Source organism: Nonomuraea sp. NPDC049607 (genome assembly GCF_040675375.1).
Lineage (GTDB): Bacteria > Actinomycetota > Actinomycetes > Streptosporangiales > Streptosporangiaceae > Nonomuraea.
The window spans coordinates 224,173-269,830 of the sequence record NZ_JBFAOV010000012.1 but is presented as its reverse complement, the minus strand read 5'-3'; the positions used below and the strand labels follow the sequence as shown (position 1 = coordinate 269,830).

The window sequence follows — 45,658 nt, the reverse complement described above, 5'->3', positions numbered from 1 at the left end:
GTGCGGTTGCGAGGGTGTCCAGTTCGGTCGTCACAACCCGAGAATGGACATCCTCGCCCTATCTCCGCAGCTACGCCTTGGACTCATTCATCTAGTCGAACTCATCACATCCCTCGGGCTTGTCCGCACTTTGGCGAATCCACGAGCCACATTGACAGTAAGCGATCAGCCGATCACCCTGGGAGACGATGGAGGGGGACGCCTTGATCCGCATACTCATCGCCGAACACCTGCCCTTGGTGCGACGCGGTCTGCAGGCCACGCTCGAAGCCGAGCCCGACCTGCGGGTGGTCGCCGAGACAGGCTGCCCCGACGGCGTGCTGCCCGCGGCGCGGTCCAGCGCGCCCGACGTCGCGATCGTCGACCTCGACCTGCCGGGCCTGCCGGTCGCCACCCATCTGACCCAGCAGATCCCCCACTGCTCGGTGCTGATCCTTTCCGCGCGGCCGAGCCCCGGCGAGGTGCGCAGGGCGTTCAACGGCAGCGTGCTGGGGTTCATGAGCCTGCGGGTGGCGCCCGAGCGGCTGGCCGAGGGGGTGCGCCAGGTCGCGGCGGGCGGCCGGGCGGTGGAGTCGGAGCTGGCGGTGGCCGCCCTGCAGTCGGCCGCCAACCCGCTCACCCGGCGGGAGCTCGACGTGCTGCGCATCGCGGCCGGCGGGGCGAGATCGACGGAGATCGCCGACCAGTTGTTCCTGTCGGTCGGCACCGTACGCAATCATCTGTCGCGGATCATGTGCAAGACGGGCGCCCGCAACCGGCTCGATGCCGTACGCATCGCCAGCGACAGCGGCTGGCTGTGAGAGCGGCCCACGGGAGCCGGACGAGGAGACGGGCCCGGTGGAGCCGCGCCGCTCCGCCGGGACCCGAACAGTCGAATGATCTCAGCCTGCCGAACCCGCTGCCAGTGACCGCCATCACGACCTGACCCGTGTGAAACGTCACTACGGACGCCAGATCAACACCAGCGCGCAGTCGTCGTTGTGGCCCGAGGACATCGCGTTGACCAGCGCCCTCGCGCCGTCGCGGAAGCCGGAGGGCAGCAGCCGTTCGGCCTCGCCGAGCAGCCGGTCGAGCCCCGCGTCGATGTCGCGCCCCGGCTGCTCGATCAGCCCGTCGGTGTAGAGCAGCAGCGCGTCGCCCTTGCGCAGGGTGCCGCTGTCGGGCTCGCAGTGGAGGTCGGGCACCACGCCGAGCACCACGCCCTTGGCCGAGGCGACCTGCCAGTTGCCGGTGCCCGAGTCGAGCTTGACGACCGGCGGGTGGCCGGCCGAGGTGATCGTGTAGTCGCCGGTGGCCAGGTCGAGGCGTACGTGCACGGCCGTCACGAAGCCCTCGTCGCCGCGCTGCCGGTGGAGGTAGGCGTTGCACGCGGGCAGGAAGTCGTCGACCGAGCCCAGCAGCCCGCCGAACGTGCCCGACAGCAGCAGCGCGCGGGTGCCGGCGTCGACGCCCTTGCCCGAGACGTCGACGAGGGCGATCTCCACGGAGTCGCCGTCGCGCATGGAGACCAGGAAGTCGCCGCCGAACGACGAGCCGCCGGCCTGCTTGAGCACCACCTTGGCGCCCCAGTCCTTGGGCAGCGGGGGCAGCTCGCCCTGGCTCTTGAGCCGGTCGCGCAGCTCCAGCAGCATCGCGTCGCCGCGCAGCCCCTGCACGCCGAGCTTGCCCCTGGTACGGGCCATCAGCACGGCCAGCACGGTGGTGAACACGATCGTCACCGTGAGCCCCAGCCCCACCCGCGCCACCCCGAGCGTGGCCGCGATGTAGGCCAGCGCGACGCCCACCGCCACCAGCAGCTTGACCAGGCTGCGCAGCCGCAGCTGCAACCCGCCGATCAAGGTGACCAGGATGAGCAGCGACGGCGAGAACCACTCGGTGGACACCTTCGCCGCCAGCAGCCCGATGACGAGCGAGAGCACGGTCAGGGTGATGAGCAGGTTGCGGTCGCGGGCCAGCGGCCCTCTCCGGAGGAACCGGACGGCAGACACCAGGAACGGCACCCGCACCAGGACCGCGCGGACCCGTGGCGGAATCAGCGGCGCCGGACGGGAACTCATGATGCGTGTGACTGTATCGGTCTGACCCCTGTTTGGGCAGCCCACTTGACCAAGGCCTTGATCATTAAGCACGGATATTGGGTGGCCGTCCCCCTTTGCCCGCTCCTACCGTGGACGGATGACCTATCCGATCCGTCCCATTGACGAATCCGAGTGGCCGGGCTTCGCCGGCGTGCTCGCAGAGGGGTTCGGCTGGACGCCGCATCCCACCCAGGACGAGCGGTTCAAGGCGGCCACGGAGTTCGACCGCACGCTGGTCGCCTTCGACGGCACCACCATGGCGGGCGTCACGTCCGTCTTCAGCCTCACGATGACGGTCCCCGGCGGACGCCAGATCCCCGTGGGCGGCGTGACCGCGGTCGGTGTGCTTCCCTCGCACCGCCGCCGCGGCGTGCTGTCCGCGCTCATGCGCCGGCAGCTGTCCGACATCCGCGACCGGGGCGAGTCGGTGGCCGCCCTCTACGCCTCCGAGTCGCTGATCTACGGCAGGTTCGGCTACGGCAGGGCGGCCAGCGAGCTGTCGTACCGCATCGACAAGCACCGCTCGGCCTTCGTGCGGGACGCCCCCACGGACCCCGCGCTCAGGATCAGGGTGGTCTCCCCCGCCGAGGCCAGGAGCGACTTCGAGAAGCTGTTCTCCGAGGTCGTGACCCGGCGTCCGGGACGATACGCGCGCAACCGGCACATCTGGGACGGGATGCTCGCCGACGAGGAGCACGACAGGGACGGCTGGGGCTCGCTGCGCGCGGTGCTCGCCGAGGACGACGGCAACGTGCGCGGCTACGCGCTGTTCCGCACGAAGTCCGCCTGGGACCCCAACGGCGTGGCCAACGGCGAGCTGCGGCTCATCGAACTGGAGGCGGCCGACCCGGCGGCCTACGCCCTGCTGTGGCGCAACGTGCTGGACCGGGACCTGATCACCAGGCTGGAGGCGTACGCCCGGCCGGTGGACGACGCCCTGACCGCGCTGCTCGCCGACTCCCGGCAACTGCGCGCGACCTGGTCCGACGAGCTGTGGGTACGCCTGGTCGACGTCGACGAGGCCCTGACCGCCCGCGCCTACGCGGCCCCCGTGGACCTGGTGATCGAGATCGAGGACGACGTGTGCCCGTGGAACGCCGGCCGCCGCCGGCTCACCGCGGGCACCGACGGCGCGCAGTGCAAGCAGGTGGACGACGAGCCGGACCTGACGGTGCCGGTGTCCGCGCTCGGCTCGGCGTACATGGGGGATGGCCTGCTCGGCGCCCAGCTCGACGCGGGCCTGCTGCGCGAGCGCACGCCGGGCGCGGTGCGGGCGCTGGCCGCGGCCATGGCCTGGACCCCCAAGCCACTGGCCGGGCTGGTGTTCTGATCCCCGGAACAAGACCGGAGACAAGACCGGAGACAGGGCACAGGACAAGGCACAGAACGAGACCCGGAGCGTAGGCTCGGAGCATGGCCCTGCAAAGTCTGCAGATCACCGCGACCATCGCCATGCGGGCCCGCGACGTGTCCAGGCCGTCGAAGGAGCAGCAGGAGGCCGCCGACCGGCGGCCCCTGCGCGACGAGACGCCACGGCGCGAGGCCAGGCGCAAGAGCGAGCCCGCCTAGGGCAGCGAGGGCAGCTGGCCGATCGTCTCGTAGGTGGTCAGCTGCGCGATGCGCCTGCTGTGGCGCTCGCTGCCGGAGAAGGAGGTGGTCAGGAAGACCTCCACGAACCTGGTCGCCTCCTCGGTCGTGTGCATGCGGGCGCCGATGCTGACGACGTTGGCGTTGTTGTGCTCGCGGGCCAGGGAGGCGGTCTCCTCGCTCCAGGCCAGGGCCGCGCGGATGCCGCGCACCTTGTTGGCCGCGATCTGCTCGCCGTTGCCCGAGCCGCCGATCACCACCCCGAGGCTGCCGGGGTCGCCGGCGACGCCCTCGGCGGCGCGCAGGACGAACGCGGGATAGTCGTCCTCGGCGTCGTAGACGAAGGGACCGCAGTCGGTCACCTCGTGGCCGTGGTCCTTGAGCCAGGACACGAGGTGGTTCTTGAGCTCATAGCCGGCATGGTCGGCACCGATGTAGACACGCACCCGTCCAGTCTTCCACAGCCCCGCCGATCCCACTCGCTGGCTAGAGTAAGGACCCCAACCGTTCCCCAGTCCTTACGAAAGTGGAGACGCATGCGTGAGATCCGCGTCATCGGCGATCCGGTGCTGCGCACGCCCGCCGAGCCCGTCACCGACTTCGACCGCGAGCTGCGCCGCCTGATCGAGGAGATGTTCCAGGCGATGTACGCGGTCAACGGCGTCGGCCTGGCCGGCCCGCAGATCGGCGTGTCGCGGCGGCTGTTCGTCTACGACATCGCCGGCCGCAAGGGCCACGTCGTCAACCCCGTGCTCACCGTCGACGACGCCGAGGAGGTCTCCGACGAGGAGGGCTGCCTGTCGGTGCCCGACCGCCGCACCGGCACGCCGATCTACGCCGCCGTCGCGCGGGCGGCGGGCGTCACCGTCGAGGGGCTCGACCGGTTGCAGCGGCCGGTGCGCCTGAAGGCCCGCGGCTCGCTGGCGCGCTGCTTCCAGCACGAGACCCAGCACCTCGACGGCAAGCTGTACGTGGACCGCCTGCCGAAGGACGAGGCCCGCAAGATCATGCTCCGCGCGTAGGCCGGGGCCTACAGCTGCAGCGACTTGATCTCCAGGTACTCCTCCAGGCCGAACTCGCCCAGCTCGCGGCCCACTCCCGACTGCTTGTAGCCGCCGAAGGGGGCCAGCGGGTTGAACTGGCCGCCGTTGACGACGACCTGACCGGTGCGCAGCCTGCGCGCGACGGCGACCGCGCGCTCCTGGCTGCCCGACCAGACCGCCCCGGCCAGGCCGTACCTGGTGTCGTTGGCGATCTCCACGGCCTGGCCCTCGCTCGTGTACGGGATCAGCGCCAGCACGGGCCCGAAGATCTCCTCCTGCTCGATCGTCATGCCCGGCTCGACCGCGGCGAAGACCGTGGGCTCGACGTAGAAGCCGCGTTCGCGGGGGCGCTCGGTGCCGCCTGCGACGAGCCTGGCGCCCTCCTCCTGACCCCGGTTGATGTAGCGGACCACCCGCTCGCGCTGGGCCGCCGACACCAGGGGCCCGACCCTGGTGGCCTCGTCGAAGGGGTCGCCGACGGTGTACTTGCGGGTCGCCTCGACGGCCAGGCGGACGGCGTCGTCGTACTGGTCGCGGTGGACGATCATCCGGCTCCAGGCCGAGCAGGTCTGGCCCGCGTTGATGAAGCAGTTGGCCACCCCGACCTTGACGGCCGTGGCGAGATCGGCGTCGGGCAGGACGATGTTGGCCGACTTGCCGCCGAGCTCCAGCGCCACCCGCTTGACGGTCTCGGCGGCGAGCGCGGCGACCCGGCGGCCGGCCGCGGTGGAGCCGGTGAAGGAGACCATGTCCACGTCGGGATGGGCGGCCATGGCCTCGCCGACGACCGGGCCGCGTCCGCTGACCAGGTTGAACACCCCGGGCGGCAGGCCGACCTCGTCGAAGATCTCCGCCAGCGCGTACGCCGCGAGCGGCGCCACCTCGCTCGGCTTGAGCACGACCGTGCATCCGGCGGCCAGCGCGGGGCCGACCTTGCAGATGATCTGGTGGAGCGGGTAGTTCCAGGGCGTGATCGCCGCGACGACCCCGATCGGCTCCTTGACCAGCAGCGAGTTGCCGATGCGGGACTCGCGCGGGTAGCTCTCGGCCATCTGCGCGTAGGAGGACAGCACGGCCGCGGGCATCAGCGTCTGCACCTTGAGCGCGAAGCCGAGCGGCGCGCCCATGTCGGTCGCGATCGTCCGCGCGACGCTCTCGGCGCGCTGCTTGAGCAGCTCGGCCGCGGCGCCGAGCAGCTTCCCGCGCTGCGTCGCCGACGTGTCGGACCAGACGGGGAACGCCTCGCGCGCCGCCGACACCGCCGCCTCGACGTCGTCGGGGGTGCCCGCGGGCACCCGATCGATGATCTCCTCCGTGGCCGGGTTGGCGACCTCGATGGACTCGTCTGACGTAGAGGCGTTCCAGGAACCGCCGATGTACAGCTGGCGCATGGGGCCATCCTCGCGTGCACGTCGTGGACTGGCGACAGCATGGACCGGGCAGAGGGGGATTCCTTATCCTCGGCGCGCCCGAGACCTACCGCCAGGGTAGGAGTCTTACCCCGGCGGCGGAAGACATATCTAGTCGAAGGTGGGCTGTCTGGTACGAGTCCGCTTCAGCTCGAAGAAGTCATCGAACTCGGTGACGAGAAGAACGCCGTCCCACAGCCTGCCCGCGTCCTCGCCCTTCGGGATGGACGTGATCACGGGACCGAAGAAGGCGTTGGCGCCGACGCGGATGACCGGGGTGCCGACGTCCTGGCCGACCAGGGTGATGCCCTCCTGGTGGGAGGCGCGTACGTCGTCGTCCCACTCGGTGGAGTGGGCGGCGGCGGCAAGGTCGCGGCTGAGGCCGATCGCCTCCAGGGAGTCCTCGATGAGCTCGCCGAGGCGGCTGAGGTCCTTGCTCCCGCCCTGGTTGTGCAGGCGGGTGCCGAGCTCGGTGTAGAGCGGGCCGACGACCTTGTCGCCGTGCGCGGCCCGTGCCGCGGCCACGACGCGGACGGGTTCGATGGCCCTGGCGATGGCCTCACGGTAGGAGTCGGGCACGTCATTGCCCTCGTTGAGGACGTTGAGGCTCATCACGTGCCAGCGCGGCTCGATGGCGCGAACCTTCTCCACTTCGAGAAGCCATCGTGACGTCGCCCAGGCAAATGGGCAGAAAGGATCGAACCACAGGTCCACGGGAATCTTCTCAGTCACGTGGGGCCATAACCTGAGGGTGTCGAGGTCCTATTCCCGGCGTGGCAGGATACCGACAAACTACAACGAAGTGGTGAAAAGGAGCGCAACTTGGCAGGGAACCTGACCCGGGACGAGGCTCGCGAGCGCGCCCGGCTGTTGACGGTCGAGTCGTACGACGTCGCACTCGACCTGACGGAGGGGGACGAGCGCTTCGAGAGCGTCACGACGGTGCGCTTCACCAGCACCAGCCCGGGCGCCTCCACCTTCATCGACCTCCACGGCGCCAACGTGCGCAAGGTCACCCTCAACGGCGTCGACCTCGACGTCTCCGCCTACGACGCCGAGAAGGGCCGCTTCCCCCTCCCCTCGCTGGCCGAGTCCAACGAGCTGCTGGTCGACGCCGACTGCAGCTACATGCGCACGGGCGAGGGCCTCCACCGCTTCGTGGACCCGGTCGACCAGAAGGTCTACCTGCACAGCCAGTTCGAGACGGCCGACGCCCACCGCATGTACGCCTGCTTCGACCAGCCCGACCTCAAGGCGGTCTTCCAGCTCACCGTGCTGGCCCCGGCCGACTGGGAGGTCGTCTCCAACGGCGCCGCGGCCAAGGTGGAGGACCTCGACGGGCACTCCGGCCGCCACGGCGGCGTCGAGGCGGCCAGGCGGTGGGAGTTCGAGGCCACGCCGGTGATCTCCACGTACATCACCGCGCTGGTGGCCGGGCCGTACTACAAGGTCACCTCGGAGCACGACGGCATCCCGCTCGGCCTCTACTGCCGCGCCTCGCTCGGCGAGCACCTCGACGCCGACAACCTCTTCGAGGTCACCCGGCAGGGCTTCGACTTCTTCCACCGGGTGTTCGGCGTCCGCTACCCGTTCACCAAGTACGACCAGCTCTTCGTGCCCGAGTTCAACGCCGGCGCGATGGAGAACGCGGGTTGCGTGACGTTCCTGGAGGACTACGTCTTCCGGTCCCGCGTCACCGACGCGGTCGTCGAGCGGCGCGCCGAGACGATCCTGCACGAGATGGCCCACATGTGGTTCGGCGACCTGGTCACCATGCGCTGGTGGGACGACCTGTGGCTGAACGAGTCCTTCGCCACGTACGTGTCCGTGCTGGCCCAGGCCGAGGCCACCCGGTGGGGCAACGGCGCGTGGACCACGTTCGCGAACGTGGAGAAGTCCTGGGCCTACCGCCAGGACCAGCTTCCCTCCACCCACCCGATCGCCGCCGACATCCCCGACATGCAGGCGGTCGAGGTCAACTTCGACGGCATCACGTACGCCAAGGGCGCCTCGGTGCTCAAGCAGCTCGTCGCCTACGTCGGCCTGGACAACTTCCTGGCCGGGGTGCGCGACTACTTCGCCGAGCACGCCTGGGGCAACACCGAGCTGAAGGACCTGCTCGCCGCCCTGGAGCGCACCTCGGGCCGCGACCTGTCGTCGTGGTCGAAGGAGTGGCTGGAGACCGCGTGGGTCAACACGCTGCGTCCCTCCTTCGAGGTGTCCGACGGCCGCTTCACCTCCTTCGAGGTGCTGCAGGAGGCCCCGGCCGACTACCCGACGCTGCGCTCGCACCGCATCGCGATCGGCCTGTACTCGCTGGTCGACGGCGTGCTCACCCGGACCAAGCGGGTCGAGCTCGACGTGGTGGGGGCCCGTACGAGCGTGGCCGAGCTGGTCGGCGCCGAGCAGCCCGACCTGGTGCTGCTCAACGACGACGACCTCACCTACGCCAAGATCAGGCTCGACGAGCGTTCCCTGCGCACGCTCGTCGAGGGCGGCATCGCGGCCTTCACCGACTCGCTTCCGCGCGCTCTGTGCTGGTCGGCGGCCTGGGACATGACCCGCGACGGCGAGATGTCCACGCGCGACTACGTCAGGCTGGTCATCTCCGGCGCCGGCACGGTCTCCGACATCACGGTCCTGCAGGCGGTGCTGCGCCAGGCGCGGCAGTCCGTCCAGCAGTACGCCGACCCGGCCTGGCAGGCCGAGGGCCAGGCGCTGCTGGCCGCCGAGCTGCGCTCGCTGCTCGGCTCCGCGGCGCCCGGCTCCGACCACCAGCTCGCCTTCCTCCAGGCGTTCGCCCCGGTGGCGGTCTCCGCCGCCGACCTCGACCTGGTGCAGGCCATCCTCGACGGCACCGGCGTGCCCGAGGGGCTGACCGTCGACGCCGACCTGCGCTGGACGCTGGTGGCCGCGCTGGTCTCCGGCGGCCGGCTGGACGAGGCCGACATCGAGGCCGAGCTGCGGCGCGACCCTACGGCGACGGGTGAGCGGTCGGCGGCGCTGTGCCGGGCCGCGATCCCGACGGCCGAGGCCAAGGCGGCGGCCTGGGCCCGGATCGTGGGCGGCGAGCTGGCCAACCACATCGCCCGCAGCACCATCGCCGGCTTCCAGGACCCGCATCACACCGGGCTGCTGGAGCCGTACCGGGAGAAGTACTTCGCCGAGGTCGGGCGCGTCTACCAGGAGTGGACGTTCGAGAAGGCCTCGACGTTCGCCGTGGGCTGCTTCCCCACGCTGCTCATCGAGCCCGCCACGGTCCAGGCCGCCCAGGACTTCCTGGCCGCCGAGCAGCCGCCGCAGGCCCTGCGCAGGCTGATCCTGGAGGGCGCCGACGGCGTCAGCCGCGCCCTGCGCAACCGCGAGACCGACGCCGCGTCGGCCTGATCCACCCGGGTCCCCGCCACGCCCGGCGGGGACCCGGCTTCGCGCTGCGCCGAATACGGCCTGAGCACGGAGAGTGGGTGTTAGCCTCAAGTACGTGCTAGGCGCCGGTACCACGCTCAACGACCGCTACGTGCTGGCCGACCGCCTCGGCGGCGGCGGCATGGGCGAGGTCTGGCGTGCCGACGACCTGGTCCTGGGCCGGGCCGTCGCGGTCAAGGTGATGATGCCCGCCCTGTCGGAGAACCCCACCTTCACCCAGCGCTTCCAGAACGAGGCCAGGGCCATGGCCACGCTCAGGCACCGCGGCGTGGTCGGGGTCTACGACTACGGCGTCCACGAGGCCGACGGGCGCCGGGTCAGCTACCTGGTCATGGAGTACGTGCGGGGCGAGTCGCTCGACCGCGTCCTGCGCCGGGGCCCGCTCGGCCCCCAGGAGGCCATGCGCCTGATCGCCGAGGTGGCCGACGCGCTGGCCGCGGCCCACGCGCAGGGCATCGTCCACCGCGACGTCAAGCCGGCCAACCTCATGGTCAGGCCCGACGGGCAGGTCGCGCTGACCGACTTCGGGGTCGCCCACTCCGCCTCGGCCGGTCACCTCACGGCCACCGGCACCATGCTCGGCTCGGCCGCCTACTGCGCGCCGGAGATGGCCGCCGGCAACGAGGTCACGCCCGCGGTCGACGTCTACGCGCTGGGCGTGGTGGCCTACGAGTGCCTGACCGGGCGGCTGCCGTACCAGGGGGAGACCCCTGTCCAGATCATCTTCAAGCACCTCAACGCGCCCGTGCCCGAGCTGCCCGCCGAGCTGCCCGCGGCGGTGCGCCAGGTGGTGTCGCGGGCGCTGCAGAAGGACCCGGCGCAGCGCTGGCCGTCGGCCTCCGACATGGCGCGGGCGGCCCGCGCCTCGGTGAGCGGCGCGGCCCTGCCGGTCGACCTGCCGGTCGACCTGCCGGTCAACACGTCTCCCGTCACCACGTCCTCGGTGTCCGCGTCCACGACGAGCGGTCCCCACCCGGGCCTCCAGCCGACGGGCGTCATGCCCGCGGCCGACGCCGGATCGCCGTTCACCATGCCGTCGGCCCCGGCCGGCCGCACGTCCCGCCGGCGGCGCACGCTGACGGCCCTGGTCACCATGGCCGCCGCCGTCATGGTCTCGGCCGCGGTGGCGGGGTCGGTGTGGCTGCGTCCGGCCGAGCCGGCGAGCACGGGCGAGGTGCTGCCGCCCGCCGAGGAGACCACGCAGGCCCACACCCCGAGCAGCCCGGAGCACACCACCAGGCAGCCCGTGCCGCCGACCAAGGCCGCGCCGAGCGCCAAGCCGAGCGGCACCACCAGCGCGACGCCCGGCCCGACCGTGGCCCCCACCACCCCGAGCGCCACGCCCTCCATCTCGCCGAAGCCCACGCCCACCGCGACCACCGCCGAGCCCGAGCCGTCGCAGGAGCCGAGCCAGCCCGGCCCGGAGGAGCCCACGGACGAGCCCACGGTCACCAGCCCGCCGGAAGACGTCCAGTGCGTGCGCGCCCCGTGTCCGTGACCGTTCCAAGATCGTGAGAAAGTCATCGCGTGGATTCGACTCGTGAGCTGCTGATCGCCCTCGCCCGCCGGTACGCCTTCGCCGACCTGGGCGCGCTCGCCCCCACGGCCGAGATCTCCGACGTGTGCGAGTTCGGGCAGCGGCTGCTCTCGCTCGACGCCGAGGACTTCGCTGCCGAGGCCAGGTCCGTGCCGGCCGACCTGCGCCGGCTCGCCCGCGCCTGTCACATGCCGCAGACGCCGCGGGAGCAGCCGCGCGGGGCCCTGGAGTCGCTCAAGCCCGCCTATGGCCTGCTCCTTGAGGTGATCGCCGTCCGCTGGCACCGGCGCGAGCTGAGCCCCATGATCGCGGCCGTGCACATCGCCAGCGAGTACCTGCCGCTGCTGGCCTTCGAGCCGCAGCTCGGCCACGCCGGCGACCCGGCCCGCTGGCCCGCGGGGCTGAGCGCGCCCGGGAGCAGGTTCGGCGTGATCGGCGACCGGGAGTGCGACCACACCAAGTCCGAGCAGTCGGCCACCAACCGCACGCTGCGGGTGTCGGTCGAGCCCGGCGAGGGCTGGCGGGCCTACTTCGACCGGCAGCACAGCCAGCTCGCGGGCGCGCTGGCGGTGTGCGTCGCGACCTGCCGCAACCCGTGCACGGCCATGGACTGGATCGAGCCCGAACCGCGCGCCGACCTCCAGGTGCGCGCCCGTACGGCGCTGACCTTCGCCGAGACGCCGCTCGTCCGGCTGCGGCATGCCGCGCCCGTCGGGCACGGGTTCGGGGTGCCGTCCCCGGAGGAGGTGCTCGACGCCTGGGAGCGCAGCCGGGCGGCGCTGGACAAGAACGCCGTGGGCGCGGCGGCCACCGAGGACGACGACTTCCCGCTGCCCGGGCTGCCCGCGCTGTTCTCGGCCGTGGCGGGGGCGCCGATCGAGCCGTCCGGGCTGCTCGCCGGCGTCAGCGACCACGTCGTCACCCTGCTGCAACGCGCCTGACGACCGCTGCGGCGCAGGTCAGTGGCGGGTCGTGGCCTGTTCGCCGAGGGCGGCGATGCCGTACAGGAGGCCGCCGACCAGGTCACCGGCGCTGAAGGCGGTGGCCATCGACAGGGCGGTGAGCCGGCAGGCGCCGTCGCTCAGCCGCCGCCTGGCGTTCGGGCCCGTCACGATCTCCACGGCGCGTCCGGCCGGATCGACGAACACCAGCACGGCGTCGGCGGCCTCGGCGCCCAGCGCGGCGTGCAGGCGCTCGGCGAAGTGCCGCCGGGCGCCGACCGGCTCGCCCAGGAACACGCCGAAACGCAGCCCGCTGCGCCGCTCAGCGCCCTGGACGGCCTTCCGGAGGTCGTCGGCCTGGGCCGTCGTCAGCGTGCGCATCGCCGGGTCACCATCCCGCCGAAGCGCCGCCGAGGTGCCCGTCAGGCTCTGCGGTCGCCGCCGAGGCCACCCAGTCGTGCTCGGACGTCCGCGCCCAGGGCGCGACGCCGTCGGCCAGCACCAGCCCCGACGTGCTCACGCCGTGCTCGCTCCCGGACGGCCCGCCCACCCACACCGGCCCCGCCTCCGCCACCCGGGACGAACCACGCCCCGGCACCATGACCAGCAGGCTGATCAGGACGAACAGCCCTGAGGACACCCCGAGGAGAAAGAGCAGACTTTCCGCTGCGCTGTTCACACGACGAACGTAATCCTCAGCCGGGGGCCCGGCCAGACCCAGGCCGCGACCGCCTACCAGACGACCGGCCGCCGCTCCCCCCAGAATCCGCCCCTGGCGGCCTCGACCTGGGCCGACAGCGAGATCAGAGTGCCCTCGCCACCGATCCGCCCGGCCAGCATGACGCCGATCGGCAGGCCGTCGCCGCTCCAGTGCAGCGGCAGGTTCACCGCGGGCTGGCCGCTGACGTTGTAGATCGCGGGGAAGGCGGCGAAGCGCTTCATGCGCTCGAACGTCTCCTCGACGTCGTCCACGTCCTCGAACCAGCCGATCGGCCTGGGCGGCTGGGTGAGGGTCGGGGTGAGCACCGCGTCGTAGGCGTTCGTGATCGCGAGCGCGCCCCGGGTGGCGAGCTGGAGGGCCGCCTGGGCCTGGAGGAACGCGGGTGCGGGGGTGGCCAGGCCGCGCTCGCGCAGCCATCGGGTGAGCGGCCGGAGCAGGTGCCGCTGGTCGTCGGCGACCGGGTGCATGCAGGCGAAGGTGTACCAGAGGGTGACGAACTGCGGCACGAGGTCCACGCCGAACGGCCTGGGGATCTCGACGACCTCGTGCCCGAGGCCGGCCAGGGTCTCGGCGGCGTCCTCGTACGCGGCCAGCACCTCGGGGTCGATCTCGGTCCCCGGCACGACGGGGTCGGCGTAGCGGGCGATGCGCAGCCGTCCGGGGTCGCGGCCGGCGCAGTCGAGGAACGTGCCCTCGTGGCGGGGCGCGAGGTAGAGGTCGCCGGGCTCGTTGTGCGCCATCACGTCGAGCAGGGCCGCCGCGTCGGCCACGGTACGGGCGATCGGGCCGTTCGTGGACATGCCCGCCAGGTCGGGGATGATCGGGGCGAAGCTGATCCGGCCACGGGTGGGCTTGATGCCGTACAGGCCGCACGCCGAGGCCGGGATGCGGATCGAGCCCGCGCCGTCGCTGCCCTGGGCGGCCGGGGCCAGCCCGGCGGCCACGGCGGCGGCCGCTCCCCCGCTGGACCCGCCGGCCGAGGTGCCGAGGTCCCAGGCCGAGCGGGCGGGCGGCGAGACGTCGGTCTCGGTGTAGCAGGGCAGGCCGAACTCGGGGGTGGCGGTCTTGCCCAGGATGACCGTGCCGGCCTCGCGCAGCCGCGTCACGACGGTGTCGTCCACCGGCGCGACGAACCCCCGGTACACCGCCGACCCGAACGTGATCGGCACGTCCTTGACCAGATTGAGGTCCTTGACCGGGATCGGCACCCCGGCCAGCGGCCCGTCCGGCAGGTCCTTCTCCAGGCGTCGGGCCTGGTCGAGGGCCTGTTCGCCGGTCACGGTGACATACGCGCCGACCTGCGGATCGATCCGTTCGATCCGGTCGAGATAGTGCCGGGTCAGCTCGACCGGTGAGACGTCACGGTCGCGGACGGCCCGGGCCTGCTCAAGCGCGGAAAGCTCATGAAGTTCTCGCACGATCGGCACACTAGGCATCTCTAGAGAAGAACGTAAGACATACCCCGAAAACATGAGTGGAACACGATGAGCTGGGCCATAAAACTATGGACAGGTCAACACTAGGAATCGTTCCGATCTCCGGGCTACGGTGAGTTACGTGGACTCCGACAACCAGCGAGAAGACGGTCACAATGCGTCACCCATCTGGGTGAGCGACCGGCCAGAGGGCGAGCAGACCGCCGCCGCGACGCCATCGGCGCCCACGACCACCTACGCGCCCGTGGAACGCGCGTCCATGCGTGACCTGCTCCAGCAGCCACGGTTCCGCCGCCTGCGCAATCGCGCGCTCGTGGCGGTCGGCGTGGCGGTCGTGGTGGGCTTCCTGTTGCGCGACTGGCGCATGGGAGTGACCGCGGGGGTGGTCGCGGCCATCCTCGAAACGGTCTACCGCGCGCGTTCCCATTCCACGGTGCCGGCGTGGCGGCGCGCGTCCGTGGCCGAACGGCGTACCGAGGGGCAGCTCCGCAGGCTGGAGCGCAGCGGTTACCGCACCCTGCACGCCAGGGCGATCCCAGGCAGCGAGGCGCAGATCGACCACCTCGTGGTGGGGCCGACCGGCGTCTACGCGGTCGACTCCGAGAAGTGGGACAAACGGCTTCCCGTCCGCGTCCAGTCGGGCAAGAAGCTGTTCCACGGTCCCTTCGACATGAAGCCGAGGCTGACCGAGGCCAAGTGGGAGGCGTCCCAGGCGAGCGAGCTGATCAGCAAGGCGTTCGGCCGCGAGGTCGTCGTCGTGCCCTCGCTGGCCATCTACGGGCCGCCCGTGCCGTGGAAGATCATGACCATCCGCGGCGTGGACGTCTACCAGGGCGACCGGGCCCGCAAGTGGATCACCAAGCGGGAACGGGCGCTGACCCCGGCCGAGATCGACCGGCTCTACGACATCGCCGCCCAGGTCCTGCCCGCCAGGTACGGCGAAGGCTAGGACGGCCTAGGACGGCCGACGGACCTCGCGGAGTTCCGCTCCGCGGGGTTCTTTCACGTCCGCCGACAGCCGGGCGCCGAAGTCGTCCAGTTCGGCGGCCAGCACGTCGCTGGGCGGCAGCGCGCCGGGCAGGCGGGACGCCAGCGCCGTGCCCATCCCGGCGATGCGCACGATGTGGTCGATCAGCGCCTCCCGGTCTTCGGGCCACGGGAACGACGGCTGGGCGATGAGCAGCGAGACGCAGCCGTGCATGGACGACCACAGGCCGAGCGCCAGCTTCTCGGGGTCGCCTTCGAGCACGCGGACGGCCACGCAGGCGGCGACGGCCGCCACCATGTGGCGGAAGCACTCGGCGGCGGCCGGCGGCACGCCCTGCGCGGTCGAGGGCCGCATCATCAGCACCCGGTACTGCACGGGATGGTCCAGGGCGAAGCGGGCGTAGGCCCGTCCGCAGCGGCCCAGCGCGAGGAACGGGTCGCCCGTCAGGTTCTCGCGGAACAGGCGGCCGAGCTCGTCCCACACGCGCAGGCAGACCGCTTCCAGCAGCGCTTCCCGGTCGGCGAAGTGCAGGTAGACCGAGGGGGTGGACACCCCGGCGCGCTGGGCGACGGCGCGCAGGGTGAGGGCGTCCTCGGTGCCGGACTCGGTCAGCAGGTCCTCGGCCGCGCGCAGGATCTCCTCCCGCAGCAGGCCGCCTTCTCCGCGCCGGGCGCGCACACGTTTCGCAGCGGTCATGGAACTCACATTGACGCCGTCAGGTTGACGGTGTCAAGCTGACCTTCTGCGGAAGGGATATCGCGAAAAATGGGGACTTTCGGGGAGGCGACCGCGCTGGTCGCCCGCGGCGCGGACGCGTTCGGCGCCACGCTGGACGCCCAGTGGAGCGTGGGCACCAAGCTGCACGGCGGCTACCTGCTGGCCGTGCTGGCCCGCGCCGCCTGCCAGAGCACCGCCGGCGAACGGCACCCGCACGTGACCGCCGTGAGCGGCGCCTTCCTCGAGCCGCCCGTGCCGGGCCCGGCGGACGTGCGCGTGGAGCCGCTGCGGATCGGCCGCAGCGTGGCCCAGGTCCGGGTCTCGCTGGCCCAGGAGGGCAGGGTGCGCGTCGAGTCGCACGTCACGCTGGGCGTGCTGGACGACGGCGACCCCTGGTGGTCCGCGCTCCCGCCGGTCGAGCTGCCGCCCGAGGAGGACTGCTTCCTCGTGCCCACCGAGGCGCCCGGCGCGGGCTTCGCCGTGCCGCTGATGGCCGTGGTGGAGGAGCGCGTCGATCCGGCCCATCTGGCGTTCGTGTTCGGCACACCGGCCAGGAAGGGCGTGATCGCGACCTGGCAGCGCCTGGCCGACGGCACCGACTGGGACCCGCTGAGCCTGCTCGTGGCGCTGGACCCGGTGCCGCCGGTCTCGTTCGAGCTGGGGCTGTCCGGCTGGGTGCCGACGATCCAGCTCTCGGCCTACGTCCGCCGGCTGCCCGCGCCCGGCCCGATCAGGGTCCGCCTGTCGGCCACGGACGTCGGGGGCGACCGCATGGACGAGGTGGCCCACGTGTGGGACTCCAAGGGGCGGCTGGTGGCCCAGGCGACGCAGCTGGCGGCCGTACGGTTGCCGGACTGAGGTGTCCGGTTGATGGACACGTGTCTCAGCCGCCGGGCGGGTGGCCGTAACATGTGAAGACTCGCCTCATGATGGGAGAAGCACAATGCCGGCCCTCAGGTCACGTACGGTCACCCACGGCAGGAACATGGTCGGCGCCCGGGCCCTCCTCCGGGCGACCGGCGTAGCCGGGAGCGACTTCGGCAAACCCATCATCGCGGTGGCCAACAGCTTCACCCAGTTCGTCCCGGGCCACGTGCACCTGCGCGAGGTCGGCGACGTGGTGTCGGCCTCGATCCGCGAGGCCGGGGCGATCCCGCGCGAGTTCAACACGATCGCCGTCGACGACGGCATCGCGATGGGCCACGGCGGCATGCTCTACTCGCTGCCGTCCCGCGAGCTGATCGCCGACGCCGTCGAGTACATGGTCAACGCCCACTGCGCCGACGCGCTGATCTGCGTCTCCAACTGCGACAAGATCACCCCGGGCATGCTGCTGGCCGCCCTCCGGCTGAACATCCCCACGATCTTCGTCTCCGGCGGGCCCATGGAGGCCGGCAAGACGCCCGGCCGCAAGCTCGACCTCGTCGACCCGATGATCGCCGCGGCCGACGACTCGGTGTCCGACGCCGAGCTGCTGGAGATGGAGGAGAACGCCTGCCCGACCTGCGGCTCCTGCTCGGGCATGTTCACCGCCAACTCCATGAACTGCCTGACCGAGGCCATGGGCCTGGCCCTGCCCGGCAACGGCACGATCCTGGCCACCCACAAGAAGCGCAAGCAGCTCTTCGAGGACGCCGGCCGCCAGCTCGTCGAGATCACCCGCCGCTACTACGAGGACGGCGACGAGTCGGTGCTGCCGCGCTCGATCGCCACCCGCGAGGCGTTCGAGAACGCCATGGCGCTCGACGTGGCGATGGGCGGCTCGACCAACACGATCCTGCACATCCTGGCCGCGGCCCGCGAGGCCGAGGTCGACTTCGGCCTCAAGGAGATCAACGAGATCTCGCTGCGGGTGCCGTGCCTGTGCAAGGTCGCCCCGGCCACGAGCAAGTACCACGTCGAGGACGTCCACCGCGCCGGCGGCATCCCGGCCATCCTGGGCGAGCTCGACCGGGCCGGGCTGCTGCACCGCGACGTGCCCACCGTCAACGGGGGCACGCTGGCCGACACGCTGGCCGCCTGGGACGTCAAGTCGCCCTCCGCGCTGCCGGAGGCCACCGACCTGTGGCACGCGGCGCCGGGCAACGTGCGCACGGTGAAGGCGTACTCGCAGGACAACCGCTGGGACTCCCTCGACCTCGACCGGGCCGAGGGCTGCATCCGCGACCGCGCACACGCCTACAGCGCCGACGGCGGCCTGGCCGTGCTCTACGGCAACATCTCGCGCGACGGCGCGGTGGTGAAGACGGCCGGGGTCGACGAGTCGATCTGGAAGTTCAGCGGGCCCGCGGTGGTGTTCGAGTCGCAGGAGCAGGCCGTGGAGGGCATCCTCGGCGGGCAGGTCAAGGAGGGCGACGTGGTGGTCATCCGCTACGAGGGCCCCAAGGGCGGCCCCGGCATGCAGGAGATGCTCTACCCGACCTCGTTCCTCAAGGGCAAGGGCCTGGGCAAGGCGTGCGCGCTGGTCACCGACGGCCGCTTCTCCGGCGGCACGTCCGGGCTGTCGATCGGGCACGCCTCGCCCGAGGCGGCCGAGGGCGGCACGATCGCGCTGGTCGAGGACGGCGACATCATCGACATCGACATCCCCGGCCGGTCGATGGAGCTGCGGGTGCCCGAGGCCGAGCTGGCCGCCCGGCGCGAGCGGCTGCTGGCCGACCTGGGCGGCTACCGGCCGCGCGACCGCAACCGGCCGGTGAGCGTGGCGTTGCAGGCGTACGCGGCGATGACCACGTCCGCCTCGACCGGCGCCTCGCGTGATCTGTCGCAGCTGTCCCGATAGTTAGTGTGCGGTGGGCCCCCGGTCCACCGCACAGATTTTCGAAAATTGTCGGTGGTCGTCCCTATTCTTGGGGTATGACGACAGTCGTGAAGGACGAGACTCGCCCGCTGACGACCGCCGAGATCGCCGCCATCGCCCTCTCCCTCGCTCACCTCGGAGCGGGCCCGCAGGCCGTCGCCGCACGGCGCGGCCTGCAGCACGCGCTCGAACACCTGGAGCTCGACGACGACGTCATCGCGACCACGCTCGCGACCCTGACCGAGCCGCTGCCCGTGGAGGTCGCCTCCCGGGCCAGGCTCGTCGCCGACGCCATCACCAGCCGTCTCATGATCCGTCTCCACTACCGCGACGCCTCGGGGGCCGTCACCTCCCGCGACGTCGAGCCGGTGACCTGCCTGGTCCACCGCGAGTACTGGTACCTGGTCGGCGTGTGCAGGATGCGCCAGGCCATCAGGGCGTTCAGGTTCGACCGGATCATCGCGGTCGAACCCACGCTGACCCCGTCGCGGCCGCACCTGGCCGACCGGTTCCTCCCGTTCCAGCGCCGCCGCCGGCGGACCAAGGCGGCGTGAGCCGCGAGCGGACCACGCCGCGTGAGCCGCAAGCGGACCACGCGGCGTAACCTGCCGCAAGCTTGACCCTCGGACCCCCGGGCGTTGGTGCGGGGCGTGACAGGCTCGCGCACATGCGCGTCCGGGGGATCTCGCTCATCGCCGCCCTGCTGCCCGCCCTGCTGCCCGTCGTCGTGTCCGCCTGCTCGGCGGGCCGGCCGCCGGACCCGCTCCCGATCGTGGCGCACCGCAAGGCGGTGTCCATGGGGCGCCTGCTGCCGCCCTCCACGCGGCGGGCGATCGACCGGGCGCTGGACCGTCAGCTACGGGGCCGTCCGGGGCGGGCGGCGCTGTCGGTGTACGACCGCGCGACGGGCGTGCGGTACTCCTACGCCGAGGGCAGGCCGTTCGTGCTGGCCAGCGTGGCCAAGGTGGACATCCTGCTCGCCCTGCTGCTGCTCAGGCAGAGCGAGCACCGGCGGCTCAGCGCGTACGAACGCGGGCTGGCCTCCCGGATGATCCGCGAGAGCGACGACGAGAGCGCCCACGAGCTGTACATGACCGTCGGCGGCCAGGTCGGGCTCACCCGCATCCTGCGGGCGCTGGAGGTGCACGACACCGTGCCGGGCGCCGGTCTGTCGTGGGGAATGACTCTCAGCGGCCCGTCGGACCAGGTGAGGGTGCTGGAGAAGCTCACCGACCCCGCCGGGCCGGTGTCGGCCGCGAGCCGCCGCTGGGCGCTCGGGCTCATGTCGTCGGTGGACAGGACGCAGGCGTGGGGCGTCAGCGCCGCCGGCGGCGAGGTCGCGCTCAAGAACGGCTGGCTGCCCGTCGGCGCGCACGGCGGCCGGTGGACGGTCAACAGCGCGGGCCGGATCGTGCTGAACGGCCACGAACTGCTTGTCGCCGTGCTGTCGGAACGCAGCCCCGACCTGGAGACGGGCGTGGAGACGGTGGAACGGGCGGCCCGGGTCGTGGTGGAGGTGCTCAGCCGGGCCCGCCGGTCACGAGCAGCAGCCACCGCCGCAGCAGCCACCGCCGCCGCCGCCGGCCGGACGGGGAGCGGCCGCCCCGCCGGTCATGGAGACCGTGGACAGCAGCTTGACCGTGTCGCCGTGACCCTCCGGGCAGGTCGCCGGCTCGTCTGAGGCCGACATGGGACGGGAGACCTCGAACGTGGAGCCGCAGGCGCGGCAGCGGAAGTCGTAACGCGGCATGCCGTAAGCCTAACCCGCTGCGGCGGGTGAGCGGGAGCCGGTGTAGGTCAGGTGCGCATGGTCGGAGACGGGCTCGTAGCCGATCGACCGGTAGATCGCGTTGCTCGTCGGATTGTCCAGGTCGGTGAAGAGCACGACCTGCTCGCACCGCTCGGCCAGCGCCACCTGGCCGGCGTACGCGGTGACCGCGGCCCCGTAGCCCTTCCTTCGGCACGACGGCGGCGTGTAGACCGGGCCGACGCGGCACACGCCGCCGGCCGCCCGGCCGAGCCCCGCCATCGAGACCGGCGCGCCCCCGGCCTCCCAGACGAACAGCTCGCGCCCGGCCACCCGCCGGGCCACCCGCTCGGCGACGTCGTGCGCCTCGCCGAGCCCGACCTCCTCCCCGAACGCCTGGTACCAGCTCACCATCAGCGGGAAGTCGCCCGCCCCGGCGAGCCGGCCGCGGCCGGGCACGGAGGGGACGGCGGGCACGCCGAGGCGGTAGAGCCGTTCGGACACCGTCCGGTCGGGCTCGCCGAGCAGCCGGACGACCTCGGATGTCACCTCGACCGGCCCTATCACCATGGACAGGTCACCGACGAGCGCCTCGACGAGCGACGCGACGGCCTCGGCGGGCATGCGCGTGAGGCTCAAGGGGGCGGGCGGCGTGCGGAAGGCGGCGGCGCGAACCTGGCCACTGGCGGTCCACCAGGCGAAGAAGGCGTCCTCGGCGGGCCGGCCGGCACGCAGTTCGGCGAGAACGGTCAGCGGAACCGTGTTGCCGACCGGGTCGCCGAGCAGGAACGGCTCGGCGACCGCGGCGAACTCCTCTGGATCAGCGGTGAAGGTCCACATACCCGTCATGGTGACAGGCGGCGGCCTCCGGGTTCAAAAAGTGTGTCTAGGCCGCCGCCTCCAGGTAGGGCGCCCATTGGGGATCGCCGACGAGCGAGGCGCCGATGAGCCGCCAGTGGGCGCCCCTCGGCACCGCCGGGAGGACGCGCAGCGTCCATCCCAGCTCCTCCAGGTACTTGTCGGCCTTGCGGTGGTTGCAGGTCGTGCACGAGGCGACGCAGTTCTCCCACGTGTGGGTGCCGCCGCGCGACCTCGGGATGACGTGGTCGATGGTCTCGGCCCGCTGCCCGCAGTAGGCGCAGCGGTAGTCGTCGCGCCTCATGAGGGCCGCCCTGGTCAGCGGGATTCGGGACCGGTAGGGGATGCGGACGTATCTGCGGAGCCTGATCACCGAAGGCACATCGAGGGTGCAACTCGCCGAGCGGAGCTGGGCGCCCCGCCCGTCGCGGTGCACGACGTCGGCCTTCTCCCGCAGCACCAGGACGATGGCCCGGTGGAGCGAGAGCGTGGTGAGCGGCTCATAGGTGGCGTTGAGCAGCAGGACCTGGCGCGTCATCGGGCCTCTCCCTGCCGCGCGCGTATCAAAGGGGACATGCCGTGGCATGTCCCGCCTGTCGGCCCCTCCTGGGGCACTGGTGCTTCCGTCACATGGACCTCCGCCGGACGGTCCAGCGGATGGTCACCACGGCACCGTCCTGTCACCAAGTCTGGCGTTAGCCGTAGCGTCCCCGCCACCCCATAATCTTCAAGCCGGAATGACCAGAGGGACACACGTTACGTTTTATGCCCGCTTCACCAGCGCTTTACGCCCCCACCTTGGCAGTAGGGTTCCTGGCATGACGCGAGAGCCTTATCCGACGGCACGCCGCGAAGACGTCGTCGACATCCTGCACGAAACGCCCGTCCCCGACCCGTACCGGTGGCTGGAGGACCCTGACAACCCGGACACCAAGGAATGGCTGCTCGCGCAGGCCGAGCTGTTCAACGCCACGCGTGGCGAGCAGCGGTTCAAGGACCGCATCGCCGAGCTGCTGCGGTCCGGCTCGGTGGGCCCGCCGGCCTGGCGCGGGGAGCGCCGGTTCTTCTCCCGCCGCACGCCGGACCAGGAGCACGCGGTCTACTACGTCGTCGAGGCCGACGGCACCGAGCGGGCGCTGATCGACCCGATGGAGATCGACCCGTCCGGTCTCACCACGCTCGACGCCGTGCAGCCCGACAAGGAAGGGCGGCTGCTGGCGTACCAGATCTCGGTGGGTGGCGACGAGGAGTCGATCCTCTACATCATGGACGTCGCGACCGGGATGCGCGTCGAGGGCCCGATCGACCGCTGCCGCTACTCCCCCATCGCCTGGCTGCCGGGCGGCGAGGCGTTCTACTACGTGCGCAGGCTGCCGCGCACCGAGGTGCCGGAGAACGAGGCGCAGTTCCACCGCCGCGTCTACCTCCACCGCGTCGGCACCTCGACCGAGGACGACGTGCTGATCTTCGGCCAGGGGCTGAAGATGACCAACTACTACGGCGTCTCGGTCTCGCGTGACGGCCACTGGCTCCAGGTCTCGGCGCACGAGGGCACCGCGCCGCGCAACGACCTGTGGGTGGCCGACCTGACCGCCTCACCCGCCGACTCCCCCGACCTGAAGGTCGTGCAGGAGGGCGTCGACGCGCAGACCGCCCTGGTGTTCGGCCGCGACGGCAGGCTCTACGTGCACACCGACCGGGACGCCTCCCGCGGCCGGGTGTGCGTGACCGACCCGGCCGACCCGGGCTACGAGACCTGGCGCGACCTGATCCCCGAGGACCCCGAGGCGGTGCTGTCCGACTTCGCCATCCTCGACGACCTGGAGCGCCCGGTCATGCTGGTGGGCTGGACCCGCCACGCGATCAGCGAGATCACCGTCCACGACCTGGCCACCGGCGAGCGCGTGGGCTCGGTGCCGACGCCGGGCCTGGGCACGATCGGCGGCATCTCCGAGCGTCCCGAGGGCGGCTTCGAGGCGTGGTTCGGCTACACCGACAACACCACGCCGCCGACGATCCAGCGCTACGACGCCCGCACGGGCGAGACCACGCTGTGGGCCGCCTCGCCGGGCGCGGTCGAGGTGCCGCCGGTGCGCACGTCGCAGGAGGTGTACCGGTCCAAGGACGGCACCGAGGTCCGAATGTTGATCATCTCCCCGGCCGACGAGCGTCCCGGCCCCCGCCCGACGATCCTGTACGGCTACGGCGGCTTCGGCCTGTCCATGACCCCCGGCTACTCGGCCTCGATCCTGGCCTGGGTCGAGGCGGGCGGCGTCTACGCCATCGCCAATCTGCGCGGCGGCGGCGAGGAGGGCGAGGACTGGCACCGCGCGGGCATGCTGGCCAACAAGCAGAACGTCTTCGACGACTTCCACGCGGCGGCCGAGCACCTCATCGAGACCGGCGTCACCACCCGCGAGCAGCTCGGCATCTCCGGCGGCTCCAACGGCGGCCTGCTGGTCGGCGCCGCGCTGACGCAGCGCCCCGACCTGTACGCGGCCGTCGTCTGCTCGGCGCCGCTGCTCGACATGATCAGGTACGAGAGGTTCGGCCTCGGCGCGACCTGGAACGTCGAGTACGGCAGCGCCGACGACCCCGAGCAGTTCGGCTGGTTGCGGGGCTATTCGCCCTACCATCGGGTCGAGGAGTCGGTGGCCTACCCGGCGACGCTGTTCACCGTCTTCCAGTCCGACACGCGGGTGCACCCGCTGCACGCCTGGAAGATGTGCGCGGCGTTGCAGCACGCCTCGACCGCCGGGCGGCCGGTGCTGCTGCGCAACGAGACCGAGGTGGGCCACGGCGCCCGCTCGGTGAGCCGTACGGTCGATCTGTCGGCCGACACGCTGACCTTCCTCGCCGAGCACACCGGTCTGTAGTGTCGGCGGCATGAGCACGCCGGGGCCGGCCATCGTCGAGGCCGCCCCCGGCGCTGCGCTGCGGCCGTACGTCACCCGGTTGTGCGCCTACAGCGAGCACTACCCCGCGCCGCTGACGCGGGCCGAGGCCGCCATGCCGGGGGCGGTGCTCATCCTGGGCGTCGGCGCGCCGATGGAGGCGTACGGGGAGCGGGTCAGGGCGTTCGCGGGCGGGCTCGCCGACCGGTTCGCGCTCACCCGGGTCACCGGGCCGTGCGAGGGCGTGCAGGTGGTACTCACGCCGTTCGGGGCGCGGCGGCTGCACGGGCTGCCGATGCGGCACCTGACCAACCGGGTGGTCCCGGTGGAGGCCGTGCTCGGGCGGTGGGCCGGGGAGCTGCTCGACCGGCTGGCCGCGACGCCGTCGTGGCGGGAGCGGCTGGCCCTGACCGACCGGCTGCTGACCGAACGCATCCTCGCCGGGCCCGAGGTGGGCCCCGAGCTGCCGTGGGCGTGGGCGCGGCTGCTGGAGTCGGGCGGGCGGCTCGGCGTGTCGTCGCTGGCGGCGTCGCTGGGCTGGAGTCACCGTCATCTGGTGGCCCGCTTCCACGACCAGGTCGGGCTGGCCCCGAAGGCGGCGGCCCGGGTGATCAGGTTCGGCCGGGCCGCGCGGCTGCTGCGCTCCGGCGAGCCGATCGCCGCGGTCGCGGCCGAGTGCGGCTTCTACGACCAGGCCCATCTCAACCGGGAGTTCCGGGCGCTCGGCGGCACCACGCCCGGTCAGATTCGTCCAAGACCCGCCGGCGGCCCGCCGTGGACACTGGAGCCATGAAACGCACTGTCTACGCACTGGCCCGCTACGAGGACCCGCAGGCGGCGCTCGACTTCCTGACCGGGGCGTTCGGGTTCCGGGTGCACGAGTCGTCGAAGGACGCGTCCGGAGCCGTCGAGCACGCCGAGCTGTTCGTCGAGGACGACCTGATCATGATCGGCCGGGGGAAGCCGGGCGGGCCCGGCGTCTACATCGCGGTCGACGACGTCGACGCCCACCACGATCACGCCAGGGCCGCGGGGGCCGTGATCACCATGGAACTCGTCGACCAGCCGTACGGCTCGCGCGAGTACGCCTGCAAGGACCCCGAGGGCAACTCCTGGTTCTTCGGGACCTATCGCCCGTAACCCATCGGAAGAGGTCAGCGGGGGAAGACGACGGTCTTGTGGCCGTCGAGCAGGACGCGCTGCTCGGCGTGCCACCGGACCGCGCGGGCCAGCGCCACGCACTCCACGTCGCGGCCGATGCGCACGAGGTCTTCGGGCGAGTGGCTGTGGTTGACCCGGGCGACCTCCTGCTCGATGATCGGCCCCTCGTCGAGGTCGGAGGTCACGTAGTGGGCCGTCGCGCCGATGAGCTTGACGCCGCGGTTGTGGGCCTGGTGGTAGGGCTTGGCGCCCTTGAACGACGGCAGGAACGAGTGGTGGATGTTGATCGCCCGCCCGGCCAGCTTCTCGCACAGGTCCTCCGACAGCACCTGCATGTAGCGGGCCAGCACCACCAGGTCGACCTGGTAGTGCTCGACCAGCGCCAGCACCTCGGCCTCCTGCCTGGGCTTGGTCTCGGGGGTGATCGGCAGGTGGTGGTAGTCGATGCCGTACGACTGGGTGAGCGGGCGCAGATCGGGGTGGTTGGAGGCGACCGCGACGATCTCGATGTCCAGCGTCTTCGACCTGACCCGGTAGAGCAGGTCGTTGAGGCAGTGGTCGAACCGGCTGACCATGATCAGCACGCGCGGCTTCCTGGCCACGTCGCGCAGCTTGAACTCCATGGCGAAGTCGGGGGCGAGGGCGGCGAAGGCGGCGCCCAGCTCGTCCTCGCCAAGGGGGGCGGAGAACTGCACGCGCATGAAGAAGCGCTGGGCGACCCGGTCGCCGAACTGCTGGCTCTCGATGATGTTGCACCCGTGCCCGGCCAGGAGGCCGGAGACGGCGGCCACCACGCCGGGGCGGTCGGGGCAGGACAGGGTCAGGATGTACTCGGCGTGGCTGCTCATGACTTCACTCTCGCGGACGTGGGATCGTAGGGCGCCTTGAGGCTGATCTGGGCAGAGTACAGGTCGCCGGCCACCTCGACCTCCACCTTCTCCAGCGTGACGCCGCCTTCCGGCGAGACCTCGGTGACGAAGCCCAGCGCCACGGACCTGCCGAGCGTGGGGCTGTGGGCCGCCGAGGTGACGTAGCCCACCGGGACGCCGTCGGACAGCAGGGACTCGCCGCCCCACAGGTGTGCGGCGGGGTCGTCCAGCACGATCGAGACTACCCTGCGCGACGGCGACCCCAGGGCGTGCCGCGCTCCCCGGTAGCCGCTCTTCTTGCAGGTGAAACGCAGTCCGGCGGCGGCGGGGGTGATCTCCGGGCCCAGCTCGCGGCCCCAGGCGCGGTAGCCCTTCTCGATGCGCATGGCCTCGATGGCGTAGTAACCGGCCTGGGTCAGCTCGCCGGTGCCCATGAGCGTCTCGTGGACGGTGACGGCGAACTCGGCGGGCACGTACAGCTCCCAGCCCAGCTCGCCCACGTACGTGACGCGGGTGGCGCGCACGGTGGCGTGACCGAGGTCGACCAGCCGGGACGTGCCGAAGTCGAAGGCCGAGAAGTCCGACTTCGACACCGACTGCAGGATCCTCCTGGACGACGGCCCCATCACGCCGAAGACGGCGTACGCGCCGGTGACGTCCACCAGGACCGCCCGCCGGTCGCCGAGGCCCTTGGAGATGTGGTCGAAGTCCCTCGTGGTCTGGGCCGAGCCGGTCACGACCAGGTACTCGTCGCGGGCCACGCGGGTCACCGTCAGGTCCGACTCGTAGCCGCCCCGGTCGTTGAGCAGGCCGGTGTAGACGACCCGGCCGAGCTCGACGTCCACGTCGGCGGTGCAGAGCCACTGCAGCGCCTCCATGGCCTCGGGGCCCTTGAGGACGAATTTGGAGAAGGACGTCTGGTCGAACAGCGCCGCCGCGTTCCGGCACGCCGCCACTTCGGCGTCCACGTACGGCTGCCATCCCGGCCGCCCGAACGTGGACGGCGTGGCGGGCCCGAAGTAGTTGACCCGCTCCCAGCCCATCTTCGACCCGAAGCGCGCCCCGGCCTCGGCCAGCAGGTGGTGGACCGGCGAGCGGCGCAGCGGCCGGGCCGTCTCCAGCTCCTTGTCCGGCCAGGACATCGCGTAGTGCAGCCCCAGCGTCTCGGTGACCCGGTCGCGCAGCCAGGTGTCGTTGCCGGCCCAGCGGGCGAAGCGCCGGATGTCGGCGGGCCACAGGTCGCCGGTCGGCTCGCCGTTCACGATCCACTCGGCCAGCGCGCGGCCGGCGCCGCCCGCCGAGGCGATGCCGGCCGAGTTGAACCCGGCGCCGACGAACAGGCCGCGCACCTCGGGCGTCTCGCCCAGCAGGAACATGTTGTCGGGCGTGAAGCTCTCCGGCCCGTTGTAGAACATCCTGATCCCGGTGCTCTCCAACGCCGGGACGCGCTGGATCGCGTTCTCCATGATGATCGCGAACTGGTCCCAGTCCTCCTCCAGGAGCTGGAACTCGAAGGGGTGGGGGATGCCGTCCATGCCCCACGGTTTTGCGTCCGGCTCGAAGCCGCCCACGACCAGGCCGCCGACCTCCTCCTTGAGGTAGGCGTACCCGTCGGGGTCGCGCAGCACGGGCAGGTCGGGGCGTACGCCGGGGATCGGCTCGGTCACCACGTAGTAGTGCTCGGCCGAGTGCAGCGGGACGGTCGCGCCGGCCATCCGGCCGAGTTCCTTGGCCCACTGGCCGGCGCAGTTGACCAGCACCTCGGTCTCGATGTGGCCCTCGGTGGTGTCCACGCCGCGCACGACGCCGTCCCGTACGGTGACGCCGGTGACGCGGACGCGTTCCATCACCAGCACGCCGCGCCGCTGGGCGCCCCTGGCGAGCGCCTGGGTGAGGTCGGAGGGGTTGGCCTTGCCGTCGCCGGGCAGCCAGACGCCGCCCACCAGGTCGTCGGTGCGCATGACCGGCCACAGCTCGCCGGCCTCACGCGGGGTGATGACCTCGGCCTGGATGCCGTAGTTGCGGGCGGCGGACGCGGTGCGCCTGAGCTGGGTCATGCGCTCGGGGGTGCGGGCCACGCTGACGCTGCCGCACTGCTTCCAGCCGGTGCCGAAGCCGGTCTCGGCCTCCAGGCGGGCGTACAGGTCGGTGCTGTACTTGATCAGCCTGGTCATGCTCTCGGTGCTGCGCAGCTGGCCGACGAGCCCGGCGGCGTGCCAGGTGGTGCCGCAGGAGAGTTGTCCCTGTTCGAGCAGCACGACGTCGGTCCAGCCCAGCTCGGCCAGGTGGTAGGCCACGCTGCAACCGGCGATGCCGCCACCGATGATCACGACCTGTGCCCGGGAGGGCAGGGATGTCACGAGATGCTCCTCAAGCGGTTGATCCCCGGCCAGCTGCGGACGTTGCGCAACATGGCGATGAACGCCTGTTCGGCGGGCCCCAGCAGCCGGTCGCGGCGGTGGGCCAGCACGATGGGGCGGGGCTTGGGCGCGGGCAGCACTTCGAGGGCCGCCAGCCGCCCGTCGGCGAGCTCCTGCTCGACGCAGTGCTCGGACACCAGCGAGACGCCGAGCCCGGCGGCGACCGCCTGTTTGATCGTCTCAGGGCCCCAGATCTCGCTGCGGCCGGCCTCTTCGAGCCCCCACGTCTCCAGCGCCTGTTCCTGCAGCTCGCGGGTGGAGGAGCCGGGCTCGCGGATGAGGAAGAACTCGCCGGTCAGGTCGGCGGGCTCGGCGCGGCCCCTGCTGGCCAGCCGGTGGCCCGGCTGGGTGATGACGACGAGCCGGTCCTCCAGGATGGGCTCGCTGACGAGCTGCGCCGCGCCGGGCTCGCCGGCCAGCACCGCGACGCCGATCTCGCCGTCCACGAGCCCGCGTTCGACCCGCTGGCCGTTGCCGACCTGGATGCCGATCTCGATGCCCGGGTGACGGTCGCGGAAGGCGGCCAGCAACGGCGGCAGGAGGTACGTGCCGACGGTGGTGGTGCCTCCCGCGACCAGCTTGCCGGTCTGCAGCCCGGAGACCTGCCGGATCGCGGCCACGGCCTCGTCGGCCAGCAGGAACACGCGCCTGGCGTACTCCAGCATCACCTCGCCCTCGGGGGTGAGCCTGATGCGGGCGCCGCTGCGGTCGATCAGCGTGGCGCGCAGCGACTGCTCAAGCTGCCTGACCTGGTGTGACACGGACGGTTGGCTGAGGTAGAGCTTCTGCGCCGCGGCCGAGAAGCCGCCGCACTCCACGACCGTCATGAAGATCCAGAGCCGGTGCAGGTTGAGCTGCATGTCGTCGTTAACCCCTAGCTGCCTCGATCGACTCTCGGAGCGCGTCCTCGAGCTGTTCCAGCCGGTGCCAGGGGATCTCGCCCATCGTGCAGATCCTGAAGAAGTCCGCCGAAAGTTGCCCCTGACCGGCGTAGATAACGTAACCGCGCTTTTTGAGCTCATCGTGAAGCGCCGCATAAGTTACGTTTTCGGGGAGATGAAGCATTGTTACGGTGTTTGACCTGAATTGTTCATCAACGAGGATTTTCAGGCCCAGACGGGTGAACTGGCCGCGGACCAGGTCGGCCCGCTCGCGGTACAGCCGGGTGCGCGCCGCGAACCCGCCCGCCTCCTCGTACTCCTTGATCGCCTCGTCGAGGGAGTAGCAGACCTGGACGGCCGGGGTGAACGGCACGTCGCCCTTGCGCTGGCCGGCCAGGTAGCTGGCGGCGTTGAGGTACAGGCTGCGCGCGGGCGCCTCCTGGATCCGCTCGATCGCCGCCTCGCTGCACAGGATGAACGACATGCCGGGCAGCCCGTGCAGGCCCTTGTTGGCGGTGCCGCAGACGACGTCGGCCTTGACCTCGGCCAGGTCCTGGTCCTCGATCGCGGTGCCGCTGATCGCGTCGATCACGAACAGGGCGCCGTGCTCGGCCACGACCTCGCCGATCTCCTTGATCGGGTTGATCAGGCCGGTCGTGGTCTCGTGGTGCACGCAGACCACGGCGTCCACGTCGTCGCGCCCGGCCAGCGCCGCCCGGACGGCCTCGGGGTCGGCCGGGACCGTCCAGTCGCTCCTGACCTCGTGGAACGGGATGCCGTGCGCCTTCGCGATCTTGATCATCCGGTCGCCGTAGACGCCGTTGTTCACGACGAGCACGCCACGTCCCGCGCGGACGGAGCTGATGACCGCCATCTCCATGGCCGCGGTTCCCGACCCGGTGACCAGCAGCGCCTCGTGCGTGCCGCCGAGGTTCAGGCACCGGGGCAGGGCCTCACGGATCCTGAACAGCAACTCCGTGAACTCGGGCTCGCGGTGGCAGAGGTCGCCGCGAAGCAGGGCGTCCTTGACCCGCTTCGACGTACATGCGGGCCCGGGATTCAACAGAATGAGTTCTTCGTCCATCAATCCACTCGATCTTGGGTAGTTATCGGGCATTACGGACGCTATCCGGGGTGGCGCCGCATGGGACAGCCGCCTTTCCCCTATGGGGGCCATAAGGGAAACGGGCTTGTCCGTGCTGAACAGCGCCGACTGGGATGGAGCACGTGCCGTTGGAGACCGTCGTACTGATCGGGGTCGCGGGGCTGTTCGCCGTCGTGTCCGGGATCAACGACGGCGGGGCGCTGCTGGCGACCGGGCTCAAGCTGCCGGTGATCCGGCCGGCCGTCGGCATCCTCACGCTGGTGCTGCTCGTCACGGTGATCCCGTTGATCACGCACCGGGTGGCGCTGACGTTCGTGAACCGGCTGGCGGCCTTCCACGCCCCCGGCGGTCAGGCCGCGATGACCGTCGCCGTGCTCTGCTCGCTGGCCGTGGTGTTCACGCTCAGCGCCAAAGGGCGGCCGACCAGCCTCACGCTGGCCGTGGTGGGCGGGCTCACCGGGGCGGGGCTGGGGTGGGGGCTGCCGGTGTCGGGCGGCTCGGTGGCGCTCGTGCTGGCCTTCGGGCTGGCCGCGCCGTTCGCGGGGGCGCTGCTGTCGTGGCTGCTCATCCGGCTGCTCGTACGGGTGACCGACGCGCCCGGCCTGGCCCGCTGGCACTGGGCCGGGTTCCTGCTCCAGACGCTCGCCTACGCGGCCAACGACGGGCAGAAGATGCTGGCCGTCTTCATGATCGCACTCGGTTTCCAGGGCGCGCCCCTGGCCTGCACCTCGCTGGTGGCGATGTTGTTCGGGCTCGGCGCGCTGTACGGGCTGCCCAGGGCGGGCCGCACGCTGAGCCGCGAGATCATCGTCTCCCGTCCCGCGCACGGCGTCGCCGCCGAACTGGCCGCGGGCACCGCGGTGATCGCCTGCGCCGCCGTGGGTATGCCCGTGAGCATGACCCAGGCCGTGGCCGGCGGGCTGGTCGGCGCGGGGGTCGCGCAGGGCGGCGGCCGGGTCCGCTGGTACGCCGCCGTCAAGATCGTCGTGGCCTGGCTGCTGACGCTCCCGCTGAGCGGGCTCTTGGCCGCGACCGCGGCGTTCGTCCTGAAGGGGCTGAGGGGGACGTGGTGAAGCGATGGCGCCGGATCCGGGACCTCATGACCGGCCGCATGGACGGCGCGCTCAGCGGGGCCCTGCTCGGCCAGCTCAAGGCCACCAAGCAGGGCGCCTGGCTGGCGATGGCCATGATCGGCGGCGAGGTCGGCAGGACCGGCGCGCACGAGCAGATGCGCGCCATCGAGCACCTCGGCGACGAGGAGCGCGCCCGCCTGGTCGAGGAGCTCAAGACGGCGCTGGTCACGCCCATCGACCCCGAGGACCTGTTCCGCCTGTCACGCTCGATCGACGACGTGCTGGACTCGCTGCGGGACTTCGTGCGCGAGTCGCACCTGTACCGGGTGCCCGACCAGATCCGCTTCACGCCGCTGCTCGACCAGGTCATCGTGGGCATCGACGCCCTGGAGAGCGCCGTACGCGGCCTGGCCGCGCGGCCCTCGGCGGTGGTGCAGGACGCCCTGGAGGCCAAGAAGGCCGGCGGCGCGATCCGGCGCATGTACCAGTACGAGATCTCCCGGATCTTCTCGGCCGAGGTCACCTCGGACGCCCTCAAGCAGCGCGAACTGGTACGCCGCCTGGAGATCGTGGGCATGGCCATCGGCGACGCCGCGGACGCCATCGCCGACGGCGCCATGAAACGCTGACCGTCAGCCCGGTGAGACCCCGCCTCTCAGTACCGCGCGACGCCGCCGCCCCTCAGGACCGCGCGGCGAAGGCGTCGACGCCGGTCAGCTCGGCCGACAGCCGCCACAGGCGCGCGGCCTGCTCGGGGTCGGTCGCGTAGGAGTGGACGCCGCCCCCCGCGGCGCCGGCCTGCTCGGCGATCTCGCAGTCTTCGCAGTAGACGCCGCCCATGTCGTCGAGCTGCGGCGAGGTGGCCGCCCACACCTGGGTGGCCGCGCCCTGCTCCGGCGTCTTGAAGCTGGTGTTGAGCTGGTTGCCCTGCTCGTCGATCCAGCCGGCCTCGACCATCTCCTGCCTGGTCAGGTGGCGCTGGAGCGGGGTGAGGATGCCGCCGGGATGCACCGCGAACGCGCGCACCCCCGCGTCCTTGGCCAGGGCGTCGAGGTGCACGGCGAACAGCACGTTGGCCGTCTTCGCCTGGCCGTACGCCTGCCACTTGTCGTAGCCGTGCTCGAACATCACGTCGTCCCAGCGCATGCCGGAGCGCCGGTGGCCGGCTGAGGAGACGGCCACGACCCGGCCGCCGCCGCGCTCGACGGCCGGCCACAGGCGGTTGACCAGGGCGTAGTGGCCGAGGTGGTTGGTGGCGAACTGGGCCTCCCAGCCGGGGCCGACCCGCGTCTCGGGGCAGGCCATGATGCCCGCGTTGTTGATCACGAGGTGCAGGTCGCGGCCGGTGGCCAGGAACCCGTCGGCGAAGCGGCGCACGCTGTCGAGGTCGCCGAGGTCGAGCTCGCCCACCTCGACGCGGTCGATGCCGGCCAGGGCCTCCTCGGCCGCACCGGGACGCCGGGCCGGGACGATGACATGGGCCCCGGCCCTGCTGAGCGCGCGCGTGGTCTGCAGGCCCAGGCCGGAGTAGCCGCCGGTGACCAGCGCGATCCTGCCGGTGAGGTCGATGCCCTGGAGCACCTCGTCCGCCGTGCTTCTGGCGCCGAAACCCGAACCGATCTTGTGCTGAGGCGTTGTCATGGGACCGACGTTACGAATTGAAGTGCGCTCTAAGTCAAACCGACCCGCCGGGGCCCGCCCCTCGATCAGAGGCCGAGGGCCGGCGCCAGGCGCTGGAGCTGCTTCAGGGCGTCGTCGAGGTCGGGGGCGCCCGGCGAGAGCGGCTGGACGGCCACGTGGTCGGCCCCCGCGTCGAGGTGGGCCCGCAGCCGCGCGGCGACCCGCTCCTCGTCGCCCCAGGCCACGATGGCGTCGGCCAGCCGGTCGCTGCCGCCGCCCGCGAAGTCGTCGTCGGTGAAGCCGAGGGCGCGCAGGTTGCCCAGGTAGTTGGGCAGGGTCAGGTAGTAGGCCAGGTGGGCGCGGGCGATCTCGCGGGCCCTGACCGGGTCGGCCTCCAGCACCACGGCCTGCTCGGGCACCAGCAGCCGGTCGGCGCCGAGGACGCGGCGGGCCTGCTCGGTGTGCTCGGGCGGCACGAAGTAGGTGTGGGCGCCGTCGGCCCGGTCTCGGGACAGCTCCAGCATCCGGGGACGCAGCGCCGCCAGCAGCCGAGGGGCGCGCGCCTCGGGCAGGCCCTCCTCGGCGGCGTCCATGCCGTCGAGGTAGGCGCGCATCGCGCTCAGCGGCTTGTCGTAGGCGTGGCCGCGGCTGCCGACCAGCGGGCCGTGGCTGACCCCGATGCCCAGCAGGAAGCGGCCCGGGAAGGCGTCGGCCAGCGTCTTCGTGCCCGCCGTCATGCCCGTCGCGTCGCGGCCCCAGATGCTGGCGATGCCGGTCGCGACCGCGACGCGGGTGGTGGCGGCCAGCAGGACGGCCGCCGTGGTGAGCGGCTCCTTGCTCTGCCGGCCCTCGTTGATCCACACGGAGCCGTAGCCCAGCCGCTCGATCTCGGCCGCCGCCCGCCGCGCCTGCTCGGCGGGGGCCTTGCCGATCAGCGGGTGCCACACTCCGAAGTGCCCGGTCTCCATGACCGCTCCCTCGACTAGGATGTTCGATCGAGATGGAACACTACACCAATGTTCGACCGGCATCGAACAGGACGCGCGGCCTGACCCACGCCTCTCCCGCCGAGGTGTCGTTGCAGGCCGCCCTCGACGCGCTCGGCGACCCGGTCCGCCGCCGCATCGTCCGCGAGCTGGCCGGTGAGCCCGACTGGGCCCGCGCCTGCGGCACGTTCGCCCACCTGCGGGTGGCCAAGTCCACGCTCAGCCACCACTTCGGGGTGCTGCGCCAGGTCGGCCTGCTGGAGCAGCGCGACGAGGGCACCCGCCGGCTCAACCGGCTGCGCCGCGCGGAGTTCGACGAACGTTTCCCCGGCCTGCTCACCCTCGTGGTCGAGGAGCCCGAGGGCGCCTAGGGCATGCGGCGGCCCTGGCGGGTAGGGGCAGGCCCATGCAGATGCGCCCGTTCGCCCGCAACCTCCTCGCCACCACGGCCGCGGTCACCGTCACGGCCACGCTCGGCAGCCTGGCCACCTCCTCCGGCTCGGCCTGGTACCGCCGGCTGCGCAAGCCGCGCTGGCAGCCGCCCACGCGGGCGTTCGGCCTGGTCTGGACCCCGATCTACGGCCTGATCGCCTACGCCGGCGCCCGCGCGCTGACCTCGGGCGACGACCGGGCGGGCCTGACCCGCGCGCTGGGCGCCAACCTCGCGCTCAACGCCGCCTGGACGCCGCTGTTCTTCGGCGCCCGCTCCCCCCGCCTGGCCCTGGCCGACATCGTGGCGCTCGACGCGGCCAACCTGGTGCTCCTGCGCCGCTTCCTGCGCGCCGACCGCCGCGCCGGGCTGGCCCTGCTGCCCTACGTCGGCTGGACAGCCTTCGCCACCGCGCTCAACGCCTCCATCGCCGCCCGCAACCCCTGACCGGGAGCCCCGTCCCAGGACGAGACTCCCGGCCGCACCCGGCCCTACCCGGCAGCACGGTCAGGAGACGCGCAGGTCGTCCACCGCCCAGTACCAGTTGTTGGTCGCGTCGAAGTAGTGGAACTTGACTCTCATCGACGTGGCCCCGGCCGGCACGGTCACCCTGAGCGACTCGTTCCTGGCGATCGCGTCGGCCGTGTAGTTCTTCACCAGCGTGTCCGCGCCGCCGTCGAACGAGACGAGCACCTGCGCCTTCTGGGCGCCGTCCACCCGGTAGTGGGTGGCGTAGGCGAGCGTGACGGACGCGCGGCCGGTCACGGTGTAGGCGGGCGAGACGAGCGTCGAGTCGAACGTCCCGGTCTCGTGGGACTTGTCGTCCCATTCGTCGGAGTCGGCCACCGCGAAGATGCCCCTGGACCGGACGTTCAGCTCCCGCTGCTGGTCACGGGCCGCCCGCGACCAGAACTCGTCCGTGGTGAACGCCCAGCCGCGCCACTCCTGGACGCCCCCGGACGGCATCCTGGACGCGTCCGCCGACCAGCCCGAGGGCGGCGTGTGCGAGTAGCCGAGCACGCCGGCCGGGATGCCGGTCTCGTCGGTCCTGCCGGACAGCGTCACGCCCTCGAACGGGTCGCCGGTCCTGGTGTCGACGCGCCTGCCGTCGATCCCGCCCGGCACGGCCAGCCGCAGCCCGGTGAAGACCGCGGCCGTCACGTCCACCAGGCGCGTGTCGGCCGGCCGCGCCCCGGCGGCGATGCCGGGCCCGGAGGCCAGGACGAACGTGCGGCGCTCCTCGATCGAGGACCCGCCGTGCCCGCCCGCGTCGGTGTGACCGTGGTCGGTGGCCACGACCACGGTCCAGCGCTCGCTCGCGTACGACGGCCTGGCCCTGACCGCGGCCAGCAGCCGGCCGATCCGGGCGTCGGCGTCGTGGATCGCGGTCAGGTAGGCGGCCGAGCCGGCGCCGCTGCCGTGCCCGGCGATGTCGATCGCGCCCAGGTAGACGAAGGAGGCGTCCGGATTCCTGGTGCGCAGGACGGTCTCGCTGACCTGGGTGACGCGCTCGTCCTCGGCAGGGTAGCCGTCGGCGTCGCCGTCCAGGGCCACTCTGGCGTCGATCCGGGGGCCGAACGTGCCCTGGTCGGCGAGCGGCTTCCAGTCGAGCGCGGCGTAGGTGGAGTAGGCGGCGTTCGTGTTCTCCAGCCTGGTCAGGAAGTCGGGGTACTGGTCGTAGTGCTTGCCGGCGAAGGTGTTGTCCTTCACGCCGTGCAGGTCGGGCCAGACGCTGGTGGCGATCGTGGACCAGCCGGGGCCGCTGGAGGTGGCGGCCATCGGGCTGGTGTAGAGCAGGCTGGTGCCGAACGTGCCGCCGCTGATCAGGGCGTCGAGGTTCGGGGCGTCGGCGGGGGCGATGCGGTCGTGGCGTAACCCGTCCAGGCCGATGACCAGGACCTTGTCGGCGCTGATGCCGTTCGGGACGTCGGGGACGGGCACGGGCGCGGCCAGGGTGGTCACGCCGTTGAGGACCTTGCCCTCTGGGGCTGGTGCGGGATCGGCCACGGGATCGGCCACTGCGGCGGGCGCGGGGACCGACACGGCCGCGGCCACGAGAGCGGGCAGGATGCGCCATCGTTGCATGGACGTACTCCTCGCTGAGTGCTGGGATGATCCGGCTGAAGGATCTCCAGCGTCAGGCGGGTGCGTGAATAGCGTCTTTCCGATGGTCGCCATAGAGGAAAAAGGGGGCCCAAATGGGCAGTAGCCAACGTCCTGCCGCCCGCGTCGTCTGCCTCGACCGCGACGGACGCGTCCTGCTCATGCACTGGTACGACCCGATCAGCGGCAGGGACCTCTGGGAGCCGCCGGGCGGCGGCCTCGACCCGGGCGAGACGCCGCTGGAGGCCGCCAGGCGCGAACTGGCCGAGGAGACCGGGCTGCCCGGGTCGGCGGTGCGCGATCACTCGGTGGACGTCGAGCGCGACTTCACCTGGCTGGGCGTGCGCTACGTGAAGACCGAGCCGTTCTTCCTGGCCACGTTCGACGAGGCGCGCCCGCGGGTGACCCCCGCCGCGCTCACCGAGGAGGAGCTCGGCGTCTACCGCGGTCACACATGGGCCGAGGAGATGCCGTACGGCGTCGAGCCGCCGGAGCTCGCCGCCGTGGTGACCGCCCTGCGCACGCCCCCGCCACGCTGAGCCCGGTGCGTCACACCTCGATCGCGAGGCCCGCCGTGGCCACCGCGAGGTCGCCCGCGTAGGACCTGGCCGCCGCGTCGAGCGCCGGCTCGGGCCGGGTGCCCGGCCACAGGTGGGTGAGCAGCAGCCGGGCGGCCCCGGCCGCGGCGGCGGTGCGGCCCGCGTCGAGGGCGCTGGACAGGTAGGGCGCGTCCTCGTCGGGCACCCGCTCGGGGTAGGTGGCCTCGGCCACCAGCAGGTCGGCGTCGGCGGCCAGCGTGACGAGGTCCGCGGACGGCCCGGTGTCGCCCGTGTAGGCGATCGCCCGGCCGCCCGCGCTCAGGCGCAGCCCGGCGTTGGGCACGTGGTGCGGCAGCGAGAAGGCGTCGAGCCGGAACGGGCCGATCTCGCGCGGCGTGCCCGGCTCCAGGTCGTGCAGCTCGAAGCTGCCGGCCAGCATGCCGCGCCGGTCGAGCGCGAGCACGGCGTCGAGCGCGCCGGGCGGCGCGTGCACGGGCAGCGCGGCCGGCGGCGCGTCGCCCAGGGCGCGGGCGCGCAGCAGCGGGTTGAGGTCGGAGCAGTGGTCGGGATGGCCGTGGCTGACCAGGACGGCGTCGACCCGCTCGGCCGGCGTGCTTTCGAGCAGCCGCGGCAGCGTGGCGTAGCCGGGGTCGACGAGCACGCGGAACCCGTCGTGCTCGACGAGGTAGCCGCTGCACGCCTGGCCCGCCGCCGGCCAGGCCCCGCATCCGCCGAGCACCGTGATCCGCATGATCCCCGACTCTAGCGGGGCCGGTGGCCCAGCTCGGCCAGCGTGGTGGACATGAGACCGCGCAGCAGCGACCCGGCCAGGCCCTCGTGCACGGACTCGACCGGAAACCCCTGGGCGATGCGGGCGTGGTACGCCTCGCGGTCGCGCTCACCGGTGTAGGGCAGCGCGGTCATCGCCACGACCACGGTCGCCCGGGTGCCGCCGCGCGGCAGGACGGCGACGGCGTGGGTGCGCAGGCAGGTCTCGTCGGGGGCGCCGTACCAGCCGCACTTGATCCCGGCGTCGGGCGAGCCGAGCGCCTCGCGGGCGCCGAACGTCTGCTCCCCCGCCACCTGCCGCATCCACTCCAGGACGGTGGCCGCCACCGGGTCGCCCGCCGCCGCGGCCTGCGCGAACACGGTGTAGGCGGCGGCGACCTCGTCGGCCGCCACCTCGACCGAGCCGAAGCGCGACGGGTCGCCGCCCGGCTGGGCCCACCGCACGCCGGTGCGCCGGTAGAGGTCCTCCAGCAGGACGCGCGGGCCGATGGACAACCACAGGCTCAGCGTGTCGGCGTTGGAGGAGAGGACCACGGCGGGCTCGGCGTGGCGGCGCCAGCGCTCGGCGTCGTCGATGTGGTCGGCGGCCACCCAGGCGTAGAGGGGCTTGAGCAGCGAGGCGCAGCGCAGCCGGGCCGGGCCCGAGCGCACGCTCATCGTCCGGGCGGGCGGGCCGCCGTAGCCGCGTCTGATGCCCGCGGCCTGCGCTCCGGCGCTGTGGTCGAGGTCTTTCAGCAGGTCATTGAAGGCCACCGTCCCACCGTAGACCTACGGGGCGGTCCGCCAGCGCCCTTCGTACCACTCCGTGCTCGGCGGATCACCGGGCAGCGGGGTCGTGCCGGGGGCGCGCAGGCCGTCGAGCGTGACGGCCAGCAGGCGCTGCTTGACCCGCTGGTGCTCCTCGCTGGGCGGGCCGGGGGCCGGCCTGCTGAACTGCTCGATGAGCAGCGAGACGTCGAGCGTGGTGACGTCGGGTCTGAGCGCGCCGGCCTCGCGGGCCTTCGTGACGAGCTCGTCGGCCAGCTCGGTGGCCCGCCGGGAGGTGCGCCACATCTCGTCGGTGACCTCGATCGTGCCCGCCACCGGGGCCAGCGCGCCGGAGCGGCCCTCCACGCAGGCCCGCACGTACGCCTCCAGCCCGGTCCACGGGTCGGGTTCGGCCAGGGCCGACTCCAGGGCGTCGACCACGCGTTCCATGGCGATCAGGCACAGCCGCTGGAGCAGCTCCTCCTTCGTGCGGTAGCGGCGGTAGAGGCTGCCCATGCCCACGCCCGCCTGCTTGGCGATGGCCGACACCGGCGCGTCGAACCCCTGTGTCGTGAACACCTCGTGGGCCGCCTGGAGCAGGCGCAGATCGTTCCGCGCCGCCTCGGCCTGTCTGCCGCGTCCTGCCATGCCGTACAGGATATTGCGGAGCGGAGCGCTCCGATATACCGTACTTAGTCGGAGCGTAGCGCTCCGACTAAGGAGGATTGTCATGCGTGCGGTGGTGCTGCGGCGGTTCGGTGGTCCCGGGTCGCTGGTCGTGGAGGAGGTGCCCGATCCCGTCGCGGGGCCGGGGCAGGTGCTGGTCGAGGTGGCGGTCGCGGGCATCACGTTCGTGGAGACGCAGGTGCGCGCCGATCGGGGGCCGCGACGGGCCGAGCTGCCCGCGATCCTGGGGAACGGGGTGGCGGGCACCGTCCTGGCGGTGGGCGAAGGCGTGGACGCGGCGCTGGTGGGAACGCGGGTGGTCACCACGCTCGGCGGCCGGGGCGGCTACGCCGAGCTGGCGGTGGCCGCCGCCGACGACCTGATCCCGCTGCCCCCGGGCCTGTCGGCGCGGGACGCCGTGGCGCTGCTGGCCGACGGGCGCACCGCCGTGGGGCTGACCCGCGCCGCCGCGCCGCGGCCCGGCGAATGGGTGCTGGTGGAGGCCGCCGGAGGCGGGGTGGGCAGCCTGCTGGTGCAGCTCGCCCGCGCCGCGGGGGCACGCGTGGTGGGCGCGGCGAGCAGCGCCGCCAAGCGCGACCTGGCCGCGCGCCTCGGGGCCGAGCTGACGGTCGACTACACCGTCCCGGGCTGGGCCGAGGAGGTACGCGCCGCGACCGGCGGCCTGGACGTCGTCTTCGACGGCGTGGGCGGCGAGGTCGGCGCCCAGGCGCAGGCGCTGCTGAAGGACGGCGGGCGGCTCAGCGCGTACGGCATGGCCGGCGGCCCGATGACCACCCCCGACCCCCGCGTGACCGCAGTGGCCTGGCCGTCGGCCGACCCGCGTGAGCTGGCCCGCGAGGCCCTGGAGCTGGCCGCCGCCGGCCGCCTGCGTCCCACGGTCGGCAACGTGCTGCCCCTGGAGTCGGCGGCCGAGGCGCACGCCGCCGTCGAGGCCCGCAAGGTCACCGGGAAGTCGCTGCTGCTGCCCGCCCGTGCCAGGACGATCCTGGTCACCGGCGCCACCGGCAACCAGGGCGGCGCGGTGGCCCGGACGCTCCTGGAACGCGGCTGGACGGTCCGCGCCCTGGTCAGGGACCCGGCCTCGCCCGCCGCCCGCGCCCTGTCCGCGCTCGGCGCCACCCTGGCGAAGGGCGACCTGGACGACCCCGCCTCCCTGCGGGCCGCCATGACGGGCGTGCACGGCGTGTTCAGCGTGCAGGCCCTCGCCCTGACCGAGGAGGAGCTGGCCCGCGAGGTGCGCCAGGGCGTCGCGGTCGCCGACCTGGCCGCCGGGCTGGGCCTGGCCCACCTGGTCTACAGCTCGGTCGGCGGCGCTGAGCGCGACACCGGCATCGAGCACTTCGCGAGCAAGTGGGCGATCGAGCGGCGCCTCGCGGAGCTGGGCCTGCGGGCCACCGTCCTGCGGCCGGTGTTCTTCATGACGAACCTGCTGTACTATGCCGAGCCCGCCGGGGACGAGCGGGTCATCGCGCTGCCGTTCCGGCGCATGCAGCTCGTCGCGCCCGAGGACATCGGCCACTTCGCGGCGGAGGCGTTCGAGCATCCCGACGAGTACGCCGGCCGGGCGCTGGAGCTCGCGGGCGACGAACGCACCGGTCCGGAGCTCGCCGAGATCTACCAGCGTGTCACCGGCACCCCCACCCGGTTCGAGCAGACCCCGACCGGCGGGGAGCGCATGTACGAGTGGTTCCTGGAAGGCGGCTACCAGGCCGACGTCGCCGCCCTCCGCGCCCGCCACTCCGGCCTGCGCACGTTCGAGGGCTTCCTGCGCGACCGCCTGGCCCGCTGAGCCCCGGTCAGTCCCGTCAGCCGAGCGCCGCCTCGAAGCGGGCCCGCAGGTCCGACAGGCGCCCGACCGGCTCGGCGCTGTAGACGAGGCGGACGTACCGGGGGGCGACGCTCTCGCCCCAGGCCGTCATGGGGGTGGCCGCGACGCGCCCGCGTTCCAGCAGGCGGGCCGACAGGTCGGCGGCGGTCAGCCCCATGGCCTCGGCGTCCACCAGGACGGACCAGCCGCCGCCCGCCCGGACCACCGGCAGCCCGTCGAGCTGCGCGACCACGGTGTCGTGGCGGGCCTGGTACTCGGCCGCCGCCTCCGCCACCCCCGCGCCGGCCGGGTCGGTGAGCGCGGCGGCGGCGCCGTACTGGTGGTAGCCGCTGGCCACGGTGGTGTTGTAGATGGTCGCGACCATGATCCGGGACATGATGTCGGCCGGGCCGGCGACCCAGCCGATCCGCCAGCCGATCATCCGGTACTCCTTCGACATGGACCCGATGATGATCGTGCGCTCGGCCAGGCCGTCCACCTGGCACGGGTTGACGCGCGGGTGGCCGTCGAAGACGATGCGCTCCATGGCGGCGTCGTATATCAGGTACGCGCCCGTACGCTCGCACACCCGCGCCACCGCCTCCCAGTCCTCCCGGTCGAACACCACGCCCGACGGCATCGACGGGCTCATCAGCAGCAGCGCCGCCGCCGCGGGCACCCGGCCGAGCGCCTCGCGGTCCAGCCGCCAGCGGCCGCCCTCCACCCGCAGCGGCACCAGGTGCGGACGCGCGCCCGACAGCCGCACGCGCTGGAGCAGCCCGGCATCGGTGGGGTCGGTGAGCACCACGGGCTCGCCCGGCTCGGTCGTGGCCAGCAGCACCGGCATCACCGCCGACGTGCCGCCCGAGGTGATGCACACCTGCCGCAACGGGTCGTAGTCGACCCCGGTACGCGCCCGCAGCTCGGCGGCGACCGCCTGGCACAACACCGGCAGGCCGGTGAACGGCAGCCAGCTGTTGCCCGTCCCCTCCTCCAGGGACCGCCTGGTCGCGGCCACCGCGACCGGCGGCGGCGGGACGTCGGTGTCCAGGTTCTCCAGGCGCAGGACGTCGGGGTCGGCCCCGGCGGCGGACGCCACCTTGTCGATGTCGAACGGCTGCACCTGCGCGAACCGGGAGTTGGGCCGCATGACTGCACCTCCACGCTTGTTCCGTATACGGAACACCACCTTGATCCTGGAGAACGCGGGTGTCAAGGGTCGGCGCGGAGGTGCCGGCGGCGGTCAGGCCAGTGATCAGGCCGGTGATCAGGCCGGTGATCAGGCCGGTGGTCAGGCCCGGGGTCAGGCCAGGGCGCGGTCGGCCGGGCCGTCGTAGTGGTCCGGGCCCTGCATCGACAGGTCCAGCGGCTGGACCATGTCGGAGTTGGTGGAGGCCCGCCAGCCCTTCTCCCTGGTCATCTCCTCGATCGAGTGCGCGCACAACGACAACGACCTGCACACGATGAACATGGCCTTGAGCTGCAACGGCTCGTACCCCATGTCGAGGCCGACGCAGCCCATCGAGCCGGGGCCGTTGATCCAGATCCGGCGGCCGAAGACGTCCTCGGTGGCGTCCTCCATCGCGCGGGCGATGCGGACGTACCGGCCGGTGACGCCCAGTTCGTCCGACAGCTCCAGCAGGCGGGCGGTACGCGGGTCGCGGATGTGCTGGGCGTGGTGGAACCCGGGCATGCGCTCGCGGCGTTCGCGCATCTCGGCCACGACCTTGGCGGCGGCCTCCTGGTCGCTCAGCCCGTCGCGCTCGGCCCGCTGCCCGACCGCGAGGAACAGCTCGGCGGGCCGGTCGGCGGTGCCGTGCAGGCGGCCGATGCCGGCGACGCCCGCCGCGACGGCCGCGTTCAGCTCGGCGCCGCCGGAGGTGGCGAAGCGCACGGTGGCCGAGGACGGCGACATGGCGTGCTCGGCCATGTTCACCAGGATCGCCTCGGTCATCCGGCCCACCTCGGGGGTCGGCAACTCGCCGCGCAGCACCAGGTGGAAGTGCTCGGCGAAGGAGATGTTGCCGGTCAGCTCGTTCACGTCGTACCCGCGCACGACGATCCGGTCCTTGTTCTTCCAGGCGATCGCCGTCTCCCAGGCGAACGGCTTCTTGTCGGTCAACGGGCTTTCCTTTCAGGGAAGTACACGCACGCCGGGTCGATCTCCTCGCGCAGCAGGCGGAGGTCCTCGGGGTCCGGCGGCACCACAATTTCCAACGAATCCCGAAATTTCGGGGTAAAGCCGGTGTTTTCTAGTACGTCCGCAACACTCGCCCCCGGCATGAGGGCCGTCACGGTCAGCGCCGAGTCCTCGGCCTCCATCACGCACAGGTCGGTGACGACCTTGACGCGCAACGGCCCGAGCCCGGCCTTGGCCCGCTCCCCCGGCCCGCCCAGGAACCCCGGGCTGGTGACGTAGTCGCAGCGGGCGGGGAAGCGCCGCCTCTCGTGGTCGGTCAGGATCACCACCTGCCGGCAGTGGCTGGCGATGTCGTTGGCCCCGCCGCTGCCGGGCAGGCGCACCCGCGAGCCGTCCGGTCTCGGGACCCAGGTGGAGTTGATGTTGGCGTACTCGTCCACCTGGGCCCCGCCGAGGAAGCCCGTACGGACCAGCCCGCGCTGGACCAGCCCGCCCAGCGCCTCGAACAACGACCCGTGCCGCGCGGCGCCGTGCATCAGCCGCGGATCGACCACGGACACCGGCGTCGGCACGACCTTCGGGAACATCACCCCCGACTCGATGACGAGCTTGGCCTCCGGCGCGTGGGTGCGCTGGGCGAGCGTGGCGGCCAGCAGCGGCAGGCCGGTGCCGACGATCACCAGGTCGCCGTCGCGGATCTGCCGGGCGCCCTCGACGACCAGCAGCTCCCTCGGCAGGGCGGCCCACTCCCCGGACGCGCTCACACCAGCCTCCTCATCTGCTCGGTCAGCCCGTCCCGGAGCGTGCCCGCCGGGTCGCGGGCCTGGAGGTGATCGTCGAAGGACGCGCCCAGGTTGGCCCCGATCCACTCGCGCAGCTCGGCGTCCCCGGCCCGGCCCAGCGCCTGGTACTCCTTGATCTCCGGCTCGGCGAAGTCGTACTCGCGGTAGACGGAGGTCGGGAAGGCGCCGAAGGGCTGGTGGACGACCGCGGTCACGTACGCCTCCGGGATCGTGACCCGCTCGGGCCGGTCGGCGAACGCCCCGGCGGGCAGCACCTCCTCGGCCGACACGATCGTGGCGCGGGCCGCCCGGACCATGTCCACCTCATGGGAGGTAACCCCCTCGATCACGACATTTCCGGAAAGATCGGCGCGGTTCGCGTGGATGATCGCCACGTCCGGCGTCATCGCCCGCAGCAGCACCACCGGCTGCCCCGTCCACGGATCGGCCGACTCCACCGCCACGCCCTCCGCCACCAGGTCGGCGAGCAGGTCGGTGCCGAGCAGGCTGCGCGTCGGCAGGAAGGGCACCCCGATGGCCCCCGCCGCGAAGCGGGTGGCCATCGCCAGGTGCGAATGATCGCCGACGCCGACCTCGCCGCGCTCGACGGCCCGGCGCCAGGCGAACAGCGTGCCGTAGCGCTCCAGGTTGCCGGTGCCCTGCTCGGTGCGGACCACCAGGCCCGCCGCGACCAGCATGTCGAGCGGCAGCGACAGGTTGCAGCCGACCACGGTCAGCCCGCCGATCCCCTGCCTGATCACCTCGTGCACCAGCGCCATCGGGCAGCGGTTGATGTTCTGGCCGCCCATCCCGACGACGGCCCCGGCGGGGACGTGCCGGGCGACGGCCTCGGCGGCCGTCAGTAACTTATGCACGCCGACCGCCACTCGGTGTAGAAGTCCCAGACCTGCGGCGAGCACTCGGGCGGGCCGAACTGCGACAACTTGGCGCCCATGTGGGGCAGGTGCGCGTACGCGCCGACGCCGGGCCGGTTGACGTGCAGCATGCCCGCCTCGAAGCGGTCCAGGGCCTCGAAGATGGTCGCCGGGTCCTGGGTGAAGATCGTGCCGCTCATGCCGTACCGGACCGAGTTGGAGATGCGCATGGCGTCGTCGAAGCCGTCGCAGTCCACCACGGACAACACCGGGCCGAAGATCTCCTCCTGGGCGATCTCGCTGTCCCAGGGCACGTCGCGCAGCACGGTCGGCTGCACGTAGCAGCCCTCGGGCACGCCCTCGGTGTGCCGCTCGCCGCCGATGGCGACCTTGGCGCCGGACTCCTGCGCGGCCTTGACCGCGTCCAGGCAGGCGCGCATGCGGGCCTCGTTCACGACCGGG

General features: G+C 72.3%; 46 protein-coding genes (1 of these 46 cut by a window edge). 20 read left to right on the top strand and 26 right to left on the bottom strand.

Annotated features, from left to right (window positions below; all coding sequences use genetic code 11):
- Positions 1 to 203 precede the first annotated feature (203 nt).
- Positions 204 to 800 (top strand): response regulator transcription factor, encoded by a 597-nt coding sequence (locus AB0J97_RS24895; protein ID WP_364092358.1) that lies wholly within the window; start codon positions 204 to 206, stop codon positions 798 to 800.
- A gap of 141 nt (positions 801 to 941) precedes the next feature.
- Here the strand turns inward: AB0J97_RS24895 and AB0J97_RS24890 are convergent, their stop codons facing one another.
- On the bottom strand, positions 942 to 2,057 hold the full coding sequence (locus AB0J97_RS24890; RefSeq protein ID WP_364092356.1) for a PP2C family protein-serine/threonine phosphatase: 1,116 nt from the start codon (positions 2,055 to 2,057) through the stop codon (positions 942 to 944).
- A 118-nt stretch (positions 2,058 to 2,175) separates the two neighbouring features.
- Between AB0J97_RS24890 and AB0J97_RS24885 the strand changes: the two genes are divergently transcribed.
- Both AB0J97_RS24885 and AB0J97_RS24880 read left to right on the top strand, forming a co-directional pair.
- Entirely contained in the window at positions 2,176 to 3,408 is a 1,233-nt protein-coding gene (locus tag AB0J97_RS24885) for a GNAT family N-acetyltransferase (protein WP_357705238.1), read from the top strand.
- Positions 3,409 to 3,491: 83 nt separating this feature from the next.
- On the top strand, positions 3,492 to 3,647 hold the full coding sequence (locus AB0J97_RS24880; RefSeq protein ID WP_357705236.1) for a hypothetical protein: 156 nt from the start codon (positions 3,492 to 3,494) through the stop codon (positions 3,645 to 3,647).
- Here the strand turns inward: AB0J97_RS24880 and AB0J97_RS24875 are convergent.
- Positions 3,644 to 4,111 carry a ribose-5-phosphate isomerase gene (locus AB0J97_RS24875; protein WP_352360446.1) on the bottom strand — a complete coding sequence of 156 codons (468 nt, stop codon included), beginning with the start codon at positions 4,109 to 4,111 and terminating at the stop codon, positions 3,644 to 3,646. The two genes, AB0J97_RS24880 and AB0J97_RS24875, sit on opposite strands and share 4 nt — an antisense overlap.
- 90 nt (positions 4,112 to 4,201) lie before the next feature.
- Between AB0J97_RS24875 and def the strand changes: the two genes are divergently transcribed.
- A complete protein-coding gene (gene def / locus AB0J97_RS24870) occupies positions 4,202 to 4,687 on the top strand; it encodes a peptide deformylase (protein ID WP_357705234.1) in 486 nt (161 codons plus the stop codon).
- An 8-nt stretch (positions 4,688 to 4,695) separates the two neighbouring features.
- Here def and AB0J97_RS24865 read toward each other — a convergent pair whose 3' ends face one another.
- On the bottom strand, positions 4,696 to 6,099 hold the full coding sequence (locus AB0J97_RS24865) for an aldehyde dehydrogenase family protein (protein WP_364092353.1): 1,404 nt from the start codon (positions 6,097 to 6,099) through the stop codon (positions 4,696 to 4,698).
- Between the two features lie 129 nt (positions 6,100 to 6,228).
- A complete protein-coding gene (locus tag AB0J97_RS24860) occupies positions 6,229 to 6,849 on the bottom strand; it encodes a disulfide bond formation protein DsbA (protein WP_357705230.1) in 621 nt (206 codons plus the stop codon).
- 90 nt (positions 6,850 to 6,939) lie between these two features.
- Here AB0J97_RS24860 and pepN point away from each other — a divergent pair, with 90 nt between their 5' ends.
- The 3 genes from pepN (at position 6,940) to AB0J97_RS24845 (ending at position 12,021) form a co-directional block, all read left to right on the top strand.
- On the top strand, positions 6,940 to 9,504 hold the full coding sequence (gene pepN, locus AB0J97_RS24855) for an aminopeptidase N (protein ID WP_364092350.1): 2,565 nt from the start codon (positions 6,940 to 6,942) through the stop codon (positions 9,502 to 9,504).
- A 94-nt stretch (positions 9,505 to 9,598) separates the two neighbouring features.
- Positions 9,599 to 11,041, top strand: coding sequence for a protein kinase (locus AB0J97_RS24850; protein WP_364092348.1), 1,443 nt, complete (start codon positions 9,599 to 9,601; stop codon positions 11,039 to 11,041).
- 29 nt (positions 11,042 to 11,070) lie between these two features.
- Positions 11,071 to 12,021, top strand: a complete 951-nt coding sequence (locus AB0J97_RS24845; protein WP_364092346.1) for a hypothetical protein — start codon at positions 11,071 to 11,073, stop codon at positions 12,019 to 12,021.
- 18 nt (positions 12,022 to 12,039) lie between these two features.
- On the opposite strand, the gene AB0J97_RS24840 is transcribed toward AB0J97_RS24845, so the two are convergent.
- Genes AB0J97_RS24840 through AB0J97_RS24830 form a run of 3 tightly spaced genes read right to left on the bottom strand, consistent with a single transcriptional unit; the run spans position 12,040 to position 14,160 of the window.
- A complete protein-coding gene (locus AB0J97_RS24840; RefSeq protein WP_364092344.1) occupies positions 12,040 to 12,402 on the bottom strand; it encodes a DUF5130 family protein in 363 nt (120 codons plus the stop codon).
- 7 nt (positions 12,403 to 12,409) lie between these two features.
- The gene (locus AB0J97_RS24835; protein ID WP_364092342.1) at positions 12,410 to 12,700 is read right to left on the bottom strand and encodes a hypothetical protein; all 291 of its coding nucleotides are present in this window, start codon (positions 12,698 to 12,700) and stop codon (positions 12,410 to 12,412) included.
- Positions 12,701 to 12,753: 53 nt separating this feature from the next.
- Positions 12,754 to 14,160 carry an amidase gene (locus AB0J97_RS24830; RefSeq protein WP_364092340.1) on the bottom strand — a complete coding sequence of 469 codons (1,407 nt, stop codon included), beginning with the start codon at positions 14,158 to 14,160 and terminating at the stop codon, positions 12,754 to 12,756.
- Positions 14,161 to 14,350: 190 nt separating this feature from the next.
- Between AB0J97_RS24830 and AB0J97_RS24825 the strand changes: the two genes are divergently transcribed.
- Positions 14,351 to 15,127 carry a nuclease-related domain-containing protein gene (locus AB0J97_RS24825; protein WP_357705217.1) on the top strand — a complete coding sequence of 259 codons (777 nt, stop codon included), beginning with the start codon at positions 14,351 to 14,353 and terminating at the stop codon, positions 15,125 to 15,127.
- Positions 15,128 to 15,133: 6 nt separating this feature from the next.
- On the opposite strand, the gene AB0J97_RS24820 is transcribed toward AB0J97_RS24825, so the two are convergent.
- Positions 15,134 to 15,862: a TetR/AcrR family transcriptional regulator gene (locus AB0J97_RS24820; protein ID WP_357705215.1), complete on the bottom strand. Its 729-nt coding sequence runs from the start codon at positions 15,860 to 15,862 to the stop codon at positions 15,134 to 15,136.
- Positions 15,863 to 15,931: 69 nt separating this feature from the next.
- Between AB0J97_RS24820 and AB0J97_RS24815 the strand changes: the two genes are divergently transcribed.
- The 3 genes from AB0J97_RS24815 (at position 15,932) to AB0J97_RS24805 (ending at position 19,237) form a co-directional block, all read left to right on the top strand.
- Entirely contained in the window at positions 15,932 to 16,741 is an 810-nt protein-coding gene (locus AB0J97_RS24815) for a thioesterase family protein (RefSeq protein ID WP_364092337.1), read from the top strand.
- A gap of 85 nt (positions 16,742 to 16,826) precedes the next feature.
- Positions 16,827 to 18,665, top strand: a complete 1,839-nt coding sequence (gene ilvD, locus AB0J97_RS24810) for a dihydroxy-acid dehydratase (RefSeq protein WP_364092334.1) — start codon at positions 16,827 to 16,829, stop codon at positions 18,663 to 18,665.
- Positions 18,666 to 18,739: 74 nt separating this feature from the next.
- Positions 18,740 to 19,237, top strand: coding sequence for a WYL domain-containing protein (locus AB0J97_RS24805; protein ID WP_357705209.1), 498 nt, complete (start codon positions 18,740 to 18,742; stop codon positions 19,235 to 19,237).
- A 983-nt stretch (positions 19,238 to 20,220) separates the two neighbouring features.
- Here AB0J97_RS24805 and AB0J97_RS24800 read toward each other — a convergent pair.
- Genes AB0J97_RS24800 through AB0J97_RS24790 form a run of 3 tightly spaced genes read right to left on the bottom strand, consistent with a single transcriptional unit; the run spans position 20,221 to position 21,826 of the window.
- Positions 20,221 to 20,433, bottom strand: a complete 213-nt coding sequence (locus AB0J97_RS24800) for a zinc ribbon domain-containing protein (RefSeq protein WP_357980529.1) — start codon at positions 20,431 to 20,433, stop codon at positions 20,221 to 20,223.
- A 9-nt stretch (positions 20,434 to 20,442) separates the two neighbouring features.
- Complete coding sequence (locus AB0J97_RS24795) at positions 20,443 to 21,270, bottom strand: GNAT family N-acetyltransferase (protein ID WP_364092331.1); 828 nt, start codon at positions 21,268 to 21,270, stop codon at positions 20,443 to 20,445.
- Positions 21,271 to 21,316: 46 nt separating this feature from the next.
- Entirely contained in the window at positions 21,317 to 21,826 is a 510-nt protein-coding gene (locus tag AB0J97_RS24790; RefSeq protein WP_352322827.1) for an HNH endonuclease, read from the bottom strand.
- A gap of 280 nt (positions 21,827 to 22,106) precedes the next feature.
- On the opposite strand from AB0J97_RS24790, the gene AB0J97_RS24785 reads away from it, so the two are divergent.
- The 3 genes from AB0J97_RS24785 to AB0J97_RS24775 are packed head-to-tail and all read left to right on the top strand — an operon-like array spanning position 22,107 to position 25,322.
- On the top strand, positions 22,107 to 24,164 hold the full coding sequence (locus AB0J97_RS24785; protein ID WP_364092329.1) for a prolyl oligopeptidase family serine peptidase: 2,058 nt from the start codon (positions 22,107 to 22,109) through the stop codon (positions 24,162 to 24,164).
- Between the two features lie 10 nt (positions 24,165 to 24,174).
- Complete coding sequence (locus AB0J97_RS24780) at positions 24,175 to 24,975, top strand: AraC family transcriptional regulator (RefSeq protein WP_364092326.1); 801 nt, start codon at positions 24,175 to 24,177, stop codon at positions 24,973 to 24,975.
- The gene (locus AB0J97_RS24775; RefSeq protein ID WP_357705199.1) at positions 24,972 to 25,322 is read left to right on the top strand and encodes a VOC family protein; all 351 of its coding nucleotides are present in this window, start codon (positions 24,972 to 24,974) and stop codon (positions 25,320 to 25,322) included. Before AB0J97_RS24780 ends, AB0J97_RS24775 begins: the two co-directional genes overlap by 4 nt.
- 14 nt (positions 25,323 to 25,336) lie before the next feature.
- On the opposite strand, the gene purU is transcribed toward AB0J97_RS24775, so the two are convergent.
- From purU to AB0J97_RS24755, 4 genes are read right to left on the bottom strand one after another with little or no spacing between them, the layout of a single operon-like run.
- A complete protein-coding gene (purU, locus tag AB0J97_RS24770) occupies positions 25,337 to 26,191 on the bottom strand; it encodes a formyltetrahydrofolate deformylase (RefSeq protein WP_357705197.1) in 855 nt (284 codons plus the stop codon).
- Positions 26,188 to 28,572, bottom strand: a complete 2,385-nt coding sequence (locus tag AB0J97_RS24765) for an FAD-dependent oxidoreductase (protein WP_364092323.1) — start codon at positions 28,570 to 28,572, stop codon at positions 26,188 to 26,190. Before AB0J97_RS24765 ends, purU begins: the two co-directional genes overlap by 4 nt.
- A complete protein-coding gene (locus tag AB0J97_RS24760) occupies positions 28,569 to 29,492 on the bottom strand; it encodes a LysR family transcriptional regulator (protein WP_364092321.1) in 924 nt (307 codons plus the stop codon). Before AB0J97_RS24760 ends, AB0J97_RS24765 begins: the two co-directional genes overlap by 4 nt.
- 7 nt (positions 29,493 to 29,499) lie before the next feature.
- Positions 29,500 to 30,597 (bottom strand): aminotransferase class V-fold PLP-dependent enzyme, encoded by a 1,098-nt coding sequence (locus AB0J97_RS24755; protein ID WP_357705192.1) that lies wholly within the window; start codon positions 30,595 to 30,597, stop codon positions 29,500 to 29,502.
- A gap of 149 nt (positions 30,598 to 30,746) precedes the next feature.
- Between AB0J97_RS24755 and AB0J97_RS24750 the strand changes: the two genes are divergently transcribed.
- Positions 30,747 to 31,691: an inorganic phosphate transporter gene (locus AB0J97_RS24750; protein ID WP_357705190.1), complete on the top strand. Its 945-nt coding sequence runs from the start codon at positions 30,747 to 30,749 to the stop codon at positions 31,689 to 31,691.
- Positions 31,688 to 32,320, top strand: a complete 633-nt coding sequence (locus tag AB0J97_RS24745; protein ID WP_364092318.1) for a DUF47 family protein — start codon at positions 31,688 to 31,690, stop codon at positions 32,318 to 32,320. The genes AB0J97_RS24750 and AB0J97_RS24745 overlap by 4 nt, the downstream gene beginning before the upstream one ends.
- A 52-nt stretch (positions 32,321 to 32,372) precedes the next feature.
- Here the strand turns inward: AB0J97_RS24745 and AB0J97_RS24740 are convergent, their stop codons facing one another.
- On the bottom strand, positions 32,373 to 33,332 hold the full coding sequence (locus AB0J97_RS24740) for an SDR family NAD(P)-dependent oxidoreductase (protein WP_357705186.1): 960 nt from the start codon (positions 33,330 to 33,332) through the stop codon (positions 32,373 to 32,375).
- Positions 33,333 to 33,397: 65 nt separating this feature from the next.
- Positions 33,398 to 34,279, bottom strand: a complete 882-nt coding sequence (locus AB0J97_RS24735; RefSeq protein WP_357705184.1) for a TIGR03620 family F420-dependent LLM class oxidoreductase — start codon at positions 34,277 to 34,279, stop codon at positions 33,398 to 33,400.
- Between the two features lie 32 nt (positions 34,280 to 34,311).
- On the opposite strand from AB0J97_RS24735, the gene AB0J97_RS24730 reads away from it, so the two are divergent.
- Positions 34,312 to 34,668: a helix-turn-helix domain-containing protein gene (locus tag AB0J97_RS24730; protein ID WP_364092315.1), complete on the top strand. Its 357-nt coding sequence runs from the start codon at positions 34,312 to 34,314 to the stop codon at positions 34,666 to 34,668.
- 35 nt (positions 34,669 to 34,703) lie between these two features.
- Positions 34,704 to 35,174 carry a TspO/MBR family protein gene (locus tag AB0J97_RS24725; protein WP_357705180.1) on the top strand — a complete coding sequence of 157 codons (471 nt, stop codon included), beginning with the start codon at positions 34,704 to 34,706 and terminating at the stop codon, positions 35,172 to 35,174.
- Between the two features lie 60 nt (positions 35,175 to 35,234).
- Here AB0J97_RS24725 and AB0J97_RS24720 read toward each other — a convergent pair whose 3' ends face one another.
- Positions 35,235 to 36,812, bottom strand: coding sequence for an alkaline phosphatase family protein (locus AB0J97_RS24720; protein WP_364092313.1), 1,578 nt, complete (start codon positions 36,810 to 36,812; stop codon positions 35,235 to 35,237).
- Between the two features lie 113 nt (positions 36,813 to 36,925).
- Between AB0J97_RS24720 and AB0J97_RS24715 the strand changes: the two genes are divergently transcribed.
- Positions 36,926 to 37,369, top strand: a complete 444-nt coding sequence (locus AB0J97_RS24715) for an NUDIX domain-containing protein (protein WP_364092311.1) — start codon at positions 36,926 to 36,928, stop codon at positions 37,367 to 37,369.
- Positions 37,370 to 37,379: 10 nt separating this feature from the next.
- Here AB0J97_RS24715 and AB0J97_RS24710 read toward each other — a convergent pair whose 3' ends face one another.
- From AB0J97_RS24710 to AB0J97_RS24700, 3 genes are read right to left on the bottom strand one after another with little or no spacing between them, the layout of a single operon-like run.
- Complete coding sequence (locus AB0J97_RS24710; RefSeq protein ID WP_364092309.1) at positions 37,380 to 38,120, bottom strand: MBL fold metallo-hydrolase; 741 nt, start codon at positions 38,118 to 38,120, stop codon at positions 37,380 to 37,382.
- Between the two features lie 11 nt (positions 38,121 to 38,131).
- Positions 38,132 to 38,911, bottom strand: a complete 780-nt coding sequence (locus AB0J97_RS24705) for a hypothetical protein (protein WP_364092307.1) — start codon at positions 38,909 to 38,911, stop codon at positions 38,132 to 38,134.
- 15 nt (positions 38,912 to 38,926) lie between these two features.
- Positions 38,927 to 39,553 carry a helix-turn-helix domain-containing protein gene (locus AB0J97_RS24700; RefSeq protein WP_364092305.1) on the bottom strand — a complete coding sequence of 209 codons (627 nt, stop codon included), beginning with the start codon at positions 39,551 to 39,553 and terminating at the stop codon, positions 38,927 to 38,929.
- An 82-nt stretch (positions 39,554 to 39,635) separates the two neighbouring features.
- On the opposite strand from AB0J97_RS24700, the gene AB0J97_RS24695 reads away from it, so the two are divergent.
- On the top strand, positions 39,636 to 41,381 hold the full coding sequence (locus AB0J97_RS24695; protein ID WP_364092303.1) for an NmrA family NAD(P)-binding protein: 1,746 nt from the start codon (positions 39,636 to 39,638) through the stop codon (positions 41,379 to 41,381).
- Between the two features lie 16 nt (positions 41,382 to 41,397).
- Here the strand turns inward: AB0J97_RS24695 and AB0J97_RS24690 are convergent, their stop codons facing one another.
- From AB0J97_RS24690 to AB0J97_RS24670, 5 genes are all read right to left on the bottom strand, one after another.
- Positions 41,398 to 42,549, bottom strand: coding sequence for a pyridoxal phosphate-dependent aminotransferase (locus tag AB0J97_RS24690; RefSeq protein ID WP_364092301.1), 1,152 nt, complete (start codon positions 42,547 to 42,549; stop codon positions 41,398 to 41,400).
- Between the two features lie 153 nt (positions 42,550 to 42,702).
- On the bottom strand, positions 42,703 to 43,521 hold the full coding sequence (locus AB0J97_RS24685) for a citrate/2-methylcitrate synthase (RefSeq protein WP_357705163.1): 819 nt from the start codon (positions 43,519 to 43,521) through the stop codon (positions 42,703 to 42,705).
- Complete coding sequence (locus AB0J97_RS24680; protein ID WP_364092299.1) at positions 43,518 to 44,303, bottom strand: CoA-transferase; 786 nt, start codon at positions 44,301 to 44,303, stop codon at positions 43,518 to 43,520. Before AB0J97_RS24680 ends, AB0J97_RS24685 begins: the two co-directional genes overlap by 4 nt.
- A complete protein-coding gene (locus AB0J97_RS24675) occupies positions 44,300 to 45,196 on the bottom strand; it encodes a CoA-transferase (protein ID WP_364092297.1) in 897 nt (298 codons plus the stop codon). The genes AB0J97_RS24680 and AB0J97_RS24675 overlap by 4 nt, the downstream gene beginning before the upstream one ends.
- Positions 45,181 to 45,658: the 3' end of an aldehyde dehydrogenase family protein gene (locus AB0J97_RS24670; RefSeq protein ID WP_364092295.1), read on the bottom strand. It continues 980 nt past the right edge of the window; only the last 478 of its 1,458 coding nucleotides appear in the window; its start codon lies beyond the right edge, outside the window; the stop codon is at positions 45,181 to 45,183. Before AB0J97_RS24670 ends, AB0J97_RS24675 begins: the two co-directional genes overlap by 16 nt.

Bases quoted from the DNA above. Each gene is read 5' to 3' on its own strand.
- AB0J97_RS24775 (WP_357705199.1), top strand. From the start codon at position 24,972: ATGAAACGCACTGTCTACGCACTGGCCCGCTACGAGGACCCGCAGGCG.
- AB0J97_RS24795 (WP_364092331.1), bottom strand. From the start codon at position 21,270: ATGTGGACCTTCACCGCTGATCCAGAGGAGTTCGCCGCGGTCGCCGAG.
- ilvD (WP_364092334.1), top strand. From the start codon at position 16,827: ATGCCGGCCCTCAGGTCACGTACGGTCACCCACGGCAGGAACATGGTC.
- purU (WP_357705197.1), bottom strand. From the start codon at position 26,191: ATGAGCAGCCACGCCGAGTACATCCTGACCCTGTCCTGCCCCGACCGC.
- AB0J97_RS24880 (WP_357705236.1), top strand. From the start codon at position 3,492: ATGGCCCTGCAAAGTCTGCAGATCACCGCGACCATCGCCATGCGGGCC.
- AB0J97_RS24690 (WP_364092301.1), bottom strand. From the start codon at position 42,549: ATGCGGCCCAACTCCCGGTTCGCGCAGGTGCAGCCGTTCGACATCGAC.
- AB0J97_RS24755 (WP_357705192.1), bottom strand. From the start codon at position 30,597: ATGGACGAAGAACTCATTCTGTTGAATCCCGGGCCCGCATGTACGTCG.
- AB0J97_RS24890 (WP_364092356.1), bottom strand. From the start codon at position 2,057: ATGAGTTCCCGTCCGGCGCCGCTGATTCCGCCACGGGTCCGCGCGGTC.
- AB0J97_RS24740 (WP_357705186.1), bottom strand. From the start codon at position 33,332: ATGACAACGCCTCAGCACAAGATCGGTTCGGGTTTCGGCGCCAGAAGC.
- AB0J97_RS24735 (WP_357705184.1), bottom strand. From the start codon at position 34,279: ATGGAGACCGGGCACTTCGGAGTGTGGCACCCGCTGATCGGCAAGGCC.
- AB0J97_RS24805 (WP_357705209.1), top strand. From the start codon at position 18,740: ATGACGACAGTCGTGAAGGACGAGACTCGCCCGCTGACGACCGCCGAG.
- AB0J97_RS24820 (WP_357705215.1), bottom strand. From the start codon at position 15,862: ATGACCGCTGCGAAACGTGTGCGCGCCCGGCGCGGAGAAGGCGGCCTG.
- AB0J97_RS24790 (WP_352322827.1), bottom strand. From the start codon at position 21,826: ATGACGCGCCAGGTCCTGCTGCTCAACGCCACCTATGAGCCGCTCACC.
- AB0J97_RS24885 (WP_357705238.1), top strand. From the start codon at position 2,176: ATGACCTATCCGATCCGTCCCATTGACGAATCCGAGTGGCCGGGCTTC.
- def (WP_357705234.1), top strand. From the start codon at position 4,202: ATGCGTGAGATCCGCGTCATCGGCGATCCGGTGCTGCGCACGCCCGCC.
- AB0J97_RS24720 (WP_364092313.1), bottom strand. From the start codon at position 36,812: ATGCAACGATGGCGCATCCTGCCCGCTCTCGTGGCCGCGGCCGTGTCG.
- AB0J97_RS24865 (WP_364092353.1), bottom strand. From the start codon at position 6,099: ATGCGCCAGCTGTACATCGGCGGTTCCTGGAACGCCTCTACGTCAGAC.
- AB0J97_RS24695 (WP_364092303.1), top strand. From the start codon at position 39,636: ATGCGTGCGGTGGTGCTGCGGCGGTTCGGTGGTCCCGGGTCGCTGGTC.
- AB0J97_RS24800 (WP_357980529.1), bottom strand. From the start codon at position 20,433: ATGCCGCGTTACGACTTCCGCTGCCGCGCCTGCGGCTCCACGTTCGAG.
- AB0J97_RS24730 (WP_364092315.1), top strand. From the start codon at position 34,312: ATGGAACACTACACCAATGTTCGACCGGCATCGAACAGGACGCGCGGC.
- AB0J97_RS24760 (WP_364092321.1), bottom strand. From the start codon at position 29,492: ATGCAGCTCAACCTGCACCGGCTCTGGATCTTCATGACGGTCGTGGAG.
- AB0J97_RS24715 (WP_364092311.1), top strand. From the start codon at position 36,926: ATGGGCAGTAGCCAACGTCCTGCCGCCCGCGTCGTCTGCCTCGACCGC.
- AB0J97_RS24700 (WP_364092305.1), bottom strand. From the start codon at position 39,553: ATGGCAGGACGCGGCAGACAGGCCGAGGCGGCGCGGAACGATCTGCGC.
- AB0J97_RS24840 (WP_364092344.1), bottom strand. From the start codon at position 12,402: ATGCGCACGCTGACGACGGCCCAGGCCGACGACCTCCGGAAGGCCGTC.
- AB0J97_RS24815 (WP_364092337.1), top strand. From the start codon at position 15,932: ATGGGGACTTTCGGGGAGGCGACCGCGCTGGTCGCCCGCGGCGCGGAC.
- AB0J97_RS24710 (WP_364092309.1), bottom strand. From the start codon at position 38,120: ATGCGGATCACGGTGCTCGGCGGATGCGGGGCCTGGCCGGCGGCGGGC.
- AB0J97_RS24785 (WP_364092329.1), top strand. From the start codon at position 22,107: ATGACGCGAGAGCCTTATCCGACGGCACGCCGCGAAGACGTCGTCGAC.
- AB0J97_RS24725 (WP_357705180.1), top strand. From the start codon at position 34,704: ATGCAGATGCGCCCGTTCGCCCGCAACCTCCTCGCCACCACGGCCGCG.
- AB0J97_RS24780 (WP_364092326.1), top strand. From the start codon at position 24,175: ATGAGCACGCCGGGGCCGGCCATCGTCGAGGCCGCCCCCGGCGCTGCG.